Annotated in this window: 62 protein-coding genes and 1 tRNA gene; 43 read left to right on the forward strand and 20 right to left on the reverse strand. The window is 43.2% G+C overall.

Annotated elements, in window-relative coordinates; translation table 11 throughout:
* Positions 1 to 671 (reverse strand): hypothetical protein (locus QZ371_RS01565; RefSeq protein ID WP_295208100.1); only part of this gene is annotated, 671 nt, incomplete at its 3' end.
* A 382-nt stretch (positions 672 to 1,053) separates the two neighbouring features.
* Here QZ371_RS01565 and QZ371_RS01570 point away from each other — a divergent pair.
* From QZ371_RS01570 to QZ371_RS01620, 11 genes are all read left to right on the forward strand, one after another.
* Positions 1,054 to 1,764 (forward strand): LytTR family DNA-binding domain-containing protein, encoded by a 711-nt coding sequence (locus tag QZ371_RS01570; protein WP_295208103.1) that lies wholly within the window; start codon positions 1,054 to 1,056, stop codon positions 1,762 to 1,764.
* A complete protein-coding gene (locus QZ371_RS01575) occupies positions 1,764 to 2,495 on the forward strand; it encodes an ATP-binding protein (RefSeq protein ID WP_295208106.1) in 732 nt (243 codons plus the stop codon). Before QZ371_RS01570 ends, QZ371_RS01575 begins: the two co-directional genes overlap by 1 nt.
* A gap of 77 nt (positions 2,496 to 2,572) precedes the next feature.
* Positions 2,573 to 2,872 (forward strand): four helix bundle protein, encoded by a 300-nt coding sequence (locus QZ371_RS01580; RefSeq protein WP_366558687.1) that lies wholly within the window; start codon positions 2,573 to 2,575, stop codon positions 2,870 to 2,872.
* A 117-nt stretch (positions 2,873 to 2,989) separates the two neighbouring features.
* Entirely contained in the window at positions 2,990 to 4,864 is a 1,875-nt protein-coding gene (locus tag QZ371_RS01585; protein ID WP_295208108.1) for an ABC transporter ATP-binding protein, read from the forward strand.
* Positions 4,857 to 6,764 carry an ABC transporter ATP-binding protein gene (locus QZ371_RS01590; protein WP_295208111.1) on the forward strand — a complete coding sequence of 636 codons (1,908 nt, stop codon included), beginning with the start codon at positions 4,857 to 4,859 and terminating at the stop codon, positions 6,762 to 6,764. The genes QZ371_RS01585 and QZ371_RS01590 overlap by 8 nt, the downstream gene beginning before the upstream one ends.
* A 138-nt stretch (positions 6,765 to 6,902) precedes the next feature.
* Positions 6,903 to 6,986: transfer RNA gene (locus tag QZ371_RS01595), tRNA-Leu, on the forward strand.
* 157 nt (positions 6,987 to 7,143) lie between these two features.
* Entirely contained in the window at positions 7,144 to 8,091 is a 948-nt protein-coding gene (locus QZ371_RS01600) for a GNAT family N-acetyltransferase (protein ID WP_295208114.1), read from the forward strand.
* A 133-nt stretch (positions 8,092 to 8,224) separates the two neighbouring features.
* Positions 8,225 to 8,758 (forward strand): methylated-DNA--[protein]-cysteine S-methyltransferase, encoded by a 534-nt coding sequence (locus tag QZ371_RS01605; RefSeq protein WP_295208117.1) that lies wholly within the window; start codon positions 8,225 to 8,227, stop codon positions 8,756 to 8,758.
* A 209-nt stretch (positions 8,759 to 8,967) separates the two neighbouring features.
* Positions 8,968 to 9,048 (forward strand): CAT RNA binding domain-containing protein, encoded by an 81-nt coding sequence (locus QZ371_RS11545; protein ID WP_366558688.1) that lies wholly within the window; start codon positions 8,968 to 8,970, stop codon positions 9,046 to 9,048.
* 122 nt (positions 9,049 to 9,170) lie between these two features.
* A complete protein-coding gene (locus QZ371_RS01615; RefSeq protein WP_295208123.1) occupies positions 9,171 to 9,293 on the forward strand; it encodes a TetR family transcriptional regulator in 123 nt (40 codons plus the stop codon).
* 3 nt (positions 9,294 to 9,296) lie between these two features.
* A complete protein-coding gene (locus QZ371_RS01620) occupies positions 9,297 to 9,524 on the forward strand; it encodes a TetR-like C-terminal domain-containing protein (protein WP_295208126.1) in 228 nt (75 codons plus the stop codon).
* Between the two features lie 140 nt (positions 9,525 to 9,664).
* Here QZ371_RS01620 and QZ371_RS01625 read toward each other — a convergent pair whose 3' ends face one another.
* The 6 genes from QZ371_RS01625 to QZ371_RS01645 all read right to left on the reverse strand — a co-directional run bounded on the left by QZ371_RS01625 (position 9,665) and on the right by QZ371_RS01645 (position 15,624).
* Positions 9,665 to 10,198: an aminotransferase class I/II-fold pyridoxal phosphate-dependent enzyme gene (locus QZ371_RS01625; protein WP_366558683.1), complete on the reverse strand. Its 534-nt coding sequence runs from the start codon at positions 10,196 to 10,198 to the stop codon at positions 9,665 to 9,667.
* Complete coding sequence (locus QZ371_RS11550; RefSeq protein WP_366558684.1) at positions 10,171 to 10,323, reverse strand: DUF3737 family protein; 153 nt, start codon at positions 10,321 to 10,323, stop codon at positions 10,171 to 10,173. The genes QZ371_RS01625 and QZ371_RS11550 overlap by 28 nt, the downstream gene beginning before the upstream one ends.
* A gap of 27 nt (positions 10,324 to 10,350) precedes the next feature.
* The gene (locus QZ371_RS01630) at positions 10,351 to 10,548 is read right to left on the reverse strand and encodes a DUF3737 family protein (protein ID WP_295209165.1); all 198 of its coding nucleotides are present in this window, start codon (positions 10,546 to 10,548) and stop codon (positions 10,351 to 10,353) included.
* 177 nt (positions 10,549 to 10,725) lie between these two features.
* Positions 10,726 to 13,428 (reverse strand): transglutaminase-like domain-containing protein, encoded by a 2,703-nt coding sequence (locus tag QZ371_RS01635; RefSeq protein WP_295208129.1) that lies wholly within the window; start codon positions 13,426 to 13,428, stop codon positions 10,726 to 10,728.
* A gap of 17 nt (positions 13,429 to 13,445) precedes the next feature.
* Complete coding sequence (locus QZ371_RS01640; RefSeq protein WP_295208132.1) at positions 13,446 to 14,519, reverse strand: DUF58 domain-containing protein; 1,074 nt, start codon at positions 14,517 to 14,519, stop codon at positions 13,446 to 13,448.
* A gap of 136 nt (positions 14,520 to 14,655) precedes the next feature.
* The gene (locus QZ371_RS01645) at positions 14,656 to 15,624 is read right to left on the reverse strand and encodes a MoxR family ATPase (protein WP_295208135.1); all 969 of its coding nucleotides are present in this window, start codon (positions 15,622 to 15,624) and stop codon (positions 14,656 to 14,658) included.
* Positions 15,625 to 15,853: 229 nt separating this feature from the next.
* Here QZ371_RS01645 and QZ371_RS01650 point away from each other — a divergent pair, with 229 nt between their 5' ends.
* From QZ371_RS01650 to QZ371_RS01775, 26 genes are all read left to right on the forward strand, one after another.
* A complete protein-coding gene (locus QZ371_RS01650; RefSeq protein WP_295208138.1) occupies positions 15,854 to 16,798 on the forward strand; it encodes a stage III sporulation protein AA in 945 nt (314 codons plus the stop codon).
* Complete coding sequence (locus QZ371_RS01655) at positions 16,791 to 17,279, forward strand: stage III sporulation protein AB (RefSeq protein WP_295208141.1); 489 nt, start codon at positions 16,791 to 16,793, stop codon at positions 17,277 to 17,279. The genes QZ371_RS01650 and QZ371_RS01655 overlap by 8 nt, the downstream gene beginning before the upstream one ends.
* A 34-nt stretch (positions 17,280 to 17,313) precedes the next feature.
* Entirely contained in the window at positions 17,314 to 17,511 is a 198-nt protein-coding gene (spoIIIAC, locus tag QZ371_RS01660) for a stage III sporulation protein AC (RefSeq protein WP_295208144.1), read from the forward strand.
* Complete coding sequence (locus tag QZ371_RS01665; RefSeq protein ID WP_295208147.1) at positions 17,511 to 17,894, forward strand: stage III sporulation AC/AD family protein; 384 nt, start codon at positions 17,511 to 17,513, stop codon at positions 17,892 to 17,894. The genes spoIIIAC and QZ371_RS01665 overlap by 1 nt, the downstream gene beginning before the upstream one ends.
* Before the next feature lie 10 nt (positions 17,895 to 17,904).
* Positions 17,905 to 19,041, forward strand: a complete 1,137-nt coding sequence (locus QZ371_RS01670; protein ID WP_295208150.1) for a sporulation protein — start codon at positions 17,905 to 17,907, stop codon at positions 19,039 to 19,041.
* Between the two features lies 1 nt (position 19,042).
* On the forward strand, positions 19,043 to 19,522 hold the full coding sequence (locus tag QZ371_RS01675) for a stage III sporulation protein AF (protein WP_295208153.1): 480 nt from the start codon (positions 19,043 to 19,045) through the stop codon (positions 19,520 to 19,522).
* Positions 19,519 to 20,076 carry a stage III sporulation protein AG gene (locus tag QZ371_RS01680; protein WP_295208155.1) on the forward strand — a complete coding sequence of 186 codons (558 nt, stop codon included), beginning with the start codon at positions 19,519 to 19,521 and terminating at the stop codon, positions 20,074 to 20,076. The genes QZ371_RS01675 and QZ371_RS01680 overlap by 4 nt, the downstream gene beginning before the upstream one ends.
* A 17-nt stretch (positions 20,077 to 20,093) precedes the next feature.
* On the forward strand, positions 20,094 to 20,636 hold the full coding sequence (locus QZ371_RS01685) for a SpoIIIAH-like family protein (protein ID WP_295208158.1): 543 nt from the start codon (positions 20,094 to 20,096) through the stop codon (positions 20,634 to 20,636).
* Between the two features lie 126 nt (positions 20,637 to 20,762).
* A complete protein-coding gene (locus QZ371_RS01690; protein WP_295208161.1) occupies positions 20,763 to 21,119 on the forward strand; it encodes an Asp23/Gls24 family envelope stress response protein in 357 nt (118 codons plus the stop codon).
* Between the two features lie 22 nt (positions 21,120 to 21,141).
* Positions 21,142 to 21,555 carry a transcription antitermination factor NusB gene (gene nusB, locus QZ371_RS01695; RefSeq protein WP_295208164.1) on the forward strand — a complete coding sequence of 138 codons (414 nt, stop codon included), beginning with the start codon at positions 21,142 to 21,144 and terminating at the stop codon, positions 21,553 to 21,555.
* Positions 21,552 to 22,493 (forward strand): peptidase M22, encoded by a 942-nt coding sequence (locus QZ371_RS01700; protein ID WP_295208167.1) that lies wholly within the window; start codon positions 21,552 to 21,554, stop codon positions 22,491 to 22,493. Before nusB ends, QZ371_RS01700 begins: the two co-directional genes overlap by 4 nt.
* The gene (gene xseA, locus QZ371_RS01705; RefSeq protein ID WP_295208170.1) at positions 22,490 to 23,683 is read left to right on the forward strand and encodes an exodeoxyribonuclease VII large subunit; all 1,194 of its coding nucleotides are present in this window, start codon (positions 22,490 to 22,492) and stop codon (positions 23,681 to 23,683) included. The genes QZ371_RS01700 and xseA overlap by 4 nt, the downstream gene beginning before the upstream one ends.
* A 15-nt stretch (positions 23,684 to 23,698) precedes the next feature.
* Positions 23,699 to 23,887, forward strand: a complete 189-nt coding sequence (xseB, locus tag QZ371_RS01710) for an exodeoxyribonuclease VII small subunit (protein WP_295208173.1) — start codon at positions 23,699 to 23,701, stop codon at positions 23,885 to 23,887.
* Entirely contained in the window at positions 23,880 to 24,773 is an 894-nt protein-coding gene (locus QZ371_RS01715) for a polyprenyl synthetase family protein (RefSeq protein ID WP_295208176.1), read from the forward strand. The genes xseB and QZ371_RS01715 overlap by 8 nt, the downstream gene beginning before the upstream one ends.
* Before the next feature lie 24 nt (positions 24,774 to 24,797).
* Entirely contained in the window at positions 24,798 to 26,654 is a 1,857-nt protein-coding gene (gene dxs / locus QZ371_RS01720) for a 1-deoxy-D-xylulose-5-phosphate synthase (RefSeq protein ID WP_295208179.1), read from the forward strand.
* Complete coding sequence (locus QZ371_RS01725; protein WP_295208183.1) at positions 26,647 to 27,450, forward strand: TlyA family RNA methyltransferase; 804 nt, start codon at positions 26,647 to 26,649, stop codon at positions 27,448 to 27,450. Before dxs ends, QZ371_RS01725 begins: the two co-directional genes overlap by 8 nt.
* A 30-nt stretch (positions 27,451 to 27,480) precedes the next feature.
* Positions 27,481 to 28,359: an NAD(+)/NADH kinase gene (locus QZ371_RS01730; protein ID WP_295208186.1), complete on the forward strand. Its 879-nt coding sequence runs from the start codon at positions 27,481 to 27,483 to the stop codon at positions 28,357 to 28,359.
* A complete protein-coding gene (gene argR / locus QZ371_RS01735; RefSeq protein WP_295208189.1) occupies positions 28,356 to 28,838 on the forward strand; it encodes an arginine repressor in 483 nt (160 codons plus the stop codon). Before QZ371_RS01730 ends, argR begins: the two co-directional genes overlap by 4 nt.
* Positions 28,838 to 30,514, forward strand: coding sequence for a DNA repair protein RecN (gene recN, locus QZ371_RS01740; RefSeq protein WP_295208192.1), 1,677 nt, complete (start codon positions 28,838 to 28,840; stop codon positions 30,512 to 30,514). Before argR ends, recN begins: the two co-directional genes overlap by 1 nt.
* Positions 30,515 to 30,656: 142 nt before the next feature.
* On the forward strand, positions 30,657 to 31,433 hold the full coding sequence (gene thyX, locus QZ371_RS01745; protein ID WP_295208195.1) for an FAD-dependent thymidylate synthase: 777 nt from the start codon (positions 30,657 to 30,659) through the stop codon (positions 31,431 to 31,433).
* The gene (locus QZ371_RS01750) at positions 31,423 to 32,097 is read left to right on the forward strand and encodes a deoxynucleoside kinase (protein ID WP_295208197.1); all 675 of its coding nucleotides are present in this window, start codon (positions 31,423 to 31,425) and stop codon (positions 32,095 to 32,097) included. The genes thyX and QZ371_RS01750 overlap by 11 nt, the downstream gene beginning before the upstream one ends.
* The gene (locus QZ371_RS01755; protein ID WP_295208201.1) at positions 32,094 to 33,005 is read left to right on the forward strand and encodes a phosphatidylglycerol lysyltransferase domain-containing protein; all 912 of its coding nucleotides are present in this window, start codon (positions 32,094 to 32,096) and stop codon (positions 33,003 to 33,005) included. The genes QZ371_RS01750 and QZ371_RS01755 overlap by 4 nt, the downstream gene beginning before the upstream one ends.
* Before the next feature lie 19 nt (positions 33,006 to 33,024).
* Positions 33,025 to 33,567 (forward strand): DJ-1 family glyoxalase III, encoded by a 543-nt coding sequence (locus tag QZ371_RS01760; protein WP_295208204.1) that lies wholly within the window; start codon positions 33,025 to 33,027, stop codon positions 33,565 to 33,567.
* Positions 33,558 to 34,145, forward strand: coding sequence for a 5-formyltetrahydrofolate cyclo-ligase (locus QZ371_RS01765; protein WP_295208206.1), 588 nt, complete (start codon positions 33,558 to 33,560; stop codon positions 34,143 to 34,145). The genes QZ371_RS01760 and QZ371_RS01765 overlap by 10 nt, the downstream gene beginning before the upstream one ends.
* Complete coding sequence (mltG, locus tag QZ371_RS01770; RefSeq protein ID WP_295208209.1) at positions 34,146 to 35,546, forward strand: endolytic transglycosylase MltG; 1,401 nt, start codon at positions 34,146 to 34,148, stop codon at positions 35,544 to 35,546.
* 65 nt (positions 35,547 to 35,611) lie between these two features.
* Entirely contained in the window at positions 35,612 to 36,790 is a 1,179-nt protein-coding gene (locus tag QZ371_RS01775; RefSeq protein ID WP_366558685.1) for a U32 family peptidase, read from the forward strand.
* Positions 36,791 to 36,837: 47 nt separating this feature from the next.
* Here the strand turns inward: QZ371_RS01775 and QZ371_RS01780 are convergent, their stop codons facing one another.
* Positions 36,838 to 37,827 (reverse strand): tyrosine-type recombinase/integrase, encoded by a 990-nt coding sequence (locus tag QZ371_RS01780; protein WP_295208214.1) that lies wholly within the window; start codon positions 37,825 to 37,827, stop codon positions 36,838 to 36,840.
* A gap of 503 nt (positions 37,828 to 38,330) precedes the next feature.
* Between QZ371_RS01780 and QZ371_RS01785 the strand changes: the two genes are divergently transcribed.
* Positions 38,331 to 39,005, forward strand: a complete 675-nt coding sequence (locus QZ371_RS01785; RefSeq protein ID WP_295208217.1) for a uracil-DNA glycosylase — start codon at positions 38,331 to 38,333, stop codon at positions 39,003 to 39,005.
* A 52-nt stretch (positions 39,006 to 39,057) separates the two neighbouring features.
* Here the strand turns inward: QZ371_RS01785 and QZ371_RS01790 are convergent, their stop codons facing one another.
* The 4 genes from QZ371_RS01790 to QZ371_RS01805 all read right to left on the reverse strand — a co-directional run bounded on the left by QZ371_RS01790 (position 39,058) and on the right by QZ371_RS01805 (position 43,817).
* Complete coding sequence (locus tag QZ371_RS01790; protein ID WP_295208220.1) at positions 39,058 to 41,427, reverse strand: hypothetical protein; 2,370 nt, start codon at positions 41,425 to 41,427, stop codon at positions 39,058 to 39,060.
* A gap of 5 nt (positions 41,428 to 41,432) precedes the next feature.
* Positions 41,433 to 42,224, reverse strand: coding sequence for a 23S rRNA (guanosine(2251)-2'-O)-methyltransferase RlmB (gene rlmB, locus QZ371_RS01795; protein ID WP_295208223.1), 792 nt, complete (start codon positions 42,222 to 42,224; stop codon positions 41,433 to 41,435).
* 131 nt (positions 42,225 to 42,355) lie between these two features.
* Positions 42,356 to 42,616, reverse strand: coding sequence for a hypothetical protein (locus QZ371_RS01800; RefSeq protein WP_295208226.1), 261 nt, complete (start codon positions 42,614 to 42,616; stop codon positions 42,356 to 42,358).
* Between the two features lie 517 nt (positions 42,617 to 43,133).
* Entirely contained in the window at positions 43,134 to 43,817 is a 684-nt protein-coding gene (locus QZ371_RS01805) for a DUF6062 family protein (protein WP_295208229.1), read from the reverse strand.
* Between the two features lie 129 nt (positions 43,818 to 43,946).
* On the opposite strand from QZ371_RS01805, the gene QZ371_RS01810 reads away from it, so the two are divergent.
* On the forward strand, positions 43,947 to 44,750 hold the full coding sequence (locus QZ371_RS01810) for a DNA glycosylase (RefSeq protein WP_295208232.1): 804 nt from the start codon (positions 43,947 to 43,949) through the stop codon (positions 44,748 to 44,750).
* Positions 44,751 to 44,793: 43 nt separating this feature from the next.
* On the opposite strand, the gene argS is transcribed toward QZ371_RS01810, so the two are convergent.
* The 6 genes from argS to QZ371_RS01840 form a co-directional block, all read right to left on the reverse strand.
* Complete coding sequence (argS, locus tag QZ371_RS01815) at positions 44,794 to 46,482, reverse strand: arginine--tRNA ligase (protein WP_295208234.1); 1,689 nt, start codon at positions 46,480 to 46,482, stop codon at positions 44,794 to 44,796.
* Between the two features lie 28 nt (positions 46,483 to 46,510).
* Positions 46,511 to 46,948, reverse strand: a complete 438-nt coding sequence (locus QZ371_RS01820; RefSeq protein ID WP_295208237.1) for a DUF1934 domain-containing protein — start codon at positions 46,946 to 46,948, stop codon at positions 46,511 to 46,513.
* 15 nt (positions 46,949 to 46,963) lie between these two features.
* Entirely contained in the window at positions 46,964 to 47,773 is an 810-nt protein-coding gene (gene murI, locus QZ371_RS01825) for a glutamate racemase (RefSeq protein WP_295208240.1), read from the reverse strand.
* Positions 47,766 to 48,848 carry a D-alanine--D-alanine ligase family protein gene (locus QZ371_RS01830; protein WP_295208243.1) on the reverse strand — a complete coding sequence of 361 codons (1,083 nt, stop codon included), beginning with the start codon at positions 48,846 to 48,848 and terminating at the stop codon, positions 47,766 to 47,768. Before QZ371_RS01830 ends, murI begins: the two co-directional genes overlap by 8 nt.
* Before the next feature lie 129 nt (positions 48,849 to 48,977).
* Positions 48,978 to 49,751: a phosphoribosylformimino-5-aminoimidazole carboxamide ribotide isomerase gene (gene hisA / locus QZ371_RS01835; RefSeq protein WP_295208246.1), complete on the reverse strand. Its 774-nt coding sequence runs from the start codon at positions 49,749 to 49,751 to the stop codon at positions 48,978 to 48,980.
* An 11-nt stretch (positions 49,752 to 49,762) separates the two neighbouring features.
* The gene (locus QZ371_RS01840; protein WP_295208249.1) at positions 49,763 to 50,746 is read right to left on the reverse strand and encodes a transglutaminase domain-containing protein; all 984 of its coding nucleotides are present in this window, start codon (positions 50,744 to 50,746) and stop codon (positions 49,763 to 49,765) included.
* Between the two features lie 256 nt (positions 50,747 to 51,002).
* Between QZ371_RS01840 and QZ371_RS01845 the strand changes: the two genes are divergently transcribed.
* The 4 genes from QZ371_RS01845 (at position 51,003) to QZ371_RS01860 (ending at position 55,597) form a co-directional block, all read left to right on the forward strand.
* Positions 51,003 to 52,943: an aconitate hydratase gene (locus QZ371_RS01845; protein ID WP_295208252.1), complete on the forward strand. Its 1,941-nt coding sequence runs from the start codon at positions 51,003 to 51,005 to the stop codon at positions 52,941 to 52,943.
* 24 nt (positions 52,944 to 52,967) lie between these two features.
* The gene (locus QZ371_RS01850; protein ID WP_295208254.1) at positions 52,968 to 53,525 is read left to right on the forward strand and encodes a DUF6630 family protein; all 558 of its coding nucleotides are present in this window, start codon (positions 52,968 to 52,970) and stop codon (positions 53,523 to 53,525) included.
* A gap of 12 nt (positions 53,526 to 53,537) precedes the next feature.
* Positions 53,538 to 54,749, forward strand: a complete 1,212-nt coding sequence (locus QZ371_RS01855; RefSeq protein ID WP_295208257.1) for an NADP-dependent isocitrate dehydrogenase — start codon at positions 53,538 to 53,540, stop codon at positions 54,747 to 54,749.
* 185 nt (positions 54,750 to 54,934) lie between these two features.
* Positions 54,935 to 55,597, forward strand: coding sequence for a redox-sensing transcriptional repressor Rex (locus QZ371_RS01860; RefSeq protein WP_295208260.1), 663 nt, complete (start codon positions 54,935 to 54,937; stop codon positions 55,595 to 55,597).
* A 53-nt stretch (positions 55,598 to 55,650) separates the two neighbouring features.
* On the opposite strand, the gene QZ371_RS01865 is transcribed toward QZ371_RS01860, so the two are convergent.
* A complete protein-coding gene (locus tag QZ371_RS01865; RefSeq protein WP_295208263.1) occupies positions 55,651 to 56,262 on the reverse strand; it encodes a hypothetical protein in 612 nt (203 codons plus the stop codon).
* Between the two features lie 202 nt (positions 56,263 to 56,464).
* Complete coding sequence (locus tag QZ371_RS01870; RefSeq protein ID WP_295208266.1) at positions 56,465 to 57,223, reverse strand: phosphotransferase; 759 nt, start codon at positions 57,221 to 57,223, stop codon at positions 56,465 to 56,467.
* Between the last annotated feature and the right edge of the window lie 448 nt (positions 57,224 to 57,671).

Below are 57,671 nucleotides of genomic sequence, written 5' to 3' on the forward strand. Positions count from 1 at the left end.
GGACTTTCCTGTTCCGGGTACTTGACATTTGCTGTTGTATATGCTATACTATTATTGAAACTAATGAATGTTTCCTCTAGGGGCAATTGTAGCCCGGCAGATTGAAGCATTTCATTGGCTTTTTCTGTGTTTGCAGCAATTAAATTTCCTTGATCTATTTGTGCTTTTAAATAATTAGTCATATTGTTTCTACCATAAATGCTAGAAACTCTATTTACTTCGTGACGATTTTCACGTTCACTTAAACTAACAGCAATCATAATCTCACGGTTTTCTTTGTCTTTAAGGGCTGTTATTGCTACAAGTGAATTATCCTTATTGCCTTTAAATATCATAGTAGGATTTCTAAGTTCCAATGGAATTTGCTTCATAATATCATCACTTAGTCCGTGACCATGGTAATGTTTATCTGCTTCATACATACATTTAGCTATAGTTCTTGGAGCAATAACAATATTAAGTTTAGTATCAGCACCTGCTAATGATAAAGCGTTTGGTGTTTTCCCAACTGTAATAAAATCAGTAGTCCTTTCTTTGTTTTGCAGATACCGGTCTAAACTATCGGCAAATTTTTTGTCCTCAGTATTATTCTGTTGAATTTTCCTTGCATACTCTAAAATTTGTTCCTGTTCCAAACTCTGTATAGGGTTCTCTTTTTCCATAACTGGCATATATATATACCCCTTTCTGTAACTTAAACTTGAAATTTGACATCGTGTATGCTACACTATTATTGAAGCAGATGATTGAAGTCGCCTGTGGGGAATTAGCCCCTATGTCCGTGAACAATTCATCTGTTTTTTTCTATGTTTGCAGAAAAATTAAATTATCATTTCAATAATCATAAGCTCCGTATTTGACACAACCGAATACGGAGCTTTGTTTTTTCTGCGTTTTAATTTATCATTTTTTCTCCCTCTCTGGCTGCTGTAACTCTTGCTGTTTTTGATGATTTAATTGACGTATGCGTTCTGTTTCATTACTTGCAAATCATATTGAACTCTCCACCAATATGTGTTATAATATCGGTATACTTAACCCGAGGTGACAACAATGCCCATAACGATTGCCATGTGCGACGATGACGAAAAGCAGATTGCTTTGCTGCGAAGACTGCTGAATAACTGGTCTGCGAACAAGCCTTTTGCTATAAATATTGCTGAATATCAAAGCGCTGAAAGCTTCCTGTTTTCATATGCCGATGACCCCTGCGATATCCTGTTGCTGGATATTGAAATGAATGGCATAAATGGTATGGAACTTGCGAAAAAGCTGCGTTCTTATGGGGATATGCTGCCCATCGTCTTTATTACCGGCTATTCGGAATATATCTCAGAGGGCTATGACGTTGAGGCTCTGCACTATCTTATAAAGCCCGTGGACGAGGGCAAGCTTTTTGCTGTGCTGGATAAGTTCACTCAAAGGAATGTCACCGCTGAGCAAATTATTCTTGCTTGCGGCGATGAGACTGTCCGCATTTCTCCCGACAATATCACCAATATCGAGGCGCAAGGCCGCAAGACCGCCGTTTATCTTTCTGACGGCAGGACGCTTGACTGTAATTTGTCCATAAGCCATTTTTCTGATATGGCGTTGCAGGGCTTTGTGCGTTGCCATAGGTCTTATCTTGTGAATTTGTGGTATGTCCGCTCAATAACCAAAATTGATATCATTCTTGATGATGACACCGCCGTGCCAATATCGAGACGACTTTATAGCGATGTCAATTCGCAGTTTATCAAATTTTACACAGGTGAAAAATAATGAAATACATTATAATAGTACTATCCGCCGCAGTCATCTGCGTTCTTATCTTTGCGGCCGTCAAGCTTATCCGCCGCAAATTCTACAACCTTATCGACCGCCGCATTGAGCGCTTTCAGAGCGAACTTATCGAAAAGCAGGTCAATGAGATACAGAATATGTATCGACAAGTCCGTGGCTGGCGGCACGATTACCGCAATCATATCCAAAATATGAAAATCCTGCTGTCTGAGGATAATTATACTCAGCTTGACGGATATCTTGACGAACTGGCGGAGGATTTGAACACAGTCGATACTGTCATAAAAACCGGAAACATAATGGCGGACGCCGTGCTCAACAGCAAGCTGAACGTTGCTGAAAAGCTGGATATCAAGACCACAGTTAAGGTGCAGATACCCGAAAATATCCCTCTGACCGATGTTGAACTTTGCGCAGTTCTTGGCAATCTTCTTGACAACGCCGCCGAGGCTTGCCAAAAGCTTGAGGTTGAAGAGCGCTTTCTTCGTGTGTATATAAGCAAGCTGAAAGGGCAGTTTTACATTTCCGTGCAGAATGCCGCAGGCAAGGTCAATAAGATCAGCGGGGTGTATCGCTCGACAAAAGAGGGCGAACACGGCTATGGGCTTTTTCGTATCGACCGCATAGCAAAAAAGTACGGCGGCTATGTCAATCGACAGAATGAGGAAGGCGTTTTCGCAACAGAGATTATGCTGCCGCTGAGTAGTTAATAGTGAATAGTTGTGAGGTGAAATATGTATAACAAATCAATTATAGGAGAAAAAGTAAGCGATTTGCCATTAGAATAATTAAGTTATATAAATACTTAAATGCAGAGAAGAAAGAATTTGTTATTTCTAAACAAATACTACGTAGTGGGACAAGTATCGGGGCAAATGTCAAAGAGGGAGAATATGGTCAGAGTACAGCGGATTTCATCAGCAAAATGAGCATTGCACTTAAAGAAGCAGCAGAAACTTCATACTGGCTGGAGCTTCTCGTAGAAACAGATTACATAACACAAGAGCAATATGAAAGCATCAGTTCCGACTGCATCGAGATAATTAAAATACTCACATCAATAGTAAAATCAACAAAATCCAACTAATAACCATCAACTATTAACTATTAACTGTATTACCATTCGTGCAATATATCGACCGTTCGTGCAAAAATCAACACAAGCGGTCTTTTTTGTGATATCATATTGGAAAGAGGTGAGAATATGAAACGTGTAAAGATCGCAAAGTACACAAAAGAAAAACGGCAGAAAGCGAGGGAGGAGTACAATAAAGAGCAAAGCAAAATAAAGTACAAGACCTTTGAAAATATGCGCTATACCCTTTATGAGCTTTGGAAAAGCCAGCCGATAATGCTGATATTGGTTATCGTGCAGATATTTTCAAGCGTCGCTGCCACACTTTTTAATACGTTCACAAGCAAATATGTTGTTGAGCTTGCTCTGGGAACATCATCACGCATAAGGCTTGCAGTCATATGTCTGCTGCTTATAATCGGTGAGCGTATATCAAAGTATATCAAAGGTGAAGCGTGTGATTATGTCGGGTATGTAGGTCACTTCAAATTTATCAACTATATGCTGCGAAAAATGCATCGCAAGCATATGTCGACTGACTATGAGAACAACGAAAGTTGCGAGAACAGCAACTTGATGCAAAAGGCACAGAACGGTTCAGATTACATAACCACTCAGACAATTTATACACTTGAAGATTTTCTTATGTCGTTGATACAGATCGTAGCATTTGGCGGTATAATCTCGATGCTTGACCCTATAATGATGCTTATAGTCAGCGTTCCTACTATTACGGTCTTTTTTCTTGATCGGCACAAATGGCAATGGGTATGGAATATGACGGATAATTGGCAGCAGTATGACCGTGAGCTTAATTATATCCGCTGCGCAGGCAGAGATTTTTCTTCGGCAAAAGATGTGCGCATTTTCGGAATGGACAAATGGTTCACCAAGGTTTTCGACCGCTCATATGCAAACCGCTTGAACTGGTATGAACAGCAGGACGAATGGATATTCCGTCACAATGTTGTGGAAACTATCATCTTGCGGCTTGCAGATCTTGCCGCCTATGCTTATGTAATTTATATGGTAGTTATAGGCAATATAGGTGCAGGGGATTTTGTGCTGTATTTCAATTCTATATGCAGATTCCGTGAATCTGTCAAAGACGCTTTTAACAGGTTTTCAGGCTTCAAATGGCTTTCAAACAACACTTCCTATGCAAGACAATATCTTGAAATGCCCGATAAGACCAATCGTGGCAAAGGCGAAAAACTTCCAACAGGGGAGTGCGAACTTGAATTTAGAAACGTCAGCTATACATATTCCGGTGCTGAAAAACCGACCATTCAGAATGTTTCATTCACTCTGCATAAAGGTGAAAAGCTTGCCCTTGTGGGACTTAACGGTGCAGGAAAGACCACGCTTATAAAGCTTATGTGCGGACTTTATGACCCCACCGAGGGCGAGATACTCCTAAACGGCAAGCCTGCGAACAGCTATAACAGAGATGAATATTTCACACTTTTCGGCGCAGTTTTTCAGGATATCGCCCTGCTTGCGGTGACTATCGCTGAAAATATCGCAGGGGCAGATGCGGATAATTTCGACCGTGAAAAAGTTTACGACTGCCTCAAAAAAGCAGGACTTTACGATAAAGTTATGAGCCTGCCCGAAAAGGAAAACACAAGGCTTGTGAAGTCAGTTTTTGAAAATGCCACCGAGCTTTCGGGCGGTCAGACGCAAAAGCTTGCTCTTGCAAGGGCATTGTATAAGGACGCACCAATACTTCTTCTTGACGAGCCGACAGCCGCACTTGACCCTATCGCAGAGCAGGAAATGTATTTGAAATACGCCGATTTCACTAAAGGCAAATCAAGCGTTTTCATATCCCACCGCCTTGCCTCAACAAGGTTCTGCGACAGGATAATAATGATAGAAAACGGCACTTTAACAGAAACAGGCACTCACGCCCAGCTTATGGCGCAGGGCGGAAAATACGCCGAACTTTTCGAGCTTCAAAGTTCCTATTACAATGACAAGGAGGTGCAGATAAATGAGTAAAAATAATGAAAACAAAGAGGAAAGGCTTTCCGCAAAGGAAAAACGAGAGATAATCAAACGGACTTTGAAAGCCATAAGGATCGCCGACAGCGGTTATTTTATAAGAGAGATCATTGAGTGTTTGCTGTTCCGTTCTTTAGATTTTGCCTTTATATATCTGTCCGCCCTTGTTATCGACGGCATTACGCAGTCAAAACCTATTGGAACTCTGCTTTCTTATGCAGCGATAGTTGTTGGTGTGCAGGCTGTGATATTTATGATAGATTTGTTCCTTTTAAGACGTTCAAGTTCTCAGACTTTTGCCAGAAGTACCAATCTGCATAAAGACCTTTGGCAGAAAGTAATGACAATGGATTTTATCCACCTTGAAAGTACCGATACACAAAACAAATTTTCAAACGCAGATAGTCAGGTCGATAATAATAACGCTGGCATACCAGCTCTGTGTAACTATATCAAATTTGGTATCGGCGGAATATTCTTGATAATAACAGGCGTTATACTTATCATACCAATGGTTTTAGCAAAGCCTGTCACCACAACGGGGGTTAGCGGTTTCGTTCAGTCAATATGGGGCTTTCTTGTGGTAGTTATAATAACTGTTTTGCTTGAAATGCTCAAATCCTTGGTCATAAACCCTAAAGCGATACTTGGTTTTGAAAAGGTACAAAATGACAAAAAGGTCATTCTGGCAAATCGTGCAGATGGCTTTTTCAGTAATTACATTCTTCGCAATTATCGAAACGGCAAAGAGATAAGAATATATTCCCAGCAAAAGCTTATTGATAAAGAGCTTGATAAAGCACGAGATGAGATAGCAGAGGGCTGGTTAAAAGCATATAAGTCAGCTATGCTGCCGAATTTTCTTTGTCAGCTTGTCAATATCATCACAAAAGCACTTATGTACGGCTTTGCGGTTATGAGGGCGGCAAGCGGAATGTTGTCCCCCGGCGAAGTGATAGCTTTTGCGCTGTATTTTGAAAAGATATCAGCAGGCGTATCAGAGCTTTCTGACTTCTACGGACTGTTGAAAATAACGCCGTCTTTCTGCAAGAAATATTTCGATTTTCTGGATATCCCCGATGAAAAATATAAGGGTACTATTCCCACAGAAAAGCGTGATGATAACGAATACGAATTTGAGTTCAAGCACGTTTGGTTCAAATATCCAAACTGCGAGGAATACGTCCTAAAAGACGTCAATCTCAAGTGGCGTATTGGCGAGAAAATGGCGCTGGTCGGCAGGAATGGTTCGGGCAAATCCACGCTGATAAAGCTTCTTTGCAGGCTTTATGATGCAACAAAGGGCGAGATAACACTCAACGGCATTGATATCCGCAAGTATTCCTATGAGGAATATGTGGAGCTTTTCTCAGTCGTCTTTCAAGATTCAAAGCTGTTTTCATTCAGCCTTGCGGAGAATGTTGCCGCCGATACTGAATTTGACAGCCAGCGTGTTGAAAACTGCGTGCGCAAGGCAGGACTATCCGAACGGCTTGACAGTATGCCAGACGGCATAAACACATATCTTTACAAAGATTTCAATGAAAACGGCGTGGAGATATCGGGCGGCGAAGCGCAGAAACTTTGCCTTGCAAGGGCGATATACAAAGGATCGCCATTCATCGTTCTTGACGAGCCGACGGCCGCACTTGACCCGATCTCGGAATATGATATCTACACAAAGTTCAACAGCATTGTTGGCACACGCACGGCGATATACATTTCTCACAGGCTGTCGAGCTGCCGTTTCTGCGATGATATCACAGTTCTGGACAACGGCAGCATAGCAGAGCGGGGCAGTCACGACCAGCTTATCGACAAAAGCGGTATTTACGCTGCAATGTGGGCGGCGCAGGCGGAATATTACAAGGATACCGCAGGGGAGTTGTTTGCTTGATTTTATATTTGCGAAAAGTCCGTATATACGGGCTTTTTTGCTTTTGACGGAAATTTTGTGGCATTTTTGTGCGAAAAGCTCTTGACAAATGTTGCTCGGTATGATAAAATATAAAAGTTGTGTTTTGTATGCAAATATGCGGGTATGGCGGAATTGGCAGACGCGATAGATTTAGGTTCTATTGGCAACACCGTGCAGGTTCAAGTCCTGTTACCCGCACCAAATTAAAAGGCAGGTGAATGATATGAACATTTGTAACAGAAAGATCGGAAGTATCTATCATTCACATTGCTTTGTATTTTAACTCATTTTGTGAATAATAATTTCAGGTGTTTTCGATTTTTCGGGAACACTTTTTTATTTATGAAATGAGGCTTTTATGGACACAAAAAATAGTGAGATCATAATTATACGGATAAGTGAATATTTATCAGAAAAACTTGCTTTGCATATCTCTGATTCTCTTTGGGGGCAACCAGATATTGCAGGATTGAGGAGTACCATTTATAGTTTTAAGTCAAAAACAAATTACTTTAATGTGATAGCACAAAACAGTTCTGACGATTTTGTGGGACGGGTCTGCTGTATGCAAAATATTGATGATCCTACACTATGGTATTATGGTGATCTGTTTGTTGTGGAAGATCACCGCCGCAAGCATATTGCGGAGAAAATGATTACGACAGCCTTTGATGTATTGAAAGACGAGGGCTGTAAAACTGTGCGAACTTACGTTGATCCCGAAAATACGCCGTCACTTGAGTTGCAGAAAAAGCTTGGCTTTACTGAAAGACCATATCAGCGGTTTAATGATCTGATAAATGACGGCGACCTGATGTTTGAAAAGCAGTTCGAGCAAATTTACAATGCCGTGAATGTACAAAATAAATTTGATTTAAAGATAGTAGCCGACCTTTACAACAAAAATTTGCAGGCACTTCACGGAGACAAAATATCTTATGGTGAGTGGTGCAGGGCAGTCTTGAATTATGATACAGACGAGCAGAACTTTCTGATCTGTCGAGGCATTATGCCTGTTGCTTGGTTGAAACTAAACGGGCTTGATAATGCTGATATCGGCTATATCTCAATGCTTGCTGTTGAGCCAAAATATCAGCATAAGGGCGTGGGCACATTTGCAGTTAAATTTTCTGAAAACTTTCTGCGTGATAAAGGCAAGAAAACTATTTGCGTTCAGACGACTTCTGACAATTTGCCTGCAATAAGTCTATATAAAAAATGTGGATTTGTTGAAATCAGTAGGACGAGAAACGTTTGTGATGACAATAACGAATTGACTAAAATAATGTTTGAGAAAAATATTTGAGTGAAAAAGCAGCAGGAAATAACTGCGGCTTTTTAAGTTACCAATTGATATTTCAATAAAAATCCGCTGGACTATCCCTATAATTTATGATATAATAACAATAAATAAAAGTATTTTCTCGAGGTGCCCCCCAATGATCTACACACAACACTATAATTCGCCTTTGGGCGGTATGCTGATCGCAGCGGACGATATCGGGCTGACTGGGTTGTGGTTTGACTGGCAAAAGTATTTTGCCAACGACCTTCCTGAAGAGCATACCGAACAGGAAACAGCCATAATTTCACAGGCAAAGCGCTGGCTGGATATTTATTTTGAGGGTAGAGAGCCTGACTTTATGCCGCCGCTGCACCTGATAGGTTCTGATTTTCGCAAGGACGTGTGGGATATTCTTTTGCAGATCTCTTACGGGCAGACCACGACGTATGGCGATATCGCACGTCAGCTTGCCGAAAAGCGTGGTCTCTCAAAAATGTCAGCCCAAGCGGTTGGCGGTGCGGTCGGACACAATGAGATCTCTATAATTATTCCTTGTCACCGTGTTGTTGGCACGAACGGAAGCCTTACAGGCTATGCCGGCGGTATTGACAAGAAGGTAAAGCTGCTGGAGCTTGAACGCTGCGATATGAATGAGTTTTATGTGCCAAAGAAAGGTATTGCACTGTGATTAGTGCACAATAAACAAAAATAATCCGCAAAAATCGTAAAAAACGTGCATTGAAATTAAACCCGATATGTGGTATTATACTTATAGAGCAAAAGTTAATATTTCTGGTTTGTTACTGGATAAGCAGGCAATACCACACTATCGGGATTTACAGTATATCTGTATGGCAAGGTGTAGGTGTTGCTTTTTTGGTATAAGGAGGGTTTGCGGTGAAGATAAAGAAAATTCTGAATAACAATGTCGTCATCGCAAAGGACGATAACGGTTGTAAGTCCGCTGGAAAGTATTGAGCTTGTTGACTTGCAAAGTGCGTCAACCATTGCTTCACTGGGGTCTGCTATGCTGCGTCTGCTTTCCTCAACATTGAACACAAAGAGAATAATAGCCTCATCGCTGAAAAAAGTTTATGGCTGTGAAACCGCTGTCAAAAATAACAGTCAGCGAGATAGTCGCCGACTGCAATATAAACCGCAAGACCTTTTATTACCATTTTGAGGACGTTCAATCCTTGCTGAAATGGACGCTTGAGCAGTAAGCCGTGGAGGTATTCAAGAGCTTTGACCTGCTGCTCGATTATGATGAAGCTGTCAATTTTGTTATAGATTATGTGGAAGAGAACAAGCATATCCTAAATTGCGCCTATGATTCAATGGGCCGTGACGAGCTCCGCCGCTTTTTCTACAACGATTTTTCGGGCATTGTTATGAATATTGTAAATAAAGTTGAAGAGGTCGAGGGCATTAAGGTCAGCGAGAATAAATATTGAGCCAACGCCAAAAAAAAGCGCATTGCAGACAATGACCTGTAATGCGCTTTCGCTTTGTATTCTATTTATAGCGTTTCGATAGTCTTTTTCAGCCGTTCAAGTCCGTCAAGAACTGAGCTTTTCGGGCAGGCAATGTTCATTCACAAGAAGTATTTTCCGCTTTCTTTGCCGTATATCTCACCGCTTGAAAGCATAAGTCCCGTCTCTTTTCTGATGTGCGCAGTAAGTTTGTTTGCCGTCACATCAAGGGCAGAGTAGTCGAGCCACAAGAGATAGGTTGCGTTCGACTTTACGACCTTTATCTGCGGGTCGGCAAGCATTTTTTCAAGCTTGTCAAAATCAATGCTGTAATTGCCGTCACTATAATCCAGCGCACAATCCTGCACATTTCTGCCATTATTCTTTATGCAGTTAAAGAAAATATTGTAAACAGGTGTCATAATAGGCACGTTCTCGCCCGGGGTGGTGAGCTTGCGAACGCAGATTGAAATTATCGGTATAACGCCCGTGCTGAAAATAAGCTGATTTTTGCTGTATTCAATGTGGTGACGATCTTTCCACCAGTTTATGTATGCCGAATACCACTCGTCGGGAATGACCGAATAGCCGAAAACGCCGTGCTGGACACGCTTTATTATTGCGTCGATTATCTCAGGGGCAGTCTGAAAATCCATATCAGCCACCCACATCGGCAGCTCGCTCCCTTTGATATCCTACTTGTAGAATTTTTAACGCTGTCAACATTTCCGATAATGTCAGCGTCTACTGTCGAATATTGAAAAGCAAGGGTAGTGTTCACAAGCTTGCAGTTTACAAGCTCTAGATTTTAATAAAACATATTCCCAGCAGTGATATTCTCGCTGTATAAAAGTGGATATTTCCACTTAAAGCTAACGCCGCTGAGCTTGATGTTCTTGCTGTGCTTCAATGGCGATTCGCCATCGTCAAATGTGCAGCTGATTATTTCTTTACCCTGCGCCATAAACAGCGCACGTTCGCCTGTATATAGTTCATTTTTTTGTATTTCTGTCTTTTTCCACGCCTTTTTATCGTATAGATCAAATGCTCAAGACAGGAGAAATTGTCTCTTTTTGTGAAGCTATTTATTCTGCCCATATACATTATAACACAAAGCTTCAAAAAATATAAATACCCACAAACCGCCCCTATGCAGAGCATTGCATAGGGGCGAAAATTTATTTTAATAGAGACAATAAACGAATTTAGCAGAAATAATATCCATTCCTGAAAGTAAAGGCTGAACAGCTTTCTTTATGCGTTCAAATTTCTCAACCGCAAGATCAGCTTCTTCGCTCGTTATCTCGCTGTCGCTCATATGAGCCTTGACCGCAATCTTCGTTATCTGATCTATCGCTTCGGTCATTTCTTCGTGACCCTTTTCACGGCATTTAGCAATAAGCTCATCGCAAAGCTGCAAGTCCGTCCTGTTTCTGCTGCCGCTAATGCCTGCAAGCTTGAGATATTTCAGCATATAGGTGAAGGCTTTTATCGCCCGTTCACGGCTTTCGCCCTCGGTAAGCTCTCGCTGTATCTTCGTAATGGTCATCTTCCTGCGCAATACAATTATCGTCAGTATGGCAACAAGCCCGATCACCGAGATCAACATTCCCTTGAATGTGCTAGAAACAGGCTTTTTGCTGTCCTCAGAGCTTGTTACGCCCTTGATTGAGCCGCTGTTTGTGCCCGATGAAAGTCCGCCTGCATAGCTGGAACTTGAAGAAGAGTCAGCCTTTTTGGTGGTGGTCTTTGCTGTGCCGTTGCTGACGTTAGGCTTTGTGGTTATTGAGCTCTTGCTTTCAGTCTGCTTTGTCGTGGCAGGGTTCTGATTTGTCGTCGTTGTCGTGACAGTTGAAACTGAGGTCGGGTCTTTTTCCTTGTCTGTAAGATTAGGGTTGTCGTTGTCATATCCCGGAGTAAACTCAGCAGGATACCAACCTGCGTCCTTGATATATACCTCAGCCCAAGCGTGTGCGCACTTGTCCTTGACCGTGACTTCATATGTTCCCGAACTGTTTGGCTCAGTACCGAGCTGCGAACCAAGCACCATATAGCCCTCAACATATCGTGCAGGAAAGCCGAATTTTCTCAGCAGCTCAACGCCTGCTGTTGCGAAATATGAGCAGTAACCTTCTTTCTGAACGTCAAGAAAATACTCGATGAAGTCCTCGCCCGACGGCGTTATGCCCGGCTCGAGGGTGTATGTGAAATTCTCTGCAAAATAGTCCTTGATAGCGTTTGCGACTTCGTAATAAGAATATTTGCTGCTGTATCCGCCGAGATATTTTGAAACTATCTCATTGTAAACACGATCAAGAGCTTCCGATTCGCTGACTTCAAGATACTGTTCTCTGACAAATTTGTCATATTCATCAAACGCCTTGTTTTCGTTTTCCGAATAAATGCCGCCCACCGTAGTAATAGTTTCGGGCAGCGACTCATAGTTGGATGAAAGGTCAAGTGGGTTATAGTAAAACAGCGAATACTTAGTTGCACTGAGTTTTACATATGACTCAGTCGTCGGCCTCATACGCTCTTTGCCCGTATTGCCATCGCTGGAATAAAGCGCCGAATACGGCGCATAAACGAACTTCTTGCTTGCGCCGAGAACGGAGACCTTTATCTCCTTAGGATCAATGGTGCTTATTCCGAAAGAATCACCGTATTTTCTGTCAAGAATGTCATAGTTCATATCCTGCACCCAAAGTTCGGAAGCATTGAAATAATCATCGAACTTGACGTTGTCCTCATTGACGTTGATAGGCGTCCAAGTGTTGTTTTCGTAAAAACCTGCAACATAGCCACGCAGATACATTGCGTCATCAAAGGCAGGAACTTCTATCCTCAGCGCTGTCGAGCCGTTGAAGCTTATGCCTTCAGTCGTGCCAAGCACACCGCCGTTTGTTCCGCCAACAGTTTTGATACCGAACAGGTCAAAGCCGCCGTCATAATCTGAAAAAGCGTTGCGCAGATCTTCAAGGGAGAAATTTGCCACCGCCGTTGAGATATCGTGTCTGTATTTGGTAAATACTTCAGGCCTTGTGAAGCCTGTTACCTTTGAGATAATGATTATTCCACCGAGGATAATTCCGCACAGCGCCGCAATATACTTGATGTAGACCGCATAGAAGCAGGATTTTTTCTCTTCGGAAGTGAAGTAGAAAGTCCGCTTGCGTTCGTGGACGGCAAAGGTGTTTTTTCGCCCTGCCTTGTTTGTGGTGTGATTGATTATGTGCATTGCAAGGATAATGACCCAGCATATGAACAGCCCAATAACAGTCCACATTGAAGGCTCCCAGCCCCAGTACATTCCAAGCTCAAAGACAGGGAATGTCATAATGAAAAGCAGCGGAAAATCTATCCTGTAAATACACGCCGCCGCAATTCCAAGGGCGATTATGGTTATGAGCAGCACAAAGAAGCTTGAGGCAAGATATGGATAATCGTCAAGGCTTATTCCGTTGAGTTGAACGCCCCAAGTGGAGTTCGGCTGATTTGCTCTTGAAAGATATCGGTCGATAACAACGAACATTCCGTATCGTATGTTCGACCAGTTCGTTATCATATACACGATATGAAGTGCAAAAACGCCCAGCGCCGAAAACTTCACAATATTATGTTTTGACTTCATAAGTCCGAAAACCACGGTCATAAGTGCTGAATAGTATATCAGCGGATTTAGGTAGATATCCATATCCAGAAATGACCTTGCCATTGAGGCGGTGCTCAGCGTTGCCACAAATGCGATGATTATTTGCAGCCATAGGTATGATCTTGCCGTGTGCTCGTGCTCGCAGCTAAGAAGTATATCGCCGTCGATACAAATGCCGTTGCCGCTTATAAAGCCAATGTCCTTATTTTTGTTCTTTACTTTTTTCTTTTTCATCTTTTCTTTTTTCACCTTTATAGACAAATTTCCTGTATGCTTTCAGCCATATGTTTAGCTGCAACGTTTACCACTTCAGCAAATTCATCGCTGATGTGTTCGTCGTTCTTTTTATCTGTTACCAGCATATAGGAATATCTGAATGCAAGATCGTTGTCGTTCATCACGCCGCTGAGATTGTGATTGTAAACAGAAGAAAAATACAAAAGGTGTCCGCACTTGTATCTTTCGCTTTCGTTTATATAATTCTCAAGGGACAAGTCAGGCTGAGAATAAACAGCAGCTTGCAGCAGCAAGCTTATGACAAGCCGTGCCGATTCTTCGTCAGTAACGTTTATGATCTCACTAGCATTTTTGCACTCATCAAACCACACGACCTTGTGCGGCGTGTCGTTATCAACAAGATAATATGAAATAGACGCCACCGACTCGATTATTGTATCGTAAAGCAGCATATAATTGTCTTTGGACGTGTCGATGTTAAGATCGACCATGATCACGATAGAATTTGATATAGGCAGAGAATAGTCCTTTACCATAGTCTTATCCTGTTTTGCGGTGAGCTTCCAATGTATCCTGTTTATCTTGTCGCCGTCCTTGTATTCGTGAATGTCGAATATCTCAGATGGGTCGTCGCCCTTTGAGGTCTTTGAATATTCGTCCGTTTCAAGACCCAGCTCGGAGTAATTTGCGATGTTGTTGTCGATAGGGATATAGTCAGGCACGATGGTGAATGTGCAGTCGCTCATAACGGAGCTTTCACCGCTGACAGGGAGCTTTATTTTGAAGAGCTTTAGCATATCGATGATACGGCAGCGCTTTATGTGCATTTTTATCGTGCCGTAATGCTTTGCGGAAATGTGCATTGTAAGATATTGAACTTCCTCAGGATAAACTGGCGTGTTTATCTTCATTACGTTCTTTTCTCTATCAAGAGTGTTGCAGTATTCTATCTCTATTATCAGATTTGAAACAGGCAGCTTCGAGCTGTTTTTAAGCTTCAGCACAACAGGTATCTTTGACGATCTGCTTGCCATTCTCTGCGCCGAAACAAAGTTTACCGATACTTTCTTTGACATCTTTTTAAGCATTACAAAAAGCGCTATCGGTGTGATAAACAAAAATGCAAAGAGATAAAATGAAAAGCTGCCAACATATAATATATAGAAAAAGATCGAGGCAATGAACAATATTATATATAAAATCAGCATTAATAAAGCCCCTCCGCTATTCGTTTATCCTTGGGACCTGAACAGAGGATATAATGCTCTTGAGCACCTGCTCGCCGCTTATGCCGTTTATCTTTGCCTTTGAATTGAATACCATTCTGTGGAGCACAACATCATTGAATGTGTAAATAACGTCGTCCGGAATAACATAATCTCTGCCTTTGAGCAGGGCAGTAGCCTTTGTCATTCTAAGCAGGGCGATAGTTCCACGAGGTGAAAGTCCCAGCTTGATATATTCGTTGCTTCTTGTTGCGTGGGCAAGCATTGCAATATACTGGAACACTTGATCTGAAACATAGATATTCTCGACTTCTTTTCTTGCCTGCACGATATCCTGCGCCGTAACAACAGGGCGAACGTTGTCAACAGGAACAAGGTTCTGCTTTGATCTGAGCATTGCAACTTCGCTTTCAAGGCTTGGATATCCCATTGTCAGCCTAACGATAAATCTGTCCATCTGCGACTCAGGAAGCATTTGCGTACCGATAGAGCCGATAGGGTTCTGTGTTGCGATAACGATATATGGGTCTGGAGCCTTGTGGGTCACGCCGTCAACTGTTACCTTGCCCTCTTCCATTACTTCCAGCAGAGCAGACTGTGTTTTGCTGGAGGTTCTGTTGATCTCGTCAGCGAGAAACAGGTTCGTCAGCGCAGCACCCTGCTTGTATTCAAACTTGTGTGTTTCCTTATTTAATATAGTAAAGCCCGTTACGTCCGTTGGCAGAACGTCAGGGGTGAACTGTAATCTTTTATAGTCAAGTGAAAGCGCCTTGGAAAGTGCCACCGCAAGTGTGGTCTTGCCTACGCCCGGTATATCCTCGATAAGAACGTGGCCGCCTGCGAGGACCGACAGCAGCACCTTAATAATTATCTCGTCCTTGCCGATGATGACTTTCTTTACTTCATTAATAACGCTCTGAGACATTTGCAGTACCTTTACCTGCTGCTCAGTCAGATTATTCTTCATTGATATTCTCCTTTTTTTCTTTTGTTGTCATATATGTGCACAAAAAATTACGCTGTTTGTGCATAGCATATTAACATTATATCATAAAAGCGATGCTAATTCAAGTATTTTGCAACGTAAATATTAACAATATTCTAAAACGTTTTCTGTATCAATAAACAAATCGCCTGCATAAAGAGCTTATCCGTCTCATAGTATATCACAGGACAAGTTTAAAGGGAGTGACAAAATGACAAGAGAAGTAAACAAGATAAAATACATATATGGTCTGCTGCCCGAAAGGATAAAAGCGGCTGTCCTCTCCGTCCCCGAGATCGAGCGTGACAGGATACAGGAGATACGCCTGCGCAGGGGCAGAAAGCTGTCGGTTACGGCGTTTTCAAAAGAGTATTTTCTCAGCGGCAAAGGAACGCTTATGCGTGAACCCGGTGACAGCATACAGATAACTTCTTACGATATCGAAACAGTTTATCAGCGTGCTTTTCAGAATTCCCTCCACAGCTTTCATCGTGAGATCGCACGGGGGTATATAACCGTTCAAGGGGGCTGTCGTGTGGGCTTTTGTGGAACGGCGGTGCTTGATCCTGCTAAAAATTATGTCGTTGAGTCGGTCAAGAATATATCGTCTGTCAATATAAGGATAGCCAGAGAAATGATAGGCAGTTCAAACGACCTTTTTGCAAAATGCTTCGCCGAAAAGCCTCAAAGCCTGCTGATAGCTTCGCCTCCTGGTGGCGGAAAGACGACTATCCTCCGTGACCTTACGAGACATTTGGGCGAAAAATACAGGATATCCCTCATAGATGAGCGAAACGAACTTGCGGCGACCATAAACGGCGAGCCACAAAACCTTATCGGCGCAATGACTGATGTTTTCAATTCATACAACAAGTACGAGGGTATTATGACCGCAGTAAAGGTTATGACCCCTGAAATACTTGTGTGCGATGAGATAGGCGGTGAGGAAGATTATGCAGCTTTGCAGTATGCCCTTAACTCGGGCGTAAAGCTTATCGCTTCCTGCCACGCCGCAAGCCTTGACGAGCTAAAAAAGCGCAGATATATTTCAAAGCTTATAAAAGAAAAAGCCTTTGACGTCCTTGCAATACTTGGAACAGGAACGATGTGCGGCAGGGTGATATCACTTACAAGGATAGGTGACAAAAATGCTTAAACTTGTCGGCTGCATATGTATAATGGCGGCGTCAAGTCAGATAGGTTTTTCTTTTGCGCAGAGCAGGATAAAGCGGCTCAGAACGATGAAACAGCTTCGGCGTATGATAGCAGAGCTGCGGCCAATGCTTGAATGTAGCTGTACTCTCAAAGAAATTGCTGTAAAGCTTTCTCAAAGCAAAGATTATGCAGGATTTGGATTTGGCGATGTTGATATTTCGGCGGTTGATATACGAAATGAGATCTGCAAAGGTATCAGAACGTCAGATATGCTCGACAGCGACCTCGCAGATATAGCTAGTGAGCTTTTCGGCAGACTTGGAGCAACTGAACTTCAAGGACAGCTTTTAGCCGTTGATATGACCCTTAGCGAACTTGACGACAAGATAAAAGCAGAGCAGGAGAACCATTCGTCAAAGATAAAGCTTTATCGCTCGCTGGGTGTGCTTTCGGGGGCGTTTATAGCTATCCTGCTTATCTGACAGCGGACAAACATAACAAAGGAGACTTAACACTATGGATATAGACCTTATTTTCAAGATAGCCGCCATAGGCATAATAGTGGCGGTGCTCAATCTCTTGCTGAAAAGAGCCGAGCGTGACGAACAGGCTATGATGACAACTTTAGCAGGTCTTATCGTTGTGCTTCTTATGATAGTCAGACAGATAGGTGATCTGTTCGAAACTATCAAAGATGTGTTTGGTCTGTACTGATGAAGATAATCACGATAGTTGGCTTCTGCATTCTTGCTGTGATAATCTGCAAGACCATTGAGAAGGACAGCAGGGAGATAAAGCTTGTGGCTGTGCTTGCGGTGCTGGGGCTTGTGTTATATCAGTCGGTGGATTTTATATCCGCCATTGCCGATACCATAGAGTCGCTCTTTTTGCAGGCTGGCATTGACGATCTTTACATAGAGATAGTGTTCAAAGCTCTCGGCATATGCTATATAGTTCAGCTTGGTGCGGATTATTGCAAGGACTGCGGCGAAAACGCACTTGCTTCGCAGATACAGCTTGCAGGCAGGCTTGCAATGCTGTCGATATCCCTGCCGCTGTTTAGTGCCATAATAGAGATAGTAAAAGCTTTGCTTTAGGAAGTGGAATATGAAAAAGTTGGCGGCTGTTCTGATGATATTTGCGATATTCGTTATAATGCCTGCTCCTGTCTTTGCGGATAGTGAAGCGGATAACGAGGCTTATGACAGACTTGTGAGCGAGATAAACGACGGATTGTCCTTTGAGGGCGATGACGAGGTTCAGCAAATACTAGATGAAAACAATATCTCCGTGGACGAGCCATCGGCTGTGGAAGATATAAAAGCGGAGAGCATATTAAGCTCAGGCTATGAAATGTTTATGGAGGCGCTAAAAAAGCCACTTGTAATGCTTGGAAAGATAATAGCAGTGGCAATGCTCTGTGTGCTTGTGGGCAGCTTATCCCCCGAGGGTGGGCTTGACAAAACGTTTTCCATAGTGTGCGTGCTTGCGACTGTTCTTGTGCTTAGCGATACCGTAACAGACAGTTTTTATCTTGTGCAGAGTTCAATAGAGCGGCTGAACAGCTTTATGGCTTCGTACATACCTATATTTTCAAGCGTTGCGGCGGCTGGAAGCAATGTATCTTCCAGCGGCGGATATTACGGCATAATGCTTCTTATATGTGAGGGAGCGGCGGTCATTGCAGGCAATGTGCTTATGCCATTCCTGTCGGCGGTGCTTGCGGTGACGATAGTTTCGGCGGTTAATCCTAATTTGCAGTTTTCATCAGTCGCCGAATCGGTCAAAAAAGCAGTCATATGGCTGCTGGGTATAGTGATGACTTTATTCGTTGGCTTGCTATCCATACAAAGCTTTGCTGGAAGCGCAGCAGATAATCTGTCTTCAAGAGCGTTGAAGTTTGCGGCTTCAAGCTTTATACCGGTTATCGGCGGCTCCATATCGGAAGCTTATTCAGCAGTAAAGGGCAGTTTAGGCGTTATACGCACTAGCGTTGGCGTTGTGGGGATAATTATTCTTGTTATCATCGTTGCTAAGCCTATCATAACAGTCATTGCGGTAAAGGTAGCTGTATGGCTTGGAAAGATAATAAACGACGTGCTGGGCAACAGGGAATGTTCGGAGCTGCTCAAGAATATTAATGCGGTGTTGTCCATAGGGTTGAGCATTATAATTGCTTATTCTGTTGTGTTCGTTATAGCGACGTCTGTAATAATGCTGACTGCAATGAACTTAGGAGCTTAGAATGGAGACTATAAAGACTGTAATACTTATAACCTGCATTGTTGGCGTTATCACGGCGATAGCTGATATATCCCTGCCAGAGGGCGGGCTAAAAAAACAGGTGAGCACAATATTAGGGCTTGTGCTTATCTTGACGGCTGTTACGCCCTTTATGGGCAGCGGATTTACTGTGAGCCTTAAAGACTACACTCAGCTTGCGGAGCTTCCCGAATATGGCGAAATAGAAAAGTCAGCCCAGCAATATTATCTTGATGAAGCCGAACAGCGCTTTGAAGAATATTTCAAGGATAAGCTGAATAGTAATGGGATAGATGATGTTTACATATCAGTTATCGCAGACATAAATCTTGATAACGAGATAGAATTAGAAGAAGTTAAGCTGAGACTGAAAAAAGCTTCTGACAAAGACAGGGCGGAAGCGCTTATAAAAGCTGATCTGCCCGATGTGTTGGTGACATTTTTGCAGGAGGACGAATTTTGAAACTGAATGACAAGGTCGAGAAAAAGCTGAAAGCATTCAAAAAACTTGATCTCAAGACAAAGATCATAATCATTATCGGCATAGCAGGCATTGCGTTTATTTTTCTGTCGGAGTTTGTACCAAGCGGAAGCAGCAGTTCCAGCTCTGATAAAGCGACTGAAAGCATAAGCTCAGATGAGACGGAGAATTATAAAAAGCGCACCGAAAAGGAGCTCAAACAGATACTTACGCAGATAAACGGCGTGGGAGATTGCAGCGTTATGGTGACGGTCGAGGGAACGACAGAATATGTTTATGCTGAAAATTTGACAAAAAGCGCCGATAACAACGGCGATCGTACAAGCGATAAATATGAAAATCAGATAGTTATGGTGGAGGCGGACGGTAAAAAGGAGGCTCTGGTAAAGAAAGTTATCAAACCGAAAATAAGCGGAGTAGTAATAGTTTGTGAAGGAGGTGGAGATATAAAAGTAAACGAACGAGTGATAAAAGCTGTTTCGACAGCACTTGATATCCCAAGCAGCAGCATTTGCGTTGAAAGCAAAAAGAAATAACGAAAGAGGTAATAAAAATGAAAAAGCCAACAATGATTATCGGAAAGAAACAGATCATTCTTGCAGGAATGACCCTTGTGCTGGGACTTGCGGTGTACATAAATTATGCGGTATCCGCAACCAACGGCAAGATCAAGCAGACTGACGTTATCAAAAGCCAAAGCGTCAATTACGGCGACGCACAGCTCGTGAGTGCAGACGGAGGGGAGGATTATTTCGCACAGGCAAGGATAGACCGAATGAATTCAAGAGACGAAGCCGTTGAGACCTTGAAGAACATTATGAGCGGCGGTGACGCTACCGACGAAGAAAAGCAGGTTGCTGAAAAAGAAGCCGAGACTATGACAGGGTTAATGGAGTCGGAGTCAAAGATAGAGAGTCTTGTCAAGGCAGCAGGCTTTGAGGACTGCGTCGTGTATCTCGACGGCGACAATGCAAATATCGTTGTGAAAACGGACAGCGACGGGCTTGTTGCCAGCGAAGCAGCGCAGATAAAGGATATATTGCTGAGCGAAGTTTCCGTTGCCAATGAGAACATAAGAATTTATGATGTAGAATAAAAATTTGTCAATTCATAAAAAATCCTTCAAAAATACTTGTAACATATCATTAAATATGATATAATAACTATAAGTATAGATTGAAGGATTTCTTTTTCTGTATAAAATTAAGGAGGCTCGGATATTATGAACGAGGTTTCAAAAAAGGTTGAAAAAAGCCTGCATATAAGTCAGGACGTTATCGCACAGATAATTACAAACACCGTTGGTGAGATCGACGGCGTTTACGGCATTGCGCCTGTTATGAAGACACCACGTCAGATCTGGTTCAGACAAGAAAATTTCGGCAACATAAGAATTGGTCTTGTTGACGATGTTTTATCTGTTTCCATTGGTATTATACTGAAAAGGGGAGCGAAGGCTGTTGCTGCCGCAGAGGAGATCCAGGAGAGGGTCAAGGACGCTGTGCAGAATATGCTGGGGCTTACTGTCGCAAAGGTCAATGTTACTGTTTGCGGAGTGAATCTGACTGAGGAAGAATAAATAATATAAAGGAAGTGTTTTTGTGCCAATAACAAGGCGTGAGATAAGAGAGTCTGCATTTTTGCTGAGCTTTGAGAAGATGTTCAGACCTGATGAAGAGCTTGACGATATTTTTATGTTCGCAATGGAGATCGACGAGCTGCCTGTTACAGATGATGTAAAAAAGCTTGTGGAGGGCGTTTATGAAAAGCAGGAAGAGCTTGACGAGATAATCGGAAAGTTCAGCAATAAAAGAGCTGTCAGCCGTATACCTAAGATAAATCTTGCTCTGCTTAGACTTGCGATATATGAGTCTATGTATGACGAGAAAGTTCCTGTGAACGTTGCAATAAGCGAAGCTGTTGCTCTTGCAGGCAAGTATGCGCTGGAGCCCGACGTTTCGTTTGTAAACGGCGTGCTGGGTTCATTCTCAAAGAGCCAAGAGGCTGACAAGTGAGTTTTGTTTTAGGTATCGACACCAGCAATTACACTACTTCTTGTGCGCTGTTTGACAGCGAAGATATGACTGTGAAGTCGCTAAAAAAGCTTTTGCCTGTTAAGGTCGGCGAGCGTGGACTGAGACAGTCTGACGCTGTGTTTCAGCACACAAAGCAGCTTCCGACCTTGATGAACGAGCTGTTCGACAAGAAATATGAGCTTGCGTCTGTTGGGTATTCTTATGCGCCAAGATGTGCAGAGGGTTCTTATATGCCTTGCTTTCTTGTGGGCGAGAATACGGCGACTGCGGCTACTCTTGTCAGCGGTGCTGAGCTTTATAAGACCTCACACCAAGTCGGACATATTTTAGCGGCGCTTTATTCCTGTGGCAGGCTCGATCTGTTAAAAAGCGATAAGCCTTTTGCGGCGTTTCACATAAGCGGCGGAACGACTGATCTGCTTCTTTGCCGACCCGATAAAGACAATGTGCTTGATATAACTGAGATCGGCGGCAGTCGTGATCTTAAAGCGGGACAAGCTGTTGACAGGATAGGCGTAAAGCTGGGGCTTGGTTTTCCCTGCGGCGCTGAACTTGAAAAGCTTGCGGAGAAAAGCGATAAGAGCTTTAAGATAAGACCCTCAGTTGACGGGCTTTACTGTTCGCTTTCGGGTATCGAGAACAAGTGCTTGAAGCTTATCGACGAGGGAAGCAGCAGGGAAGATGTTGCGAAATACTGCATTGAAAGCGTCAAGGCGGCTGTTTTGCAGATAACAAACGAGCTTTTGAAACAGTATGCTGATATACCAATTATTTACGCAGGCGGTGTTATGTCAAACAAGATGATAAAGGCAAGTTTGGAGAAGTATGGCAGCTTTGCTGAACCACGTTTTTCAAGCGATAACGCCGCAGGTGTTGCCATATATGCCGCAATAAGGAAAGGACTGATCTTGAAATGAGTTCTGTGATATCAGTTTCACAGCTTAATAAATACTTGGCTTTCAAGATCAAATCGGATTTGAAATTAAAGGGTATCGCCGTTAAGGGTGAGATATCCAATTTTGTTGTTCATTACAAATCGGGACACGCCTATTTTACTATCAAGGATAACGAGTCTGCGCTAAAGGCTGTAATGTTTTCAAGCAGCGTGGCGAGGCTCAAATTTATGCCGCAGGATGGTATGAGCGTTCTTGTTATCGGCAACATTGAAGTCTACGAACGTGACGGCGTTTATCAGATCATCGCAAGTGAGATAACGCCTCTTGGCGCAGGTATTTTGCATATGCAGCTTGAGCAGACCAAGAAGAAGCTTGAAAAGCTTGGTGTGTTTGCGCTTGAGGGCAAGAAAAGGATACCCCTTGTTCCGAAAAAGATAGCCGTTGTCACGTCGCTGACAGGTGCGGCTTTGCAGGATATTCTGCATATAACTGAGCGGCGTTATCCTGTTTGCTCAGTCGAGATATATCCTGCGCAGGTGCAGGGAGCGGCTGCTCCACAGTCGATATGCAATGCGCTTAAAGCGGCTGACAGGAGCGGAGCTGACACGCTTATTCTTGCGAGAGGCGGCGGTTCCAGCGAGGACTTAATGTCGTTCAATGCTGAAGAAGTCGCAATGGCTGTATATTCCTGCAATACGCCGATAATTTCGGCTGTGGGTCACGAAACTGACACGACGCTTGCTGATTATGCGGCGGATATGCGTGCGCCAACGCCGTCTGCGGCGGCTGAACTTGCAACGCCTGATAAGGCGGACATAATAAACGCCATAGCTCTTCTAAAAGAAAAGCTTGATAAGGCGATTGAAAAGATAATAACTTCTGCTGAAAATGACCTGAATACGGCATATAATATGATAAAGCTGCATTCCCCCGAAAAGAAGCTTGAGGACAGCGAGAAAGAGCTTTTGAAGCTCAGAGAAAGGCTTGACAGCGCAATGGATATAAAGCTTGAGCGTTTGTCAGCGAGCCTTGATAAATCGGCGGCGGAGCTTAATATGCTAAGCCCATTCAATGTCCTTAATCGTGGTTACAGCATTGTGCAGAAAGACAACGCTGTTGTAAATTCTGCTAAAATGCTCCAGATCGGCGACAAGGTCGAGATAAGTCTTGCGGACGGCAAGGCATCGGCAGAGATTACTTATATAAAATGAAAGGCTGTTTGAAATATGACATTTGAAGAAAATCTTTCGAGATTAAATGAAATAGTAGGTCAGCTTGAAAATAATAAGCTCCCTTTGGACAAGGCTCTTGAAATTTATAAAGAGGGCGTTGACCTTTCTGTGGAGTGCAAAAAAGAGATAGAGAACGCAAAGCTTTCTGTTAAGGCAATGAATGGAGAGTGTGCAAATGACTGATATGAACAAGGCTCTGCTTGACAATTACGTTGAGCTTATTGAGCAGAAGCTTTTAGAGCTGACAAAGTCAAAACCTGAGCTTCAAGGCGAAGTAGTTGAGGCAATGGAATATTCTTTGCAGGCTGGCGGTAAGAGGCTCAGACCTGTGCTTATGCTGGAATTTTGTCGTATGTGCGGTGAGAAAAGGCCTGAAAAGTATGCTGATATCGCTTGTTCTATCGAGCTTATCCATACATTTTCGCTTATCCACGACGATTTGCCTTGTATGGACGATGATGATTTCAGAAGAGGCAAGCCTTCTTGTCACAAGGCTTTTCCTGAAAATATTGCGCTGCTGGCAGGTGACGCTTTGAATACGCTTGCCTTTGAAGTGATCTCGAATGCGGCGCTTGAGGGCGAGATATCTGCTGATAAGGCGGTTATGCTTATTTCTGTTCTTGCCCGTGCGGTAGGTTCTGACGGAATGATCGGCGGACAGGTCATCGATCTTAAATATGAAAATCAGGAAATAGATATAGATACACTTAACATTCTTCAGACCTGCAAGACAGGTGCGCTTATCGAGGCGGCTTGCGTAATGGGTGTTATCCTCGGCGGAAAGCTTGATGCTATCCCGTTTGCGGTAGATTATGCGCAGGCGCTTGGCAGGGCATTTCAGATCGTTGACGATATCCTTGATGTGACAGGCACTTTTGAAGAGCTTGGCAAGCCTATCGGCAGCGACAGCGAACAGCATAAGAACACATATGTGTCACTTCTCGGACTTGAAAAGTCGGAACAGATCGCAAAGCAGCTCACAGTACAGGCACTTGGTCATCTCAAATACTTTGAGGACAGCGCTTTTCTGTCTGACCTTACGTCTGATATGCTTACAAGAAGAAGTTAAAAAAGATTGGGGAACTTGAAAAAAATGACGGATAATAAAAAGCCTGATCTATATAAAATGAATTTGCCTGCCGATCTTAAGAAGCTTGATGTTAAGCAATGTGAAGCTCTTTGCGGCGATATAAGGAGAATTCTGATAGATACAGTCTCAAAAAACGGCGGTCATCTTGCCTCAAATCTTGGAACTGTTGAACTTACTATGGCTATCCACAGGGTATTCGACTCGCCAAAGGACAAGATCGTTTGGGATGTTGGCCACCAGGCTTATACGCATAAAATACTTACAGGCAGATTAAAAGAGTTTAAGACACTCAGACAAGAGGACGGAATTTCGGGCTTTTGCAGACCCGATGAATCTGTTCACGACGCTTTTATTAGCGGCCATAGCTCGACTTCTGTATCTGCGGCGCTTGGTATCGCAACGGCACTGAAGCTTAGTGGCGACAGAGTCCACCACACTATTGCGGTGGTAGGTGACGGTGCTTCAACAGGCGGCGAGCTTTACGAGGGGCTTAACAATGCAGGAAAGAGCGACACCAACATTATCGTTATCCTTAACTATAATGAGATGTCGATATCAAAAAACGTTGGCGGAATGGCGAAATATCTTTCCACAATGCGCACCAAAGAAAGCTATCAGCGCACAAAGGGCAGGGTAGAGCGTGCTCTTGACAAAACGCCGATTGTCGGCAAGCCTGTGAAAAATGCCGTGCGCAATTCAAAAAATGCGCTGAAAAATATGATACTTCATAGCACGATGTTCGAGGACTTGGGATTTGTGTTTATCGGCCCTATCGACGGACACAATCTTGAAGAGCTCGAGCAGGGACTTATGGCGGCAAAGGCCGTAAATAAGCCTGTTTTCGTGCACGTCAATACTGTTAAGGGCAAGGGCTATGCCCCTGCTGAAGCCAACCCGGGCGAATATCACGGCGTTGGCTCATTTGAGATCGCAACGGGCAATCCAGATGTTGTGCTTTCTGACAGCTTTTCGTCAGTTATGGGCAAAGAGCTTTGCGAAATGGGCAGCAAAAACAAGCGTATCTGCGCTGTTACTGCTGCAATGAAATACGGAACGGGCTTGCAGTATTTTGCAAAGCAGTTTCCTGAGAGATTTTTCGACGTTGGCATTGCGGAAGAGCACGCCGTAACGTTTTGCGCAGGCCTTGCTTCAATGGATTATGTGCCTGTGTTTGCGGTGTATTCCTCATTTTTACAGCGATCATACGATCAGCTTATCCACGATATGGCGATCGAAGACTGCCACGCAGTTATTTGCGTTGACAGGGCTGGAATTGTTGGCGACGACGGAGAGACCCACCAAGGCATTTTTGATGTGTCATTCCTCACAGCTGTGCCTGGGATAACTATATATTCGCCTTCAAATTATGAAGAGCTAAAGCTATGTCTGCATAAAGCTGTTGAAAAAGACAAGGGTATTTGCGCTCTGCGATATCCAAGGGGCAACGATGTTTCTGTCTATGACAAGGCAAATTCAACGACAGATTTTGTTTATCGCCGTAGCGACGACGCAAGAGTTCTGCTGGTGACATATGGCAGGCTGACGAACAATTTATTTACGGCGATCGAGATACTGCGCAATCGTGATATCAAATGCGACGCTTTGAAGCTTGTGACGATCTTTCCAATAGAGCATAAAATAATCGAAATAATGTCGCAGTATGACGCTGTGCTGTTTTTTGAGGAAGCATATTCCTGCGGCAGCATTTCGGAAAAGTATGCGGCTATCTGTCCGAACGTGGCTCAGTTTGCCATTGACGGATTTGTTAAGCACGGCAAGTGTGAAAAGCTTTTGGACGAGCTTGGCCTTTCGGCAGAAAAAATGGCTGATACAGTTGAGGGCTTTTTGAAAAATGACTAACAGACTTGATGTTTATATCACCGAGAATTGCGGCATAAAAAGCCGTGAGCGTGCAAAGCAGCTTATCAAAAACGGCTTTGTCAAGGTGAACGGAAGCGTTTCAACTAAGCCTGCAATGCAGGTCAGCGATGAGGACGATATCGAATGTCTTGACGACGGAATGAATTTTGTCGGCAGGGGCGGTTTGAAACTTGAGCACGCCTGTGAAGTTTTTCAACTTGATTTGAATAACAAGGTTTGTGCGGATATTGGCGCTTCAACGGGCGGCTTTACCCAATGTATGCTTGAGCACGGAGCCAAATTTGTGTATGCGATAGATGTCGGTCACGACCAACTTGATGAAAGTTTAAAAAATAATAGTAAAGTCAAGAATTGTGAAGGTGTAAATGCTAGAAACTTGACAGCTGATTTCTTTGACAAGCAAATCAACTTCATATCTGGTGATCTGTCATTTATATCACTAAAGCTTGTTGTGCTTAGCCTCGTGAGCTGTTTGTGCGATAACGGAGAAATGGTTTTGCTTATAAAGCCCCAGTTTGAGGCAGGTAAGAAAGCGCTCAATAAGAAAGGCATTGTGAAAGATCAGAAGGATCACGTTAGGGTGTTGAATGAGTTGATAAGCTTTTTTAGAGCAAGCGGTCTTGCTGTTCAAGGTCTTGCTGTTTCGCCAATAAAGGGCGGCGACGGCAACATAGAGTATCTTGCTTACCTTAAAAAATGCGATCTATCAAACGACAAGCTCGGGAAGCTTGATCTTAAGACTTTTGTTAAAGCAGCTTTTGCTAAAAATGTATAGCTGGAATTTGCAGGAAGGAGGCTGCGCTTTATGAAAATTTATCTTTATCCAAATCTTGATAAGACCCATTGTTATGAATACACCTCGGCTGCCTGCGATATCCTTGCAAGCAAGGGTGCTGAGCTTTCTATGAGCGAGAAATATAAAGATGTGTTCAGCGCTGCAAACGTAGTTTTCGGCAATGAGGACAACTTGATAAATGACTGTGATGTTATCGTTGCGATCGGCGGCGACGGCACGATACTTAAATGTTCCCTCAAAAGCTCGAAGTTTTCAAAGCCTATTCTTGGCATAAACTGCGGCAGACTTGGTTTTATGGCGTCGCTGGAACATTCCCAGCTCCAGCTGCTTGACAAGCTTCTTGCCGGTGAATATACACTCAGTCGCCGAATGATGTTAGATGTTAAAGTCTTGACTGAGCAGGGCGAGCAGCTGTCGTTCGTTGCTCTTAATGATGTGACGGTGACAAAGGCTGACGACTGCAAGATCGCTGATTTTGAGGTCTCAAAAAATGACAAAGTGATATCTTCTCTTCGTGCTGACGGCGTTATTTTATCGACTGCTACTGGTTCCACGGCTTATTCAATGTCGGCTGGCGGCCCAATTATCGAGCCGGAAATGAAGTGCATTGAATTCACACAGATATGCGCACATTCGCTCTTTGCAAGGTCTATGATACTTTCAGAGGACAGCGTGATGAAGGTGAAATGTCACACCAGCACGGGCTCTCACGCAATCGTGAACGTTGACGGAAACAACGTTTACAGATTGTCGGCACAGGATATGGTGGTGGCGTCAAAGTCGGAATATTTTGTGGATATCATAGATATCTGCGGCGGAAGCTTTTTCTCTTCGATCAATAAAAAACTTATGCAGCCTTTGAAAGAGTCAACGGAGGACGGAATATGAAAAATCAACGACAAAAGCTGATAATCCAGCTTGTTACAGATGAGAATATATCCACTCAGGAGGACTTGCGTGACGCTCTTGAACGGCACGGGCTCAAAGTTACTCAGGCGACTGTTTCAAGGGATATCCGTGAGCTTTCACTTGTCAAGACCATAGGCAGCGACGGCAATTATAAATACAGTACCCCAGCGCTGAAAAAAGAGCAGCTTGGGCAGAATGGCAATATGATCTTCGGGATAATTTCCGAAGCCGTGGTGTCTGTTGACTATGCGCTGAATACTGTTGCGGTCAAGTGTCACACGGGTATGGCGCAGGCGGTATGCGCAAAGCTTGATAATCTTGGTCTTGAAAATGTTGTCGGAACGCTGGCTGGTGACGACACCATTTTTATGCTTATGAGGACGGAAAAAGCTGCTTCTGATATGACCGACACTTTGAAAAAAATCATAATCCCCACATCGCAGGAGTCTGATGAATAATGTTAAAAGAACTTTATATTGAAAATCTTGCAGTAATCGAAAAAGCGACTATTGATTTTTGCGACAAGCTGAATGTCTTTACAGGCGAAACTGGCGCAGGTAAATCTATACTTATCAATGGTATCAACGCAATTCTCGGTCAGCGTGTCACAAAGGACATTGTCAGAACGGGAACACACAAGGCTGTTATATCGGCGCAGTTTGTTGACCTAGGCGACAATGTGAAAGAAGTGCTTGATAAGTTCGGTATAAGCTGTGATGAGGGCGAACTTTTTCTTACAAGAGAGATAAATTCTGACGGCGGCAGCACCGCAAGGGTGAACTCGAGAGCGGTGAATGTTTCTGTACTTAAAGAGATCGGCGAGACCCTTGTGACGATACACGGCCAGCACGATAATCAGATACTTATGGCGCCCGAAAAGCACATAAATATCCTTGATAGCTATGCGGAATCGGAAGCGCTTATCGAGGATTACAGAACATCTTTCCGTGAGCTTCAGCAGATTGCAAAGAAGATAAACAAGCTCAAAGCCGAGCAGGACAAGAAAGAGTTCCGTATATCTGAACTTACCGAGATCGCTGAGGAGATAAGGGCTTTGAATATCCAGCCAAACGAGGATAAGAATATCGGGGCGGAGCTTAACGTTTCAAAGAATGCTGTGGCGATCTCTGAGGCGCTTTTTGCGGCAAGGCAAATGCTTTCGGGTGATGATGATACCGACGGGGCTGTGGAGATAACTCAGCGTGCGTCACAATCGCTTATGGGCTATACTGACATAATGTCTGATATTGCGCCCCTTTATGATAGACTTAGTTCTGCTGCTATCGAAATGGAAGATATTTCGGAAGAGCTGGGAGCATTGCTTGACAGCCTTGATGTTGACCCGAAGCGTTTTGATTATCTCAATCAACGTTCTGATGAGCTGAGGCGCATTATGAAAAAATATGGTCCTGAGCTTGATGATGTGCTGAAAACTCTTGAAAATGCTGAGAACGAGCTTAGCGAGCTTAACGGTGCTGAACAAAATCTTGACGAACTCAACAAAGAAAAGGACAGGCTTTTGGCGGAAGTTTCAAAGAAGGCAAAGACGCTTTCTGAATACCGCAAAAAAGCAGGCGAGCGTTTTGTTGCACAGGTGACGGAAGAGCTTGAGTTTCTTAATATGCCAAAGGTCAAGCTGGTCGTAGATCAGCAGAGGGGCAAGCTCACCATCAATGGTATGGATACGATCGAATTTCTTATTTCTGCCAATGTTGGCGAAGAGCCAAAGCCTATTGCGAAGATAGCTTCTGGCGGTGAGCTTTCGAGAATTATGCTTGCGCTTAAAAACGTTATCGCAGAAAAGGACAGTATCGGCACGCTTATTTTCGATGAGATCGACACAGGCGTCAGCGGTCGTGCGGCGCAAAAGATCGGCATTAAGCTAAAGCAGATATCACGTCTCAGACAGGTTCTTTGCGTGACCCACCTTGCGCAAATGGCTGTTATGGCTGATAATCATCTGCTTATTGAGAAAAATATCGTTGGCGACAGAACTGTCACATCGGTCAGAACTCTTGATTTTGAGGACAGAAAGCTGGAGATCGCAAGAATTATGGGCGGTGATAATATCACCGAGCTTATGCTTGAAAATGCGGAACAGTATCTTAAAGACGCTGAGAATATAATGAAATAGTTTTATCGGCAAATAGCTGTAAAAATGTGGCTGTTTGCCGATTTTTGTATATTTGCGTCATAAACAATGAAAATATAAGAATTTTGTTGACTAATCCGCATTTTAATGGTATAATATAATAAATATGTGGAAAGGATTTTGAATGATGAAGGTTGAACTGATTGCTCATACGCCCGAGCCCGAAAAGGTCGTTGCGACTGCTGCAAAGCTTTGCTATTCAAGCAGCGATATTGGCTCATTAAGAGAGGGACTTGACGACGAGAAAACGCAGAAATTTATTAAAATGCTGGTTTCTATCGGTCACGAAAGCCCTATGGAGCACGTCTCCTTTACATTCGGTATAGAGGGCATTTCCCGTGCCTGTTCACATCAGCTTGTGAGACACAGGATAGCTTCCTATTCACAAAAAAGTCAACGATATGTAAATGAAAATGGCTTTGATTTTATAACTCCGCCGGAGATAGAGGCTGTGCCCGAGGCAAAGGCTGAGTTTGACAAGCAAATGAACAATCTGCTTGAAAGCTATAACAAGATCGCTGATATATTGACTAAAACGCATACTGAAACTTTTATGGCGCAGGGTCTTGACGAGGCCGAGGCTGTTAAAAAGGCAAAGAAAAAGGCTTATGAGGACGCAAGATTCGTTCTGCCGAATGCCTGCGAGACAAAGATCGTTGTTACGATGAATGTCAGAAGCCTGTTCAATTTCTTTCAGCACCGCTGCTGCAACAGGGCGCAATGGGAGATAAAAGCTGTGGCTGATGAAATGCTGAAACTTTGTAGACATGTTGCGCCAACGCTTTTTGCTAACGCCGGTCCTTCCTGCGTTATGACAGGCAAGTGTCCCGAGGGCAAAATGACTTGCGGAAAGATAAAAGAAGTTAAACAGTTTTACGAGGATATGAAAAATGAAAAATAGATCGTCGCTTATAGTCCTTGAAGGACTTGACGGCTGCGGAAAATCAACGCAGTTTGAGCGTATCTCTAAATATTTTACTGATAATGGTATAAAACATAAGTCAATAAGCTTTCCCGATTATGACAATTCCTCCTCTGCATTGGTAAAAATGTATCTTGGCGGCGAGATAGGTAGAACGCCTGCTGACGTTAATGCCTATGCGGCTTCGAGCTTTTATGCTGTTGACAGATATGCCTGCTATAAGCAGTTTTGGGAGCAGGATTACGAAGAGGGCACTCTGATATTGGCGGCAAGGTATGTTACTTCAAACTGCATTTATCAGATGACAAAGTTGCCCGAAAGTGAGTGGGAGGATTATATCCGCTGGCTGGAAGATTATGAATATGGCAAGCTTGAATTGCCAAGACCTGATATGGTGATCTTTCTTGATATGCCTGTGGAGATATCGCAAAAACTTATGTCGGGCAGGTATAATGGCGACGAAACGAAGAAAGATATTCACGAGGCTGATGTTGAGTATCTCCATAAATGCAGAAAAGCTGCGCTGTTCACGGCTCAGAAACAGGGCTGGAAGATCGTTGATTGCAGCTATGGAGACAAGCCTCTTTCAAGAGATGAGATTTTCGGGGAGATAATGGGGTTTATTGAGAATAGTAAAGAGTGATAAATTTGGATTTTAGGAAAATTCAGAGAAACGATAAGGATTGGATAAGCGAATGTCTTAAAATATCCGATTTTCGTGGCTGTGAATACAGCTTTGCCAACAATTTGGCGTGGCAAAGACTGAATGATACCGTAATAACGCATTACAAGGATTTCTATATAAGCTGCTCATTTGATAACGGACAGCCTTACTTCACTTTTCCGACAGGCGTAAAGCTTGATGATAATGGAAAAGAAAAGTATATCGAGCTTTTTGGTGAACTGAAAAAGGACGTTGAAAAGCAGGGCAGACCGCTTATTATTTCATCGGTGACAGATGAACATTTAGAGTGGCTGAAAGAATATTATAAAGACAATATCACCTGCGAGCTTGATCGTGACAACTGTGATTATATTTACAATTCCAGCGATCTTATCGAGCTCAAAGGTAAAAAATATCACGGCAAGCGCAATCATATCAAGCGTTTTATGGATAACGATTGGGAATATCAAGAGCTTTCCGCTGATCTTATAGATGAATGTATAGCGTTCTCGACAGAGTTTTATAACAAGAATGAAAGCTATGATGATTTCTCCGCTGTCGTTGAACAGTATGCTATCGGGCTGTTTCTTGAAAATCTTGAAGAGCTTGGATTGAAAGGCGCTGTGTTGAGACAGAATGGCGAGATCGTTGGTTTTACCATAGGCGAACAGCTTAATTCCGACACTTTTGTGGTGCATATCGAAAAGGCTGTTTCGGAAATACAGGGCGCATACCCAATGCTTTGCAATCAGTTTGCAAAGCACAATGCGGCTGATCTTAAATATATAAACAGGGAAGAGGATCTTGGAATAGAGGGGCTGAGAAAATCAAAGCTTTCTTACAATCCTGCATTCCTGCTGAATAAAAATGTTATTACCTTTAAATAAGTGAAAGGAGTCATTTATTATGGTTTATGTATTTCTTGCTAATGGATTTGAGGAGCTTGAAGCCCTTGCTCCTGTGGATATTCTGAGACGTGCAGGCGTTGAGGTACAAACAGTCGGCGTGGGTTCAGATGTTATTGTCGGTGCACATAACATTCCCGTCAAGACTGACACAACGGTGGATAAGATCGTGCTCAATGATGATCTTGAAATGATCGTTCTGCCGGGCGGTATGCCGGGAACAAAAAATCTCGAGGCTAATCCCGACGTGCTCGGCGCTGTTGATTACTGCGCTGACAATAACAGATATATTGCCGCAATATGTGCCGCTCCTTCAATAATCGGTCACAAGGGTCTCCTTGAGGGCAGATATGCCACCTGTTTCCCTGGCTATGAAAAAGAGCTGATAGGGGCGATACATTCAGCAAGACTTGTTGCGGTTGACGGCAAGTTCATAACCGCAAAGGGTGCCGGTTGCAGCACAAAGTTTGCATTGAAGCTTGTGGAGCTTCTTGTTTCAAAGGAAAAGTCTGAGGCTCTTGAAGCAGGTCTGCAATGCAGATAAGCGATAAAAAAACGTTGCGCAGGCATTTCAAAGAGATAAGGGCTCAAATGGATAGTGATAGACGAAAAAGCGCTGATATCGCTGTGCAAAAGCGTTTTCTTGAAAGCCGTGAGTTTGCCGAGGCTGAAATGATACTTGCGTATGTGTCCTCTGATATCGAGGTAGATACAAGTCTTATCATAGAGGAAAGCTTGAAGTGCAAGATCGTTTTGTGCCCGAGATGTGCAAAAAGCGGCAACGCAATGAGCTTTTACAGGATAAACAGCAGGGCAGAACTTGAAGAAGGCCGTTTCGGCATTTATGAGCCAAGCGAGAATTGCTGGCTGCTGGAGGATTTTCACAAGGCCATATGTGTTGTGCCTGCCCTATCATATGACAAAGCAGGTTACAGGCTGGGCTTTGGAATGGGCTTTTATGACAGATTTCTTGCTGGTTTTGACGGCTTGAAGATAGGTATAGGCTATGAAAACTGTATGAGCGAGCAATTGATACACGACAGTTTTGACATATCGGTGGATATGTTGTTTACAGATAAATACATTTATGATCTCAGAACTGAAGGAAAGGAAGTTGAATAAATGGACGATATGAATTTTAATGTTGATGACATTGTAAATGACGTCAACTCCAAAATAAAATCCAATACCGCCGAGGAAAACGTGTCTGACGTACATAATGAAACTGTTGCAGATGCTTCTGCCGATGATGTGCAGGATATGGCTCTTAAGGATAAGTCAGAGCCAAGTATTCTTGACAGCGTGCAGGAGCTTGATGAATCTGATGATACGACAGAAGGCGAAGATGTATCGGCTGAGACAGAAAAGGAAGAGGACGAGAAAAAGTCCGATCCTGTCATAGAGCCTGTCAAGAAGGAAGAAAAGCCTAAGGATAAAAAGGCGGTAAAGTCCACCAAGAAGAAAAAAAGCAAGGTGAATAATTCACTGTTTGGCGGAATTATCCTTGTTGTGGTGATACTTACGGTTTCAATGGTGCTTGCTGTTGGTGGAATCTCAATGGGTATGGAATACTATGGTATCGGCAAGTCTGACGAGGATATCAGATTTAATATCCCGTCGGGTTCGACAAACAGTCAGATCGCTGATATTCTCGTAAATGAGGGCGTTATCAAGAACAAGCAGCTCTTTATGATTGCACTCAAGATCGAAAAGCCTGAGACTATTTATCCTGGCGATATCACGCTGAGACCTTCAAGCGGCTATTCAAGCATTATCACGGCGCTTTCGCAGATGAGAGAGTCTTATAAGACTGTTACGATCACCTTTGCCGAGGGCGAAAATCTGCTTTCTATTGCAGAAAAGCTTGAAAAGAATAACGTTTGCACCGCTGAGGATTTTCTCTTTGAGTTCAACAAAGATCAGGGTTATGAATTTGAAAAGCAGCTTACTGACAGCAGCGATATGTTCTATCGTATGGAAGGCTATTTCTATCCGGAAACTTACGATTTCTATGTTGAGGACAGCGCAAGCAACGTCACAAAGAAGATAAGAGATCAGTTTGAGAAGCAGTATGAAAAACTCAAGACAAAGATCGAAAAGTCGGGTATGGATCTAAACGAGGTTATGACCCTTGCTTCAATCGTTCAGCTTGAGGCAGCTTCAACGGATGAAATGCCGAAGGTCGCTTCTGTTTTCCTTAACAGACTTGACGATCCTGACACTTATCCAATGCTCCAGTCTGATACAACTTCAAACTACATCAAGAACGTTATCAAAGTTGAGGCTGACAACACGGCTTCTATCGAGCATTATACTGAGTGCTATGATACATACAAGTGCAAGGGTCTGCCGGCAGGCCCGATATGCAACCCCGGAATCGACGCAATAAATGCTGTGCTTAATCCTAAAAAGACAGATTATTATTACTTCTGTAATAACCTCAAGACAGGCGAAACATTCTATGCTAAGACCCTTGAGGAGCACGAAAAGAACCTTGTTAAGGCAGGGCTTGCAAAAGAATAGCAGCTAAAGGATTGAAATTAATGGTAGAAAATAATTTGTTAGAGGTGTTATCACCTGTCGGAGATATGGAGAGACTGTACGCAGCGCTTGATTACGGCGCTGACGCAGTTTATCTCGGCGGAACGGCTTTCGGAATGAGAGCCGCCTCTGCCAACTTTGACGCAGAACTTTTAAAAAAGGCGAGCGATGAAGTTCACAAAAGAGGGAAGAGGATATATCTGACCTGCAACACGCTGCCACATAATTATGAGATAGTTCATCTTGAGCAGTTTGTCAAGGACGCTGTTGCCGCAAATATCGACGCCCTTATAGTGAACGATATCGGCGTGTTTTCGCTGGTTAAGAAGTATGCCCCCGATATGGAGATACACATTTCCACGCAGGCTGGTATTGTCAATTACGTTACCGCCAATGAATTTTACAATATGGGCGCAAAGAGAGTAGTCCTTGCGAGGGAGCTTTCTCTTGAAGAGATCGCTGAGATAAGAGCGAAAACGCCTAAAGACCTTGAGATTGAGTGTTTTGTTCACGGCGCAATGTGTGTAAGCTTTTCGGGAAGATGTCTGCTTTCCCAGTATCTTGTGAACAGAGACGCTAACAGGGGTGAGTGCGCTCAGCCTTGCCGCTGGGGCTATCACCTTATGGAAGAAAAGCGAACAAATGAGTTTTATCCGATTTTTGAGGACGAAAAGGGAACTTACATTCTTAATGCAAAGGATATGTGTCTTATAAACCATATTGACAAGTTGGCTGAGGCTGGTGTGAACAGCTTTAAGATCGAGGGCAGAGCTAAATCTTCATATTATGTGTCAGTAATTACAAATGCTTACAGAAAAGCAATGGATATATACAAGGCTGATCCGAAGCATTTTGAGTTGCCGCAATGGCTCAAAGACGAAGTTTTCAAGGTGAGCCATAGGGCATACTGCACTGGATTTTTCTTTGGTCACCCGAAGGAAAGTCAGTATTATGAAAACAGCGGATACGTTCGTGAATATGATGTTGTCGCAGTAGTTGAAGGCTGTTCAAACGGCAGGATCTATTGCACGCAGAAAAACAAGTTCAATAAGGGTGACGAAGTCGAAGTTCTGTCGCCTGTGTCCGAGCCGATAACATTTACCGTTGACGAAATGTTTGACGAATATGACAACGCAATAGAAACAGCTAATCACGCAGCGATGAAAATGTCCATAAAGTCCGACTTGATTTTCCCTGCAAATTCAATTATCCGTATGAAAAAGTAACCAAAAACAGAGTGAGGTTTGTGCCTTACTCTGTTTTCTTGATATTGTCATTTTTCCTTTTTTATCTGTCCGTCAGACACGTTTGCGAGAGGGTTCGCTTCCATTGCACGCTTGATGTTTTCATTGGATAAATGGGTGTATATCTCAGTTGTGGCAATGCTTTTGTGACCAAGGATATCCTTCAAAACAAGGGTGTCAACGCCGCCGTGCTGATACATAAGCGTTGCGGCCGTGTGACGGAGCTTGTGGGTGGTTATGCCAAGGTTGCTAAGCCCTGCACGTTCAAGCTGTTCGCTGACGATCTGCTGGACACGGCGCTTATTTATCCTAGTTTTCTTTGATGAAAGGAAAATTGCCGATTCGTCCACCTGCGGCCTTGTAGTGTTTATGTATTCGTCCAAAGCTGAAATGCAGGCGTCATTAAGATAAATTATGCGTTCTTTACGGCCTTTACCAAGCACTCTGAGGGTCCTGTTATCACGGCTGTAATCGGTGAGGTTTAGGCCAACAAGCTCGCTGAGACGCATTCCGCAGTTTAGAAACAGCGTTATAATGCAGTAATCACGGACTTTGTTGCTTGACTCGATATTTTGTAGCAGCGCAAGGCTTTGCTCAAGAGAAAGATATTTCGGCAGCGATTGGGTTATATGCGGTAATTCAAGATCGTCCATAGGATTAGTCTCGATAAGTTTCGCTTTTTTATTCAGATAAGTGTAAAACTGTTTCAGCGCAGAGCATTTTCTTGCTCTTGTTTTTGTTGAATTGCCACGTTCGTCTTTAAGATATTTCAGATAAACGTAAGCGTCATTGAGCGTGAAATTTTCCACCCATTCAAGCGGCGTATCCTTTATCGGGATAGACTGAAACTTAGCGTCACGGGAGACTTTTTTGTGCTTGATATTAAGATATCTGAGAAAGGTTCGGATATCAGTAAAATAAGCTTCCTCAGTTCGATCGGTACGGTCTTTCACGACCTTTAAATTTGTAAGAAAATCGTCCAGATAATAAGGACAATCGTCAATGTATGCTTGCTTCATATAAACAACTCCTATTCATATTTATTACTTCTCTGTATTTCACTAAATTTTTATTTAGTGAAATCATCTGTTAATATTAGTATAGCACTTTCCTGCGGTTTTGTCAAGTACTCCAGTGGCGACAAACATAAACAAGAATGTTACATAAAAATCAATCTTTCTATTGACAAACATAAAATACTATGATAACATATATACAAGGCGAGGTTAAAACCTTTGCTTTATATGTCTAGGTGGATAAAGTGGTTTACTTATGGATAGTGGTAAGCCACTTTATTATTTTATACAAAGCAAATAACCGTAGGACAGTTTGCGCTAATTTTAAAGAAATAGTCTCAAAAAGGTTGATTTTATCGGCAGGATATGATAAAATAAATTTAAGAAAGGATCTGATAGTTAATGAATGATAAGAAAAAGCCTCTTATTATGAGGATCATAGTTTTGGCACTTGTTGCAGCGCTTGTGCTCGGTCTTGTTGTTGGAACTGTTCTTTACGCAGTTTAATGGTTCACATAGGCAATAGTTGGGACGATATTCTGGCTGATGAGTTTAAAAAAGAATATTATTTGAAGCTGCGTCAATTTTTGAAATATGAATATTCTCATTATACAGTTTATCCCGATATGTATGATATTTTTAATTCACTTAAATACACCCCTTATGAGAGGGTCAAGGCTGTTATAATCGGTCAGGATCCTTATCACGGTCCGGGACAGGCTCACGGACTTTGTTTTTCTGTTAAGGCTGGCGTTAAGCCGCCTCCGTCTTTGCAAAACATTTTTAAGGAGCTCAACGCTGATATCGGCGTGCCATTCCCTAATAATGGCGAATTGACCGATTGGGCAAAGCAAGGCGTACTTATGATGAACACGGTGCTTACTGTTCGTGCCGGTCAAGCCAATTCACACAAAGGCAAAGGCTGGGAACAGCTTACGGACGCTGTTATCAAGAAGCTCAACGAGCGTGATATCCCGACTGCATTCATTTTGTGGGGCGGAAATGCAAGGGCTAAGGCTCCCCTCATAACCAATTCTTGTCACGCTGTTTTTCAGGCTGCTCATCCGTCGCCGCTTTCTGCTTATAACGGATTTTTCGGCTGCCGACACTTTTCAAAAGTTAATAACTTTTTGGAACACAATAACATAACGCCGATAGATTGGACTATCAGCGACAAATAAAAAATACAACGTTCTGTTTATTCAGAGCGTTGTATTTTTTATTTGTATTAAATTATAGCTTTTTGATATGCTGTATCGCGATTGCAGCCGCCGCAACGATAAGGTTGTAAATGAGCACCAGCGAAGGAGTTATCTGTACAAATGAACCTGTCAACATCATTATCAGCGTGAGCACAGCGCCAAGTCCTGTTGCGCCGTACATAATCGCCGCGCCAAGATTAGCTGTGAATTTTAGCCTCTTTGCGCCGATAATAAGCATTGCGAACGACGGAAAATGTCCGCTGCAAAGCATTGAGGACGACTGTTTAGGCACATATTCCGTGACTTCTTCATAGTCCTTGTGATATCTGAAGCTGAGCAATTTTACTGTATCCTCTTCGATATCGAACAGATCAGCAAGGAATTTCTGTGAAAGGAAGCCGTCAACAGTTCTGATAACTGTCTTGATACCCTCCAGTTCAAGCTCTTGCAGCCACCTTGTGACAGAGAGGTTCGGTGTGACTTGGATAACGAATATCGCCGCAACAATGCCGTTTATTGAAAGGTATACCGCAACGTTGTCCTTGACGTATTCTTTTTCCTTTGCTTCTGACGGCAGACCATCGATAGAATGATTTTCCATAAGCTCTCTTGTGCCGAGCAGCACACGCTTGTTTTCGATCCAGCCCGAAAGTCCGAGACCGTCCTCGTAAATATAGCTCTCAACAGGATAAAGCATTTCTGTTTTACCTCTGAGCATTTTGTAGAATGTTGGCTTGAGTATACTTCCCGCTTGGCAGCTAAGGCTTGCAGCCATAAGAATACAGTCCTCGATAGATATTGCCGAAAGCAGCTTGAGGTTTGCAAGCTCAACGCTTCCGTTTGGGAAAAGCTGTTCACCGTCAACAAGCATTGAGTTTGTATCGGCAAAATCGTCAACAGCCGAATATCCAAGCATTACGGCTGAATACTGCAAATACTTTTTGGTTGCTCTTGCCATTGGCATATTCACGATAAGCATTACCGCAAATGACGAACACATTGTTATAACGCCCGAGAATGCCGCCAGCGCAACGAATAAGCGCTCTGTCATATTTGCCGCACCCTTATCGCATATAAGCGAAAGCAGAGCTATAACAAGGCCTGCAAGGAGTATGAACGGGCTTACCTTTTTGGAATACTCGTCGGAAATATCTGAGGTATAGCTGTTTTTCATAAAGTCGTCAACGAACTCGGTCTTGCGCATTGCGGCAAGTCTAGGCTCGTCTGATACAGCGCCCCTAGTGAAGTTCTGAGCGGTCTCTTCATCATCAACTGGTGTGATAGCATAGCGTTCAAAATCCCCTGCAACATAGCGGAAATTGCGCTCTGTGCGCTTGACGATCATAAGCTTGCCAAGGGTATTGAAAATAAGTCCCGCAATCGCCGCCGAGATATAAACGTGATAAATTCCGTCACGTATAGATTCGGGGTCGAAGAGGTTTACAATGCCTGCGATAACTGAGGCAAATATTCCTATGGCTGCGATTGTGTCGCTGTCAGCCTTGCGCTTGAAAAGATTTTTCATTCCTGCGATAAGCACGGTGTAACAAACCGCAATGGAGATAAGTCCCAGTATGGTGTTCGTGAAGAGATAAGCCGCAGGGGTTATTGTTCTGTCGAACGTCTTTATAAGCGGAAGTTCAAAGTCGTTTGCAATTGTGATGAATGTGCTGAAAATTCCTGTGAAAAGCAAAACGCAAAGTCTGAGCACAAGATTGCTCTTAACTTGCAGGATATCGTCAAGAATCTTTGGAGCGTCGTCAAACTTTTTAAATTCCGACTGCCCTGTTGGCTTCTTGCTGTCCTCAGGTGTCTCCTCTTCCTTTTCCTGCTCTTCATCAGTTTTGAGCACGAAATTCTCAACTTTCTTCTTTCTGTGCTGAGAAAGTATAGAGGATTTCTCCTCATAAGTTGCATCATCAGGGATAAGCGCCTTGTCAAATTCCTCAGTCTTAGGGATTATCTTGCCTGTGAGACCCATTTTGATGTCTTTAAGGCTTACCCTGTTTACGGGCGGAACGTTGTTCTTGTTAGCCTTTGCGGTCTTGTGCTTAGCAAGATTGTTTATTATCGCAGCGTTTTCGGCGTTGCGCTTCTTTTCTTCCTGCTGTCCGGCGGCAAGATCGTCGTCAAAGTCACTTCCCTTTATGGGGTCATAATTATAGGTATCGGAGTCGTTGTCATTTTCGCTGTCAATGGCGACCTCTTCATCACTTTGATCGTCGGATTCAGCCGTTTCGATATCGTTCTTAGTGCTATACTCCTCGATAACTTCATCGACTGATTCGTCAGCAACTTCGCTATCGGGCGAAAAACTGAAATCTTTTATCTCGTCGTTATTATCGGCCTTTCCGCCGCCGTATTCAGATAAAATATCATCAATTGAAAATTTGTCTGCCAAAGTTTTTACCTCCCAGCGCTTTCAAGATTTCTCTGACGCACAGCTTCATACATAAATATTCCTGCTGCAACAGACGCATTCAGAGAATTTACCTTGCCTGCCATAGGCAGACTGAGTAGAAAATCGCATTTATCCTTAATAAGCTTGCCCATTCCAAAGCCTTCCGAACCGATGACCAGCCCCATAGGCCCCGTGAGTTTGACTTCGCTGTAACTCTGTCCAGCGCCGTCTGTGCCGTATATCCACACGCCGTTTTCTTTAAGCATATCAATAGCCGCTGCAAGGTTCGATACTCTCGCAACAGGCAGCCAGCTTGCAGCGCCGGCAGACGTCTTGAAAACAGTTGCGTTGAGCGAAGCACTTCTTCTCTTCGGTATAATGATACCGTGTGCGCCAGCCGCTTCCGCTGTTCTGATTATCGCACCAAGATTATGCGGGTCTTCGATCTCGTCACAGATTATAACGAATGGGTCTTCGCCCTTCTCATTGGCACGGCTGAGTATATCCTCAACAGTCACATATTCAGCGCAAGCGCCCATAGCGATAACGCCTTGGTGTGAAGCTCCCCTGCTCATATTGTTGAGCTTGACATCGGTAACACGCTTGATGTTGATACCCTTTTCCTTTGCCATTTTGCAGATCAATGTGATCGAGCCTGTGGCCTCGGGATTGATGTAAATCGTGTCGATAAGCTTGTTAGCTTTCAGTGCCTCAATGACTGGGTTTCGGCCGATTATGAGCTGAAGCTCGTTATCATCGTCTTTATTTTGGTTTTTCTTATCTTTATAATTATTCATAAAAATTTCCTTTTCAAAAAAATATACCACAATAAATTATACCATAAAAAAACTCAAATGCCAATAGCAAATGAGTTTTTTTTGAGACTTTCGACGATTTACACAAATTTTATCCTTATTATTTATCATTATCACATACACAGGACAACAAGCATTAGCAGGAACACCGCAACGCATATGGCAAGCATTAATATAGTAAATTTGCCCGGCTTATTTTTGCGCTGAATATCATCATTATTTGTAAGCTCCTGAGCGAAAATCATTGCATTTTTTCTTAAAATCTCCTGCGGGACTGCGCCTTTTTCTGAGTTAACAAATAACAATATCTTATCGAAATATTCACTATTTGTACATCTAATCTCAATTATTTGTTTATTTATACCCTTCAGCATTTTTATTTTCTCCTTTGGCTGCCATTAAATAGATTATATTTCTGATTATTGGCTGTCAAAAGTGAAATATTCAACTTTTCAACCGTGATTTGTTGAAAGTCGCAGTTTTCAACACTTGATATATGTTTTTCTGTTGAAAAGTCTGTTGAAAACGTTGAAAACTATTGATTTTTTCGGCTTTGTCCCATTGTTGAAAACTTGTCAACAACAGTTTTTCGACGAAAAAACATTAAATTTTACAATTTAATTACAAAAAATGCAGCTGCAAATGTGAAACCTTTATTAACGAACCGACTTATCAACATATCCGCCCTGCCGGACGCCGAATTACCGTGGTTTGCAGATAAATTAATTTGTTCGGTTCAAAATTTACAATTGTATTTTATGAGTACATTATTTCTCACATCATAAAATTCCAACGGACAACGTCGGCATTTGCAAGTTATCTGTCCATAAAAACGTTCTTTTATCCAAAGTTGTTTGATAACGAAATCATTGAAAAGCCAACGAAATTTTCTTATCGTGTGGTGAGAAATTTTATCGCACGCTCGATAGAGTCTTTTGAGTTGCCCCAGTCGGCATTTGCGCCTGTGTTGCGATAGTCGTACATCTTGCAGTAGTGTGAAACATCGGCTTCAAGGCTGTCAAGATACTTGCTTGTGAGCTCACCGCAGGCGTCGATAAACTGCTTCTGATACTTCTTGTCCATATTCTCCGTGCACATTGATACAAGCAGATCATAATGCGGCAGGCAAAGCATTTCCTGCTCTGCGAAGAGGTTTCTGAAATCACGCTGCTGAACGTACATTTCAAACAGCGTCACCAATATTCTTGACATTCCCCAGTCCACCTTGCTGCATACAAAGCACTCGTTGTTGACCGCCGAGACCTTTTTCTGTTTGGCTGTCTTGCCCTCAAACATTTTCTTGCGTGTGAAAATGTGCTTCTGCATATCCTGCAAATGCGACTGGAGCATAAGCGCAAGTGAAAGCCTGTTCTTGCAGGCTCTCATCTGCTCAAAATGTGTCTTGCAGAAGCCAAGTTTGTTGGTCTCCATTCGCACGTCAGGCTCCATCATCGCCGCACCCATTATGTATTCAACTGTTCTTTGCTCCAGCGTGTCACGCAGACGGCATATGGGACAGCCGCATTTCGGCTCGAATATATCGGTGACAGGTATTGTAAGTATGCTTTCTCTCATTAATATTTATCCTTTCTGAAATAAGTTAATTTTATCCGCTTGAAAAATACTATTATTTATAGTATAATATCTTTTGAAAGATTTTGCAAGAGAATTTGATTTTTTTCTTGTTTATTGGAGCTGAAAATTATGGATTATACACAAAAAGGCAATGATATCATTCTGAAACAATCTGACTTTGACCTCGACGAAACTTTGGAATGCGGACAGGCTTTCCGCTGGGAAAAGATCGCCGATGATACATATAAGGGCGCATTTCTTAATCATCCTCTTGTTATAAGCTCAGAAAGCGAAAAAGGCGTGTTCAGACTGCACGATACAACGGCCGACGATTTTGAAAACCTGTGGGCGGATTATTTTGATCTGTCAACTGATTATGGCGAGCTAAAAAGACGTTTTTCTGAGGACGAGACACTTTCAAAAGCCTGTGTATTTGCAGGTGGCATACGCATTTTGAAGCAGGATAGCTGGGAAGCGCTTTCGTCGTTTATCATTAGTCAGAACAACAATATCCCGAGAATTAAGGGCATTATAAACCGCCTGTGTGAGCATTACGGCGGCTATCCATCGGCGGAGGATATGAAGTCGGAGACTATCGAAAGCCTTGCATATCTGCGCTCAGGCTTCCGTGCGAAATATCTTGTGGACGCTGTTGAGAAAGTTCTCGGCGGCGAGATAGATTTTCAGACGATCAAATCTCAGCCCCTTGACGAAGCCCGTGACAGTCTTATGAAAATAAAAGGCGTTGGGCCAAAGGTTGCGGACTGCACGCTGTTGTTTGGCTTCTATAAGACTGACGCTTTCCCGAAAGATGTGTGGGTCAAGCGTGTTATGGCGAACTGGTATCCGGATGGACTTCCCGACTGCGTCAATGGCGTTGAAGGCATTGCACAACAGTATCTTTTCCATTACATAAGAAATCTCGAAGCATAAAAATACCCGACTGTGATGAATTTCGCAGTCGGGTTTGTTTTTATTACATTGACTCAGGGCAAGTGATCTTGAGCATATCAAGAATATTCTTTATTACTTGCTTAACGGCAAGTGAAAGTGAAAGTCTTGCCTGCATAATGTCCTCAGCCTCGCCCTTGATACGGCAATTGTTGTAGAACTTGTGATACATTGTCGCAAGGTCGATAACATACTTTGTTATCTTTGCAGGGTCGTAAGCCTTTGCGGACTCGTTGATAACGTTTGGAAGCGTTGCGATGTGCTTGATTATCTCCTGCTCTTCCTGTGCTGTGAGCACTCTGAGCGCTGCCTTGTCAAGGTTCTTGACCTCGATGCCCTCTTCGTTCATCTTCTTGAGGACTGAGCAAATTCTTGCGTGAGCATACTGAACATAGTAAACCGGGTTCTGGCTTGTCTGAGATACGGCAAGATCAAGGTCAAAATCAAAGTGAGAATTAGGCTCACGGAGATTGAAGAAGAATCTTGCAGCGTCGATCGGTATCTCGTCGAGGAGAGTTGAAAGTGTGATAGCCTTTCCGGAACGCTTTGAGAGCTTGTACTTTTCACCATTGCGCACGAGATTTACCATCTGCATAATAACGATGTCAAGTCTGTCAGCGTCAACGCCAAGGGCTGTCATTGAAGCCTTGATACGAGCGATATAGCCGTGGTGATCTGCGCCGAAAATGTCCACGGCCTTGTCAAATTTTCTTACAGCAAGCTTGTTATAGTGATAAGCGATATCCGGCACAAGATAAGTCGGCACGCCGTTTTCACGAACGAGAACTCTGTCCTTTTCATCGCCGAAATCTGTGGTCTTGAACCAAAGTGCGCCGTCCTTTTCGTATGTGTAACCGCTCTCTTTAAGCTTCTCGATGACTTTCTGTACAGAGCCGTCCTTATGAAGTGTGCTCTCGTTGAACCACTTGTCATACTGTATTCTGTACTTGCCGAGATCGTCGTGAAGCTTCTGAATATTCTTTGGAAGCGCAAAATCGCAAAGCGCCTGTCTGCGCTCTTCGCTGTCAGCGTTTACATACTTATCGCCATAAACTTCGTTGAATGCGTTTGCGTGGTCGATGATATCCTGTCCCTGATAAGCGTCCTCAGGAAGCTCTGTTTCAGGCTTGTAAATCTGAAGATATCTAACTTCAAGTGAAGTCTTGAACTTTTCGATCTGATTACCTGCATCGTTTATATAGAACTCTCTTGCAACGTCATATCCTGCCTTTTGAAGAACGGAAGCAAGGCAGTCGCCGATAGCTCCGCCCCTTGCGTTACCGATGTGCATAGGGCCTGTTGGGTTTGCCGATACGAATTCTACCAGCACGCTCTTGCCTGCGCCCATATCTGTTTCACCATACTTTTCTTTGAGGTCAAGAACAGCGGAAACTACCTCTGCATACCAGTCAGCGGAATAGAAAAAGTTTATAAATCCGGGACCAGCAACTTCACATTTCTCAAAATATGAGCCGTTAAGGTCGATCCTCGAAACGATAGTCTCAGCGATCTTTCTTGGATTGTTCTTGAAAGGTCTTGCGCAGACCATAGCTGCATTTGTGGATATATCGCCGTTCTTTGAATCGGCAGGGATCTCTGTGTTAAAGGCAGGTATTGCTTCTGCCGGAAATGTGCCGTCAGCAACCAGTTCGCCCATTGCTTTCATCACAAGCTCCTTGACCTGTGAAAAAGCGTCGCTTATCAGATTAGTCATTATATTTTTCCGTCCTTCCGAAATTTATTTATGCGACAGTATTTGCCGCTTTGATCTCTATGATTATCTCAAAATCGCCTACATAGCTTGAATTAACGTCGATAACATAGTGAAATTCAAGCTTTCCGCCCTCATCGTTAAGATCAGAATTGATGAAAGTCGCATTGACGCCGACGGTAAAATCGCCGTATGGTGTGCCGTATACGCAATGGTGCTTTATGCCGTCTTCAACGATAAGGTTTGAGCTTACCGCTCCCGTTCTGTTCATCGTGACCCTTCGGCTGCCCTCAGTTTCAAGGGTCGTAACGCTGCCCTCAAAGCCTGTTGCCTCAGATTCCTCATAGGCGATCCTGTATCCCTTGTCAGTTTTCTCATAAGTTCCGTCGGAAAGCAGTTCAGTTTCCTGACGCATATCCCCGTCTATTTGAACGCTGACAAGTTTTATTGAAACGTCCTTGTTAGTCAATTACAGTCCTCCAGTTTACAGCTTCAAGCTGCATTTTGATATTTGTGCGTTAATATTCTTTCCAAGAAAACGTCCAACATTCTCTGAGAAAAGCTCAACGCTGTCGGTGCAGTAAAGCTCAATGTTTCCATCGCCCTCTCTGTCGGCGGTATTATCGCTGTATGAAAGAGTGTTCAAGGCATATTTTGCAAGCTCCGCACCCGATGAAACAAGGGTGACGCCCTCACCCATTATGTCAGAGATAAGCTCTGTCAAGTGGGGATAATGGGTGCAGCCAAGTATCAGCGTGTCAACATTTTCTTTTTTCATAACCTCAAGATATTCTTGTGCTATGTATCTTGCAGGCACGCAGTCGGGGGCTGTATAGCCGTTTTCAACAAGAGGCACAAACATAGGACAGGCCTTGCCGACCACCTTTATATTAGGATTGATGCTTCTAATAGCCTTGCCGTATATGCCGCTCTTTATGGTGGCACTTGTGGCTATAACACCTATGCGGTTATTTTTTGTGGCGGAGCAGGCAGCCTTGACCGCTGGCTCAACAACGCCGCTTATTGAAATATCCGACTGTATTTTCATTGCAGGCAGAACAGACGAAACAGTTCCGCAGGCAACAAGTATCATTTTAACATTGTGCTGCTTTAGAAATTCTATATCCTGTTCGGCGTAGCTCATAATAGTTTCACGGCTCTTTGAACCGTATGGAACTCTTGCAGTATCGCCAAGATAAACGATATCCTCTTTCGGCAGGAACTTTATAAGCTCTTTCACGCAGGTCAGACCGCCTACGCCGGAATCAAAAACTCCTATGGCGGCGTTATTCATAATCGACCTCCGCTTTGTCCAGCGCAAGTCTGATAAGCTTATCTTCCTGCTCGGCAGGGCTCATTCCTGCGTTCTGCATAAGCTGCGGATACATACTGATAGGAGTATGACCAGGCAGAGTGTTTATTTCATTGAGGATAACTGTGCCGTCATTTTCAAGGAAGAAGTCAACTCTTGAAAGACCTGAACAGCCCATTGCTCTGTAAGCCTTTATAGCCGTCTCTCTTATCTTTTCAATGCTCTCCTCGCTCATTCTTGCAGGGATAACTGTTTTTGAAGCGGCGTCGTTATACTTTGCGTCAAAGTCGTAAAGTTCGCCGTTTGCAGAGCATACTTCGCCGACTGTTGAAGCGAATGGTTCTTCATTGCCCATAACAGCGCACTCACATTCCATACCGATAATTGCTTCCTCAACAACGACCTTTCCGTCGTGAGCGAATGCAAGCTTGATACCCTTTTCAAGCTCTTCCCTGTTCTTAGCCTTTGATACGCCAACGGAGGAACCGCAGTTTGCAGGCTTTACGAACATAGGATAGCCAAGCTTTGCTTCCATTTCATCGCACTTTTCTTTAAGCTTTGAAAGCTCGGAAATGATTATCGTAACATACTTTGCGGTCTTGATACCGTGTGCGTCAAGAACAGTATGTGTAAGAGCCTTGTCCATACAGTTTGCAGATGAAATGCAATCGCAGCCGACAAACGGTATCTCAGCAAGCTGGAAAAGTCCCTGAATAGTGCCGTCCTCGCCGTTCTTTCCGTGAAGAACAGGGAAAACAACGTCAACTTTCACACGCTGAACAGAGCCATCACCGCCGAAAGCGATAAAGCCCTTGTCAAGTGGATCAGGACTTAAAATGCAGGGAACGTTGTCGGGGTGCTGTTCCCAGTTGTTCTTTGCGATATCTTCAACATCGCCGATATATTTGAGCCAATGACCTTTCTTTGTAATGCCTATACAAGTAACGTCATATTTATCCTTTGGAATACTCTTTATAACGTGAGCCGCAGAGATAACAGAAATATCGTGTTCATTTGATTTTCCGCCGAAAATAACGGCAACTCTGATCTTAGACATAAAAATTTCGTCCTTTCTGAAATTGATATCATATAATTATAACATATTTTTATTCAGAATGCAAATTCTTTTATTACAAAATCCGCATTATCAAGCAGGAATAATTGTATTTTTTGCATAATGAACGCCCTATCTTCCGAAGGCTGCTACCTTTTCAAAATCCATATGGCCACCGAAGATATCGAGGGCTGAACCAACGGTGAAATCTATCCTGCCTTTGCCGAGCTGTGAAAGCTTTTCAAGGTCGCCAAAAGACGATATCCCACCAGCATAAGTGGAGCTGATGGAGCATTTTTCGCCCATTAGCTTTGCGATATCTTCTTGTATGCCCTTTGCCTTGCCCTCAGAATCAACGGCGTGTATAAGAAATTCATCGCAGTAATGTGAAAACATATCCAGCGTTTTTTCGTTTAGTTCGATATCCGTGAATTTCTGCCAGCGGTCTGTCACAACGTAATACTTCCCGTCTCTTTTGCGGCAGGAAAGGTCAATGGTCAGCCTGTTCTTGCCGACCGCTTTTACAAGCTTATCAAGGTTATCAAAATTCACTACGCCGTTTTTGAAAACATAGCTTGTAACGATAACGTGGCTTGCGCCCTTATCAAGAAAGCCTGCTGCATTGTCGGCATTGATACCGCCGCCGATCTGCAAACCACCCTCAAAAGCGCTCAGCGCCTTGCAAGCCTGCTCAAGGTCAGCATTGTAAAAATCGCTTCCGACAGGGTTCAAGATAATTATATGTCCGCCATCAAGTCCGTATGACTTGTACAGCTTGCCATAATAAGTCCCGTCCAGATCGGAGACGAAATTATCAACGGCAAAATTATTTTTGTCCGATAAGCTTCCTCCCACGATCTGCTTTACGCTTCCGTTATGTATGTCAATGCAAGGTCTGAATTTCATTTTTATCAATCCTATCTGTCTTTTCTCATATATATCACAAGCACGATATCGTCGCCGTTTCGCAACCTCTGACAGGAAAGCGCATAATCTCTGTGCCTGCTTGAAAAATCTCTGAATATGCTGTTAAGTCCTTTAACTCGTCTCGGGCTGTAATTGTTGTCAATGCCGTCTGCTTCCGAAAGGTCGGCGATATCGCTGTCTGTAAATGTCACCGCAACGCTGTCTTTCATATCGAGCAAGGCTTGTTCCATAAGCTCTTCAACCTGCGTAATGTCGTCAACAGCCGTGACAATCTGAGAAATGTATGAATATTCTACGCTGTCAGTATCAGGATAATCTTCTGTATCCCAGTCGTGCTTCTCAGCCATAAAGTCTTCCGATACGTTGAAGTATTTGTGGCGTACAGGTCTTTCGTCAAAATCGGGTATTGAATCGTCCCAGCAGACGTCAACATAATACCAATGTCCGCCTATCTCAACCATATTCCAAGAATGATCGTCACCCAATAATGCGTGGGCGTATATCGTATTGCAAGGTATGTCAAGCATATCCATTAAAAGTTGAAACGTTGTGGCATAGCCATAACAAACTGATTTGCCGTTTATAAGACAGCCGTAAGGGTTATCAGCGTCGGTGGTTATCTCGCCGAGAGCGTTTATTGCGGCTTCATCATATGTGGTGTTAAGTATTATAAAATCGTGAACAGCAAGTTCTTTTTCATAATCGCTCATATCAGCCGTTATTATCTCAGAAATAGCCGCCGTGATTTTTTCATACACAGCAAGCTGCTTTTCGTCAAGCTTTGAAGTGTCGCCTGATCTATATGCTTCAAGAACAGCATTGCCGTCAAAGACGCATTTGTCTTGCTGGTCTGCCTGTGAAGTCTGCGCCGTGCTGCTTGAATTTGTCTTGCTGATATCAGCCGCAGGGCTTTCAGTACAGCCACAGAACACTATCAGCAGAGCCGCCAATATGGCCGCATATCTCTTTTCCAACAGCACCGCTCCTCTCTCTTGTGTTGTTTGCCGATACTTATTATATATTATACAGTCATTTGTGTCAAGTAACAAGGCTAAAAAGCTGTGTTATGCCCTAAATTCTGATAATTTATTACGCCTTATACATCAATTATGCATAATTAGCGGAAATATCTGAGCAAATTACTCTCACTTTCATTAATTAACCTTGACAAAATACGCAATTTGTTATAAAATATTAATATCAGTTAATATTGAAAGGATTGTTGTAACAATGGGACTTACTTTAACAGAAAAGATACTTAAAGCACACCTTGTTGACGGCGAATTTGTCAAGGGACAGGAGATCGGTATCCGTATCGACCAGACTTTGACGCAGGACGCCACAGGTACAATGGCTTATCTTGAATATGAAGCTATGGGCGTGCCTCGTGTAAGAACAGAAAAGTCTGTTGCTTATATTGACCATAACACTCTTCAGTCTGGCTTTGAAAATGCCGACGACCACAGATTTATCGGTTCGGTGTGCAAGAAACACGGAATTTATTTTTCACGTCCCGGCAACGGAATTTGTCACCAAGTTCATCTTGAACGTTTTGGCATTCCGGGCAAGACTCTTATCGGTTCTGACAGCCACACACCAACAGGCGGCGGTATCGGTATGATCGCAATAGGCGCAGGCGGACTTGACGTTGCAGTTGCAATGGGCGGCGGCGCTTACTATATCACATATCCTAAGATCGTAAAGGTAAACCTCACAGGCAAGCTTTCACCTTGGGTATCTGCTAAGGACGTTATCCTTGAAGTCCTCAAGAGAATGTCTGTTAAGGGCGGCGTAGGCAAGGTCATCGAATACTGCGGCGAAGGCGTTAAGACACTTACAGTCCCAGAGAGAGCAACTATCACAAATATGGGCGCAGAGCTCGGAGCAACTACATCTATCTTCCCTTCTGATGAGACAACTCTCGCATTCCTCAAGGCTCAGGACAGAGCTGACGTTTGGAGCGAACTCAAGGCTGACGATGACGCTGTATATGACGAGCAGATCGACATTGATCTTTCTCAGCTCGTTCCGCTTGCTGCCTGTCCGCACTCCCCTGACAATGTCAAGAGCGTGAATGAGATCGGCAAGCTCAAGATCGATCAGGTATGTATCGGTTCCTGCACGAACTCTTCTTATGTTGATATGATGAAGGTCGCTTATATCCTCAAGGGCAAAACTGTTGACCCAAGCGTTTCACTTGCTATCGCTCCGGGTTCTAAGCAGGTACTTAATATGATCGCTGAGAACGGCGCTCTTGCTGATATGATCGCAGCAGGCGCAAGAATACTCGAGTCAGCTTGCGGCCCTTGTATCGGTATGGGTCAGTCACCTAACTCAAAGGGTGTTTCACTCAGAACATTCAACAGAAACTTTGAGGGACGTTCAGGCACAAAGGACGGTCAGATCTACCTCGTTTCACCGGAAATGGCTGCTGTTTCAGCTCTTACAGGCTATATGACAGACCCAAGAACACTTGGCGAAATGCCTGAGTTCAAGCTTCCTGAGCACTTCAAGATCAACGACAATATGGTCGTAGCTCCTGCTGATGAGGCAGATATGGACAGCGTTGAAGTTCTCAGAGGTCCAAACATCAAGCCTTTCCCACAGACTTCACCACTTGACGACAGCATTGAGTGTCAGGTATCGCTCAAGGTCGGCGATAACATCACAACCGACCACATTATGCCGGCAGGCGCAAAGATACTTCCTCTGCGTTCAAATATCCCTGCTATCTCACAGCATTGCTTTACTGTATGCGATGAGGACTTCCCAAGACGTGCAAAGAATATGGGCAAGTCGATAATAGTCGGCGGTTCAAACTATGGTCAGGGCTCATCAAGAGAGCACGCAGCGCTTGCACCTCTCTATCTCGGTATCAAGGCAGTTCTTGTAAAGAGCTTTGCAAGAATCCACAGAGCTAACCTTATCAACGCCGGTATCCTGCCGCTTACATTTGTAAATGAGGCTGATTACGACATGATCAATCAGGGCGACGAGATCGTTCTTGCTGACGTTCGTGCAGACGTTGAGGCCGATATGAGCCACCTTACTGTTGTAAACAAGACAACAGGCGCTGAGATACCTGTTCTTTGCGAGCTTACAGGCAGAACAAAGGATATCATTCTTGCTGGCGGTCTGCTTGACTACACAAGAGAACAGCTTTCAAAATAATCAAGCTTGATATGGAGGTTTCCTATGGGGATTTTCTCGAAGATATTCGGCGCAAAGGAAAATAAGTCAGAAGAGAAAGATTATTCTTTCATTGCCGATATCGCCGCACTTATCACGGATAATGACAGCGAAGTCGTTTCAAAGATTCGTGAATGTGCAAGCGACCCTTGGGGCTATGCTGAGAAAAACGCTGCAAGATATTTGCAAAGAGACATAGTTGTTTCTGACAGAGAAGAAGATGATATCGACGATATCTGCTGGATAGGTATGGTGGACGAGCTGTCTGAAAACGGCTATCTTTTCGCTGTCGATTATTCAGATGATAGCGATAACATTCTCTGGGGACTTCCACAGCTTAAAAATTATTGCTTGATCGAAAAATATACAGAGGGCTTTGAGGCGGACGACGATGACGACGTTGAGACTTTTGTACATAAGTTAAACAGCGCTCTGAAAGGCGCTTGCATATGTATGATAGATATTGACAGCGACAGCTACGAGCTTATCATCGTTAGTTTTGACGTTTATGAAAAGATATCTATGATAGCTAAAAACAACGGATATTCCATTATTACTTTATAGGAGGTCTTACCAATGGCAAAAATTCAGATGAAAACACCGCTCGTTGAAATGGACGGCGACGAAATGACCAGAATTATCTGGCAGGATATAAAGGATATTCTTCTTACTCCATATATCGACCTTAAAACAGAATACTATGACCTCGGTCTTGTTCACAGAAACGAGACTAACGATCAGGTAACTGTTGACTCTGCAAATGCTACAAAGAAGTATGGCGTTGCTGTTAAGTGCGCAACTATCACACCTAACGCTGCAAGAATGCCTGAATACAACCTCAAGGAAATGTGGAAATCCCCGAACGGCACTATTAGAGCTATCCTTGACGGAACAGTTTTCAGAACACCTATCCTTGTTAAGGGTATCACACCTTATATCCCTACTTGGACGAAGCCTATAACTATCGCTCGTCACGCATACGGCGATGTTTACAAGAACGTTGAAATGAAGTGCCCAGCAGGCTCAAAGGCTGAGCTCGTTTGCACAGATAAGGACGGCAATGAGTCAAGAGAGACTATCTACAACTTTGAGTGCGATGGCATCATTCAGGGTCAGCACAACAAGTCAACTTCTATCGCTTCATTTGCAAGAGCTTGTTTCAACTTTGCTCTTGATAAGAAGCAGGACGTTTGGTTCGCTACTAAGGACACTATCTCCAAGAAGTATGACCACACATTCAAGGATATCTTCCAGGAAATTTACGATAACGAGTACAAGGCTAAGTTTGAAGCTGCCGGTATCGAGTATTTCTATACACTTATCGACGACGCTGTTGCAAGAGTTATCCGTTCAAACGGTGGTTATATTTGGGCTTGCAAGAACTATGACGGCGACGTAATGTCCGATATGGTGGCAACTGCTTACGGCTCACTTGCTATGATGACTTCTGTTCTTGTTTCACCGGACGGCATTTACGAGTACGAAGCTGCTCACGGAACAGTTCAGAGACACTATTATAAGCACCTCAAGGGCGAAGAGACTTCCACAAACTCTGTTGCAACTCTGTTTGCTTGGACAGGCGCTCTGAGAAAGAGGGGCGAGCTTGACGAGCTCCCAGAGCTTATGAACTTTGCTGATTGTCTTGAAAAGGCAACTATCGAGACTATCGAGGACGGTGTTATGACAGGCGACCTTTACCTGCTATCAACTCTTGAGAACAAGAAGAAGGTCAACACAGTTGACTTCCTCAAGGCTGTTGACGAGAGACTTAAAAAGCTCCTCGGCTAATAAATATGTTTATCCAAACAGGTTCGGCGTGATCGTTCGAGCCTGTTTTTGTTATTTTGCAGCGACAAAAAACTTGACAAAATTATTGATTAGTGCTATTATATAATTCGAGATTGTTATAAATTTATCAATCAACTGTTTTGAATATAAAGACAATATTAGATATAAAGGATTGGTTTAAAACTATGTCAAAAGATGGTTCTATTTCAGCTTCTGTAATAAAAAGACTTCCCCGCTATTACAGATTTTTGGGAGAGCTCCAAAAAGAAGGCGCAGACAGGATATCTTCAAGAGAATTATCAGAGCGAATGAAGCTTACAGCTTCGCAGATAAGACAGGATCTTAACTGTTTCGGCGGTTTCGGTCAGCAGGGTTACGGCTATCACGTTGATGATCTCCGCTGTGAGATCGGCAAGATCTTGGGCGTGGACAAGCATTTCAAGACTATTCTTATTGGCGCAGGTAATCTTGGCAAGGCCATTGCAATGCACATAAACTTTGAAACAAGGGGCTGCAATCTTATTGGAATTTTCGATGTGAACCCCAAGCTCACGGGGGAAGTTGTTGGCAGCATACCTATAAGCCATACTGATGATATCGAAGCTTTCTGCGAAAAGAACTCCCCTGTTGTGGCGGTGCTTTGTATCCCTAAAGCAAATACTCAGGAGATCGCCGACAAGCTTGTAAGCCTTGGAATCAAGGCGTTTTGGAATTTCTCACATTACGACCTAAGCATTGATTATGATAATATAGTTGTTGAGAACGTCCACCTTGGTGACAGCTTGCTGACCCTTACATATGGCACGAATATCATTACATCGACTGATGATGACGAAAATAACGCATAAAAAGACCCCGATGAACTTGAGATAAGCTAATCGGGGTTGTTTGTATTTTGTTTTTATCTTATAGTCTTTACAGCGGCGGTTTCAAGAACAGAAGAAATGCTGCTTGATTTTGCCTTGTAGTAATCAGCGAATGAAGCTGTTACTGTGTCTGACCAAGACTCTGTTGCAGAAGCTTCGCTGTCGTCGGGAACTTCAACGACTTCGGCGCTTCCCGTCTCGTCGTCGATCTTGTAAAGCTTGTCTGACTTAGTTTCAATAGCGAGAGTTGCGACCTTGATAGTCACGTCGTCAGCCTTGTCATATACGACAAAGCCATAACATTCGTTATCGTTTACAGTTTTAAGACCGGTATAGCCGTAAAGTCTTTTTGACTTGTCAGCCTGAGGATAAAGCTTTTTGCAGGCGTCAACAACATAATCGAATGAAGCAACGGCCTCGTCAGGTATCTTCTCAAGAGTGCTCTTATCGGGCAGCGATTGCACGTCAGCCAGCGATTGCACGTCAGCGTCGGGGACTTCGTCAGTTGCCTGTGTGTCAGCAGTTGTCACGTCAGTATTTGCAAGATTTACATTGTCATCTGTTTTTGATTTTTCAGCGGTCTTTCCGCAAGCTGTAAAAGAAAGAACTGTGCAGGTGATAAGCGCTGCGAGTATCAGCTTTTTCATAATAAACCTCCGTATTTATACATAAAACATTTTTTTCACATTTCAACAGTTTTACATTATATCATACGGAAATTACTATGTAAAGAGATTGTATAGAATTGTAACAAATTATCCCGATTATGACGAAATGCCATAATCGGGATAATTGAATTTTGTTAATTTACACAATAACAAGTTACAGGTTTGTTACAATATGCCGAAATTAATCGTACTGTACAACGTCGATCCACTTCATAAGCAGATCCTTCTCTTCCGGCTTGCCCTTGATGAGCTGAGCTGCTGCAACGATAGGCAGCCAAGCCTGTACATACTGCTTAGATGTGCCGCTCTTTACGCAATACTTATCAAGGTATGCGTCCGCAAGATCAGGATTGTTAAGGCAGAACAGCAGATATGTTCTTGCAACGTCAGCGGAAGCGTTACCCTGTCTAGCAGAGCCCCAGTTGATAACGTATGTGCCTTCGTCGTTGATGATAACATTCTTAGGCTCAAAGTTGCCGTGGCAGAGCTTGATGTGCTTTGGCATTGAGTCAAGTCTTGTAAGAAGCTCATACTTCTTGATCTCGTCGATTTGACCGAGAGTCTTGATCTGTCTTGCCATCTTATCCTTGAGCTTTGAAAGCAAAGGCATATACTGAGCGTGGATCTCGCATTGAATGTCGATAAACTGATTGAGGTAAGTATCCTTCTTGTCAGGGTTCTCATCCATAAGCTGCTGGAGAGTCTTGCCCTTGATGAAGTCCATTGTTATAGCCCACTTTCCGTCGATAACGGAAACTTCGTGAAGAACAGGCATTTTAATAAAGGAATTGCCGAGAGTTGTTTCAACTCTTGCGTGAGTAAGAGCAGCGTACAAGCACTTCTCCTTATATTCAGGCTTCTTGTAAATTCTTACTGCCATACCCTCTGATTCGTAAACATCATAAATGTCGCTGGAAGCAATAAAGTTATCAAGTTTCATAAGTCATATCTCCTTTTATTTAAAATTTGGTATGTAATTTACTGCACATCAGAGAAACAAGCTGTTTTCAACCGTGCACTTGTTGAAATTGACCGAACCTTTGTGAGGTTCTTTAGTGTTCTCTATTTATGTCTATATTATACTACAAAATTTAAAAATGTCAAGCACTTTTTCGTTATAATCACTATTGTTTTAAATTCGTTTAGATTATATATCATATTCGATAACATTTAATCGTGCGATATGATTGTTAAAATTTTATCTATCGAGATTTTATTGTGCACTTTGACGGTCATAGATTGTTAATCTGTCATAAAACAATGTTCAATATTTATGTATATTGCATAATAAATCGAGCTAAAATAAATTAAAAGCTGTAAAAATATAAGATTGACAAAAAAATAACAATCGTATATAATAAAGTTAAGATAAAAACCGTATAAGCGGA

It is taken from the genome of Ruminococcus sp., assembly GCF_019423705.1.
Classification (GTDB): Bacteria; Bacillota; Clostridia; order Oscillospirales; family Ruminococcaceae; genus Hominimerdicola.

Coding starts and splice junctions, on each gene's coding strand:
- QZ371_RS01570 (WP_295208103.1), top strand. CDS start 1,054: ATGCCCATAACGATTGCCATGTGCGACGATGACGAAAAGCAGATTGCT.
- QZ371_RS01575 (WP_295208106.1), top strand. CDS start 1,764: ATGAAATACATTATAATAGTACTATCCGCCGCAGTCATCTGCGTTCTT.
- QZ371_RS01585 (WP_295208108.1), top strand. CDS start 2,990: ATGAAACGTGTAAAGATCGCAAAGTACACAAAAGAAAAACGGCAGAAA.
- QZ371_RS01590 (WP_295208111.1), top strand. CDS start 4,857: ATGAGTAAAAATAATGAAAACAAAGAGGAAAGGCTTTCCGCAAAGGAA.
- QZ371_RS01600 (WP_295208114.1), top strand. CDS start 7,144: ATGGACACAAAAAATAGTGAGATCATAATTATACGGATAAGTGAATAT.
- QZ371_RS01605 (WP_295208117.1), top strand. CDS start 8,225: ATGATCTACACACAACACTATAATTCGCCTTTGGGCGGTATGCTGATC.
- QZ371_RS01625 (WP_366558683.1), bottom strand. CDS start 10,198: ATGGATTTTCAGACTGCCCCTGAGATAATCGACGCAATAATAAAGCGT.
- QZ371_RS01635 (WP_295208129.1), bottom strand. CDS start 13,428: ATGAAAAAGAAAAAAGTAAAGAACAAAAATAAGGACATTGGCTTTATA.
- QZ371_RS01640 (WP_295208132.1), bottom strand. CDS start 14,519: ATGCTTAAAAAGATGTCAAAGAAAGTATCGGTAAACTTTGTTTCGGCG.
- QZ371_RS01645 (WP_295208135.1), bottom strand. CDS start 15,624: ATGAAGAATAATCTGACTGAGCAGCAGGTAAAGGTACTGCAAATGTCT.
- QZ371_RS01650 (WP_295208138.1), top strand. CDS start 15,854: ATGACAAGAGAAGTAAACAAGATAAAATACATATATGGTCTGCTGCCC.
- QZ371_RS01655 (WP_295208141.1), top strand. CDS start 16,791: ATGCTTAAACTTGTCGGCTGCATATGTATAATGGCGGCGTCAAGTCAG.
- spoIIIAC (WP_295208144.1), top strand. CDS start 17,314: ATGGATATAGACCTTATTTTCAAGATAGCCGCCATAGGCATAATAGTG.
- QZ371_RS01665 (WP_295208147.1), top strand. CDS start 17,511: ATGAAGATAATCACGATAGTTGGCTTCTGCATTCTTGCTGTGATAATC.
- QZ371_RS01670 (WP_295208150.1), top strand. CDS start 17,905: ATGAAAAAGTTGGCGGCTGTTCTGATGATATTTGCGATATTCGTTATA.
- QZ371_RS01675 (WP_295208153.1), top strand. CDS start 19,043: ATGGAGACTATAAAGACTGTAATACTTATAACCTGCATTGTTGGCGTT.
- QZ371_RS01685 (WP_295208158.1), top strand. CDS start 20,094: ATGAAAAAGCCAACAATGATTATCGGAAAGAAACAGATCATTCTTGCA.
- QZ371_RS01690 (WP_295208161.1), top strand. CDS start 20,763: ATGAACGAGGTTTCAAAAAAGGTTGAAAAAAGCCTGCATATAAGTCAG.
- xseA (WP_295208170.1), top strand. CDS start 22,490: ATGAGTTCTGTGATATCAGTTTCACAGCTTAATAAATACTTGGCTTTC.
- xseB (WP_295208173.1), top strand. CDS start 23,699: ATGACATTTGAAGAAAATCTTTCGAGATTAAATGAAATAGTAGGTCAG.
- QZ371_RS01715 (WP_295208176.1), top strand. CDS start 23,880: ATGACTGATATGAACAAGGCTCTGCTTGACAATTACGTTGAGCTTATT.
- dxs (WP_295208179.1), top strand. CDS start 24,798: ATGACGGATAATAAAAAGCCTGATCTATATAAAATGAATTTGCCTGCC.
- QZ371_RS01725 (WP_295208183.1), top strand. CDS start 26,647: ATGACTAACAGACTTGATGTTTATATCACCGAGAATTGCGGCATAAAA.
- QZ371_RS01730 (WP_295208186.1), top strand. CDS start 27,481: ATGAAAATTTATCTTTATCCAAATCTTGATAAGACCCATTGTTATGAA.
- argR (WP_295208189.1), top strand. CDS start 28,356: ATGAAAAATCAACGACAAAAGCTGATAATCCAGCTTGTTACAGATGAG.
- recN (WP_295208192.1), top strand. CDS start 28,838: ATGTTAAAAGAACTTTATATTGAAAATCTTGCAGTAATCGAAAAAGCG.
- thyX (WP_295208195.1), top strand. CDS start 30,657: ATGATGAAGGTTGAACTGATTGCTCATACGCCCGAGCCCGAAAAGGTC.
- QZ371_RS01750 (WP_295208197.1), top strand. CDS start 31,423: ATGAAAAATAGATCGTCGCTTATAGTCCTTGAAGGACTTGACGGCTGC.
- QZ371_RS01760 (WP_295208204.1), top strand. CDS start 33,025: ATGGTTTATGTATTTCTTGCTAATGGATTTGAGGAGCTTGAAGCCCTT.
- QZ371_RS01765 (WP_295208206.1), top strand. CDS start 33,558: ATGCAGATAAGCGATAAAAAAACGTTGCGCAGGCATTTCAAAGAGATA.
- mltG (WP_295208209.1), top strand. CDS start 34,146: ATGGACGATATGAATTTTAATGTTGATGACATTGTAAATGACGTCAAC.
- QZ371_RS01775 (WP_366558685.1), top strand. CDS start 35,612: ATGGAGAGACTGTACGCAGCGCTTGATTACGGCGCTGACGCAGTTTAT.
- QZ371_RS01780 (WP_295208214.1), bottom strand. CDS start 37,827: ATGAAGCAAGCATACATTGACGATTGTCCTTATTATCTGGACGATTTT.
- QZ371_RS01785 (WP_295208217.1), top strand. CDS start 38,331: ATGGTTCACATAGGCAATAGTTGGGACGATATTCTGGCTGATGAGTTT.
- rlmB (WP_295208223.1), bottom strand. CDS start 42,224: ATGAATAATTATAAAGATAAGAAAAACCAAAATAAAGACGATGATAAC.
- QZ371_RS01800 (WP_295208226.1), bottom strand. CDS start 42,616: ATGCTGAAGGGTATAAATAAACAAATAATTGAGATTAGATGTACAAAT.
- QZ371_RS01805 (WP_295208229.1), bottom strand. CDS start 43,817: ATGAGAGAAAGCATACTTACAATACCTGTCACCGATATATTCGAGCCG.
- QZ371_RS01810 (WP_295208232.1), top strand. CDS start 43,947: ATGGATTATACACAAAAAGGCAATGATATCATTCTGAAACAATCTGAC.
- argS (WP_295208234.1), bottom strand. CDS start 46,482: ATGACTAATCTGATAAGCGACGCTTTTTCACAGGTCAAGGAGCTTGTG.
- murI (WP_295208240.1), bottom strand. CDS start 47,773: ATGAATAACGCCGCCATAGGAGTTTTTGATTCCGGCGTAGGCGGTCTG.
- QZ371_RS01830 (WP_295208243.1), bottom strand. CDS start 48,848: ATGTCTAAGATCAGAGTTGCCGTTATTTTCGGCGGAAAATCAAATGAA.
- hisA (WP_295208246.1), bottom strand. CDS start 49,751: ATGAAATTCAGACCTTGCATTGACATACATAACGGAAGCGTAAAGCAG.
- QZ371_RS01845 (WP_295208252.1), top strand. CDS start 51,003: ATGGGACTTACTTTAACAGAAAAGATACTTAAAGCACACCTTGTTGAC.
- QZ371_RS01850 (WP_295208254.1), top strand. CDS start 52,968: ATGGGGATTTTCTCGAAGATATTCGGCGCAAAGGAAAATAAGTCAGAA.
- QZ371_RS01855 (WP_295208257.1), top strand. CDS start 53,538: ATGGCAAAAATTCAGATGAAAACACCGCTCGTTGAAATGGACGGCGAC.
- QZ371_RS01860 (WP_295208260.1), top strand. CDS start 54,935: ATGTCAAAAGATGGTTCTATTTCAGCTTCTGTAATAAAAAGACTTCCC.
- QZ371_RS01865 (WP_295208263.1), bottom strand. CDS start 56,262: ATGAAAAAGCTGATACTCGCAGCGCTTATCACCTGCACAGTTCTTTCT.
- QZ371_RS01870 (WP_295208266.1), bottom strand. CDS start 57,223: ATGAAACTTGATAACTTTATTGCTTCCAGCGACATTTATGATGTTTAC.